Annotated in this window: 49 protein-coding genes and 1 rRNA gene (1 of these 50 running past the window's edge); 19 read left to right on the forward strand and 31 right to left on the reverse strand. The window is 68.2% G+C overall.

What is annotated here, in order from left to right:
* The first annotated feature begins 171 nt into the window (after positions 1-171).
* A 5S ribosomal RNA gene (rrf, locus tag E3N86_RS00455) occupies positions 172-288 on the forward strand.
* A gap of 453 nt (positions 289-741) precedes the next feature.
* Here rrf and E3N86_RS00460 read toward each other — a convergent pair.
* From E3N86_RS00460 to E3N86_RS00490, 7 genes are all read right to left on the reverse strand, one after another.
* On the reverse strand, positions 742-1353 hold the full coding sequence (locus E3N86_RS00460; protein WP_134374858.1) for a histidine phosphatase family protein: 612 nt from the start codon (positions 1351-1353) through the stop codon (positions 742-744).
* Positions 1354-1448: 95 nt separating this feature from the next.
* Positions 1449-2333 (reverse strand): fructose-bisphosphatase class II family protein, encoded by an 885-nt coding sequence (locus tag E3N86_RS00465; protein ID WP_134374856.1) that lies wholly within the window; start codon positions 2331-2333, stop codon positions 1449-1451.
* 138 nt (positions 2334-2471) lie between these two features.
* On the reverse strand, positions 2472-5777 hold the full coding sequence (locus E3N86_RS00470; protein WP_166784958.1) for a DEAD/DEAH box helicase: 3306 nt from the start codon (positions 5775-5777) through the stop codon (positions 2472-2474).
* A gap of 63 nt (positions 5778-5840) precedes the next feature.
* Positions 5841-7394: an APC family permease gene (locus E3N86_RS00475; protein WP_134511099.1), complete on the reverse strand. Its 1554-nt coding sequence runs from the start codon at positions 7392-7394 to the stop codon at positions 5841-5843.
* Between the two features lie 15 nt (positions 7395-7409).
* Positions 7410-8297 carry a universal stress protein gene (locus tag E3N86_RS00480; RefSeq protein WP_241980894.1) on the reverse strand — a complete coding sequence of 296 codons (888 nt, stop codon included), beginning with the start codon at positions 8295-8297 and terminating at the stop codon, positions 7410-7412.
* 36 nt (positions 8298-8333) lie between these two features.
* Entirely contained in the window at positions 8334-10307 is a 1974-nt protein-coding gene (locus E3N86_RS00485) for a primary-amine oxidase (RefSeq protein WP_134374850.1), read from the reverse strand.
* 67 nt (positions 10308-10374) lie between these two features.
* Positions 10375-11805: an aminobutyraldehyde dehydrogenase gene (locus E3N86_RS00490; RefSeq protein WP_104100040.1), complete on the reverse strand. Its 1431-nt coding sequence runs from the start codon at positions 11803-11805 to the stop codon at positions 10375-10377.
* 240 nt (positions 11806-12045) lie between these two features.
* Between E3N86_RS00490 and E3N86_RS00495 the strand changes: the two genes are divergently transcribed.
* Together E3N86_RS00495 and E3N86_RS00500 are read left to right on the forward strand one after the other, a co-directional pair.
* Positions 12046-14235 carry an ATP-dependent Clp protease ATP-binding subunit gene (locus tag E3N86_RS00495; RefSeq protein WP_134343196.1) on the forward strand — a complete coding sequence of 730 codons (2190 nt, stop codon included), beginning with the start codon at positions 12046-12048 and terminating at the stop codon, positions 14233-14235.
* A 105-nt stretch (positions 14236-14340) separates the two neighbouring features.
* Positions 14341-15387: a zinc-dependent alcohol dehydrogenase family protein gene (locus E3N86_RS00500; RefSeq protein ID WP_134419850.1), complete on the forward strand. Its 1047-nt coding sequence runs from the start codon at positions 14341-14343 to the stop codon at positions 15385-15387.
* On the opposite strand, the gene E3N86_RS00505 is transcribed toward E3N86_RS00500, so the two are convergent.
* From E3N86_RS00505 to E3N86_RS00540, 8 genes are all read right to left on the reverse strand, one after another.
* Entirely contained in the window at positions 15365-16861 is a 1497-nt protein-coding gene (locus E3N86_RS00505) for an NAD(P)/FAD-dependent oxidoreductase (protein ID WP_134511100.1), read from the reverse strand. The genes E3N86_RS00500 and E3N86_RS00505 overlap by 23 nt on opposite strands.
* Entirely contained in the window at positions 16858-17532 is a 675-nt protein-coding gene (locus E3N86_RS00510) for a nitroreductase family protein (RefSeq protein ID WP_134511101.1), read from the reverse strand. The genes E3N86_RS00505 and E3N86_RS00510 overlap by 4 nt, the downstream gene beginning before the upstream one ends.
* Before the next feature lie 186 nt (positions 17533-17718).
* Positions 17719-19410, reverse strand: coding sequence for a long-chain-fatty-acid--CoA ligase (locus E3N86_RS00515; RefSeq protein ID WP_134374842.1), 1692 nt, complete (start codon positions 19408-19410; stop codon positions 17719-17721).
* Positions 19407-20477 carry a low specificity L-threonine aldolase gene (locus tag E3N86_RS00520; protein ID WP_233191259.1) on the reverse strand — a complete coding sequence of 357 codons (1071 nt, stop codon included), beginning with the start codon at positions 20475-20477 and terminating at the stop codon, positions 19407-19409. Before E3N86_RS00520 ends, E3N86_RS00515 begins: the two co-directional genes overlap by 4 nt.
* Before the next feature lie 182 nt (positions 20478-20659).
* Complete coding sequence (locus E3N86_RS00525) at positions 20660-21697, reverse strand: ABC transporter permease (protein ID WP_104100102.1); 1038 nt, start codon at positions 21695-21697, stop codon at positions 20660-20662.
* A 116-nt stretch (positions 21698-21813) separates the two neighbouring features.
* The gene (locus E3N86_RS00530; RefSeq protein WP_104100103.1) at positions 21814-22698 is read right to left on the reverse strand and encodes an ABC transporter ATP-binding protein; all 885 of its coding nucleotides are present in this window, start codon (positions 22696-22698) and stop codon (positions 21814-21816) included.
* A gap of 58 nt (positions 22699-22756) precedes the next feature.
* Positions 22757-23428, reverse strand: a complete 672-nt coding sequence (locus tag E3N86_RS00535) for an SDR family NAD(P)-dependent oxidoreductase (protein ID WP_241985892.1) — start codon at positions 23426-23428, stop codon at positions 22757-22759.
* Entirely contained in the window at positions 23421-24818 is a 1398-nt protein-coding gene (locus E3N86_RS00540) for a DUF6421 family protein (RefSeq protein ID WP_134511102.1), read from the reverse strand. The genes E3N86_RS00535 and E3N86_RS00540 overlap by 8 nt, the downstream gene beginning before the upstream one ends.
* A gap of 443 nt (positions 24819-25261) precedes the next feature.
* On the opposite strand from E3N86_RS00540, the gene E3N86_RS00545 reads away from it, so the two are divergent.
* Positions 25262-25642: a DUF1622 domain-containing protein gene (locus E3N86_RS00545; RefSeq protein ID WP_104100048.1), complete on the forward strand. Its 381-nt coding sequence runs from the start codon at positions 25262-25264 to the stop codon at positions 25640-25642.
* A 59-nt stretch (positions 25643-25701) separates the two neighbouring features.
* Here the strand turns inward: E3N86_RS00545 and E3N86_RS00550 are convergent, their stop codons facing one another.
* Positions 25702-26940: a class I SAM-dependent methyltransferase gene (locus E3N86_RS00550; protein ID WP_134374838.1), complete on the reverse strand. Its 1239-nt coding sequence runs from the start codon at positions 26938-26940 to the stop codon at positions 25702-25704.
* A 77-nt stretch (positions 26941-27017) separates the two neighbouring features.
* The gene (locus E3N86_RS00555) at positions 27018-28010 is read right to left on the reverse strand and encodes an LLM class F420-dependent oxidoreductase (RefSeq protein ID WP_134511103.1); all 993 of its coding nucleotides are present in this window, start codon (positions 28008-28010) and stop codon (positions 27018-27020) included.
* An 86-nt stretch (positions 28011-28096) separates the two neighbouring features.
* Here E3N86_RS00555 and E3N86_RS00560 point away from each other — a divergent pair, with 86 nt between their 5' ends.
* Positions 28097-29263 carry a glycerate kinase gene (locus E3N86_RS00560; RefSeq protein WP_134511104.1) on the forward strand — a complete coding sequence of 389 codons (1167 nt, stop codon included), beginning with the start codon at positions 28097-28099 and terminating at the stop codon, positions 29261-29263.
* Positions 29264-29329: 66 nt separating this feature from the next.
* On the opposite strand, the gene E3N86_RS00565 is transcribed toward E3N86_RS00560, so the two are convergent.
* The 6 genes from E3N86_RS00565 to E3N86_RS00590 all read right to left on the reverse strand — a co-directional run bounded on the left by E3N86_RS00565 (position 29330) and on the right by E3N86_RS00590 (position 36139).
* A complete protein-coding gene (locus E3N86_RS00565; protein ID WP_241985893.1) occupies positions 29330-30127 on the reverse strand; it encodes a 2,3-bisphosphoglycerate-dependent phosphoglycerate mutase in 798 nt (265 codons plus the stop codon).
* 176 nt (positions 30128-30303) lie between these two features.
* A complete protein-coding gene (locus E3N86_RS00570; RefSeq protein ID WP_134511106.1) occupies positions 30304-30873 on the reverse strand; it encodes a hypothetical protein in 570 nt (189 codons plus the stop codon).
* A gap of 83 nt (positions 30874-30956) precedes the next feature.
* Entirely contained in the window at positions 30957-33041 is a 2085-nt protein-coding gene (acs, locus tag E3N86_RS00575) for an acetate--CoA ligase (RefSeq protein ID WP_241985894.1), read from the reverse strand.
* A complete protein-coding gene (locus tag E3N86_RS00580) occupies positions 33032-33928 on the reverse strand; it encodes an ABC transporter permease (RefSeq protein ID WP_134511107.1) in 897 nt (298 codons plus the stop codon). Before E3N86_RS00580 ends, acs begins: the two co-directional genes overlap by 10 nt.
* A gap of 118 nt (positions 33929-34046) precedes the next feature.
* A complete protein-coding gene (locus tag E3N86_RS00585; RefSeq protein ID WP_134374826.1) occupies positions 34047-35105 on the reverse strand; it encodes an aliphatic sulfonate ABC transporter substrate-binding protein in 1059 nt (352 codons plus the stop codon).
* Between the two features lie 95 nt (positions 35106-35200).
* Entirely contained in the window at positions 35201-36139 is a 939-nt protein-coding gene (locus E3N86_RS00590; protein ID WP_134511108.1) for an ABC transporter ATP-binding protein, read from the reverse strand.
* Positions 36140-36260: 121 nt separating this feature from the next.
* Between E3N86_RS00590 and E3N86_RS00595 the strand changes: the two genes are divergently transcribed.
* Complete coding sequence (locus tag E3N86_RS00595; RefSeq protein WP_104100056.1) at positions 36261-37097, forward strand: SDR family NAD(P)-dependent oxidoreductase; 837 nt, start codon at positions 36261-36263, stop codon at positions 37095-37097.
* Positions 37098-37201: 104 nt separating this feature from the next.
* On the opposite strand, the gene E3N86_RS00600 is transcribed toward E3N86_RS00595, so the two are convergent.
* The gene (locus E3N86_RS00600; protein ID WP_134511109.1) at positions 37202-38620 is read right to left on the reverse strand and encodes a DUF222 domain-containing protein; all 1419 of its coding nucleotides are present in this window, start codon (positions 38618-38620) and stop codon (positions 37202-37204) included.
* A gap of 567 nt (positions 38621-39187) precedes the next feature.
* Between E3N86_RS00600 and E3N86_RS00605 the strand changes: the two genes are divergently transcribed.
* The 6 genes from E3N86_RS00605 (at position 39188) to rbsD (ending at position 45069) form a co-directional block, all read left to right on the forward strand.
* On the forward strand, positions 39188-40252 hold the full coding sequence (locus tag E3N86_RS00605; protein ID WP_134511110.1) for a LacI family DNA-binding transcriptional regulator: 1065 nt from the start codon (positions 39188-39190) through the stop codon (positions 40250-40252).
* Position 40253: 1 nt separating this feature from the next.
* On the forward strand, positions 40254-41762 hold the full coding sequence (locus E3N86_RS00610; RefSeq protein ID WP_104100059.1) for a sugar ABC transporter ATP-binding protein: 1509 nt from the start codon (positions 40254-40256) through the stop codon (positions 41760-41762).
* 16 nt (positions 41763-41778) lie between these two features.
* Entirely contained in the window at positions 41779-42750 is a 972-nt protein-coding gene (locus E3N86_RS00615; protein ID WP_134511111.1) for an ABC transporter permease, read from the forward strand.
* A gap of 74 nt (positions 42751-42824) precedes the next feature.
* Positions 42825-43769 carry a substrate-binding domain-containing protein gene (locus tag E3N86_RS00620; RefSeq protein WP_104100061.1) on the forward strand — a complete coding sequence of 315 codons (945 nt, stop codon included), beginning with the start codon at positions 42825-42827 and terminating at the stop codon, positions 43767-43769.
* On the forward strand, positions 43766-44689 hold the full coding sequence (locus E3N86_RS00625; RefSeq protein ID WP_104100062.1) for a ribokinase: 924 nt from the start codon (positions 43766-43768) through the stop codon (positions 44687-44689). Before E3N86_RS00620 ends, E3N86_RS00625 begins: the two co-directional genes overlap by 4 nt.
* Complete coding sequence (gene rbsD, locus E3N86_RS00630; RefSeq protein WP_104100063.1) at positions 44686-45069, forward strand: D-ribose pyranase; 384 nt, start codon at positions 44686-44688, stop codon at positions 45067-45069. Before E3N86_RS00625 ends, rbsD begins: the two co-directional genes overlap by 4 nt.
* Before the next feature lie 59 nt (positions 45070-45128).
* Here the strand turns inward: rbsD and E3N86_RS00635 are convergent, their stop codons facing one another.
* Positions 45129-46022 carry an NAD-dependent epimerase/dehydratase family protein gene (locus E3N86_RS00635; protein ID WP_134416226.1) on the reverse strand — a complete coding sequence of 298 codons (894 nt, stop codon included), beginning with the start codon at positions 46020-46022 and terminating at the stop codon, positions 45129-45131.
* A 74-nt stretch (positions 46023-46096) separates the two neighbouring features.
* Here E3N86_RS00635 and E3N86_RS00640 point away from each other — a divergent pair, with 74 nt between their 5' ends.
* A complete protein-coding gene (locus E3N86_RS00640) occupies positions 46097-46627 on the forward strand; it encodes a pyridoxal 5'-phosphate synthase (protein WP_104100065.1) in 531 nt (176 codons plus the stop codon).
* A gap of 21 nt (positions 46628-46648) precedes the next feature.
* Here E3N86_RS00640 and E3N86_RS00645 read toward each other — a convergent pair whose 3' ends face one another.
* The 3 genes from E3N86_RS00645 to E3N86_RS16620 all read right to left on the reverse strand — a co-directional run bounded on the left by E3N86_RS00645 (position 46649) and on the right by E3N86_RS16620 (position 48047).
* A complete protein-coding gene (locus E3N86_RS00645) occupies positions 46649-46831 on the reverse strand; it encodes a hypothetical protein (protein WP_134374818.1) in 183 nt (60 codons plus the stop codon).
* Complete coding sequence (locus E3N86_RS16615; RefSeq protein WP_166784959.1) at positions 46828-47559, reverse strand: glycosyltransferase family 2 protein; 732 nt, start codon at positions 47557-47559, stop codon at positions 46828-46830. Before E3N86_RS16615 ends, E3N86_RS00645 begins: the two co-directional genes overlap by 4 nt.
* Positions 47560-47786: 227 nt before the next feature.
* Complete coding sequence (locus E3N86_RS16620; RefSeq protein ID WP_158250226.1) at positions 47787-48047, reverse strand: hypothetical protein; 261 nt, start codon at positions 48045-48047, stop codon at positions 47787-47789.
* Positions 48048-48268: 221 nt separating this feature from the next.
* On the opposite strand from E3N86_RS16620, the gene E3N86_RS00655 reads away from it, so the two are divergent.
* The 5 genes from E3N86_RS00655 to E3N86_RS16625 all read left to right on the forward strand — a co-directional run bounded on the left by E3N86_RS00655 (position 48269) and on the right by E3N86_RS16625 (position 51466).
* The gene (locus E3N86_RS00655; protein ID WP_134343179.1) at positions 48269-48763 is read left to right on the forward strand and encodes a MarR family winged helix-turn-helix transcriptional regulator; all 495 of its coding nucleotides are present in this window, start codon (positions 48269-48271) and stop codon (positions 48761-48763) included.
* A 92-nt stretch (positions 48764-48855) separates the two neighbouring features.
* On the forward strand, positions 48856-49575 hold the full coding sequence (locus E3N86_RS00660) for a GAF and ANTAR domain-containing protein (protein WP_134374814.1): 720 nt from the start codon (positions 48856-48858) through the stop codon (positions 49573-49575).
* On the forward strand, positions 49568-50281 hold the full coding sequence (locus E3N86_RS00665) for a GAF and ANTAR domain-containing protein (RefSeq protein ID WP_104100070.1): 714 nt from the start codon (positions 49568-49570) through the stop codon (positions 50279-50281). Before E3N86_RS00660 ends, E3N86_RS00665 begins: the two co-directional genes overlap by 8 nt.
* A gap of 277 nt (positions 50282-50558) precedes the next feature.
* Entirely contained in the window at positions 50559-51203 is a 645-nt protein-coding gene (locus tag E3N86_RS00670; RefSeq protein WP_134511112.1) for a hypothetical protein, read from the forward strand.
* Between the two features lie 95 nt (positions 51204-51298).
* A complete protein-coding gene (locus E3N86_RS16625) occupies positions 51299-51466 on the forward strand; it encodes a hypothetical protein (RefSeq protein WP_166784960.1) in 168 nt (55 codons plus the stop codon).
* Between the two features lie 428 nt (positions 51467-51894).
* Here the strand turns inward: E3N86_RS16625 and E3N86_RS00675 are convergent, their stop codons facing one another.
* From E3N86_RS00675 to E3N86_RS00685, 3 genes are all read right to left on the reverse strand, one after another.
* Positions 51895-53565 carry an ABC-F family ATP-binding cassette domain-containing protein gene (locus E3N86_RS00675; RefSeq protein WP_134374810.1) on the reverse strand — a complete coding sequence of 557 codons (1671 nt, stop codon included), beginning with the start codon at positions 53563-53565 and terminating at the stop codon, positions 51895-51897.
* A 105-nt stretch (positions 53566-53670) separates the two neighbouring features.
* A complete protein-coding gene (locus E3N86_RS00680) occupies positions 53671-54801 on the reverse strand; it encodes a nucleoside hydrolase (RefSeq protein WP_134511113.1) in 1131 nt (376 codons plus the stop codon).
* A 56-nt stretch (positions 54802-54857) separates the two neighbouring features.
* Entirely contained in the window at positions 54858-56252 is a 1395-nt protein-coding gene (locus E3N86_RS00685) for an MFS transporter (RefSeq protein ID WP_134374806.1), read from the reverse strand.
* A gap of 114 nt (positions 56253-56366) precedes the next feature.
* Here E3N86_RS00685 and E3N86_RS00690 point away from each other — a divergent pair, with 114 nt between their 5' ends.
* Positions 56367-56966, forward strand: the 5' portion of a protein-coding gene (locus E3N86_RS00690; protein WP_134374804.1) for a GntR family transcriptional regulator. It continues 219 nt past the right edge of the window; only the first 600 of its 819 coding nucleotides appear in the window; it begins with the start codon at positions 56367-56369; its stop codon lies off the right edge, out of view.

Genomic DNA, 56966 nt, shown 5'->3' on the forward strand with positions numbered 1-56966 from the left:
GAGCTGACCGGTACTAATAAGCCAATAATTTGATAACACACCAGTTTGAATAAGCTGCAAGCGTCCACTATGTGGTTCTCGATGTACGGTCGAGAACAACGCCCCACGGTGACTCATAAACACTGAGGGCTCTATAACTAAAAAATATAGATTCGATTCATCGAAAGATGTTTCGGCGGCTATAGCGAGAGGGAAACGCCCGGTCACATTCCGAACCCGGAAGCTAAGACTCTCAGCGCCGATGGTACTGCAGGGGGGACCCTGTGGGAGAGTAGGACACCGCCGGACTCAACGTAGCAACACACACAATGGCCACCCCAACGGGTGGCCATTGTGCGTTAACCACCACCGCCCCGCCCCGATGGCCCTCCGAAGGCAACAGCCCCGCCCCAACCGTTCACCGGCGCACACGACCCCGCGGTACACCAGCCGAACCCACACAAACCAAGCGCGCACCACCCCCACCCCGCGGCGCACATCCAGCAGCGGTCGTGGCCAACTCAGGAGATCCAGCCGGGCCGTGCCGGGCATCCGCACCAATGCCGCACTAACCCGCGGCGGCCGTCTACTGCGGGCAACAGTAGTCCTGAGTTAGCCACACACACACGGGCCCTGGTGCGAGGGCGAGCACCCCTGCACCGACGACAGAGGGCCACCCGCGCGAGGGGGCCTGCCGTCGCTAAGCGAGGGTGAGTAGGCCCGTTCCGGGTGCAGTCATGCGGGGTGCGGGACCGGCCGCTGCTAGTTGATGGGGAGGAGGTTGCCGGCGGGGACGGGCTCGCCGTTGAGGATGTCGAGGGTCCAGCCGGCCTTGTCATGGACGACCACGTTGAGGGAGGCGTTCCTGATCGTGTCGACGGGCTTCTCGAGCGCCTGCATCAGCGTCAGTCGGATCAGTGTTCCGTGGCTGACGACGATGATGCGGGCACCCGGGTGGTTGCGGGCCAGCAGCTGCAGGGCCTCGACTCCGCGGTCGGCGACACTGGCCTCGGTTTCGGCGCCGTGGAAGCCGCCGATTCCGGTGGGGCCGCCGGGGACGCGGAGCGCGTCCAGCTCGGGGCCTGCGCCCAGTCCCTCGGCGGGACCGTAGTTGCGCTCGACGATCCCTGGGATGCGACCGGTGACGGTCAGGCCGAGGCCCCGGGCGATGAGATCGGCCGTCTCGGCTGCGCGGCTGAGCGGTGAGGAGACGACGAAGTCCCACTCCTGTGCGGCCAGGTGGCCGACGGCATCCGCTGCCTGGCCACGCCCGGTGTCATTGAGCGGGATGTCGGAGTGGCCCTGGATACGCAGAGCGGCATTCCAGTCGGTCTGGCCGTGGCGGATCAGGGCAAAGGTAGTTGTGGAACTCACCGTTCTATTCTGCCTCGGGCTGAGGTCGGGAGATGAATCGGGTCTCGACCGGGTCGAACATCGGCGGATCGACTTTTGGAGCAGAGCGCGGAGGCTCAGGTGACCGGGGACGACGCGAAAAGCACGTGCTTGCTCGCCACCAGGTCTGCTGCGTCGTAGATGCGGGTGAGGTCGAGGCCCGCGGCCCGGGCGCCGCGCTCTTCGGGCTCACTCTGCGGGGCCATCCGCCCGAGCATCACGCCGCCGAGGGCGCGCACGGCGCAGGCCGCGATGACGCCTTCCGGGGTACCGCCGATTCCCATCGAGAGGTCGACCGCGGCATCCGTCGATGCGGCGGCGATGGCCGTGGAGACGTCACCCTCGGCCGTGCGGAGCACGCGTGCTCCGGCGCACCCGAGTTCGCGGATGAGTTCGACGTGGCGCGGTTTGTCGAGCACAGCGACGGTGAGCGCGGTCTCGGGGATGCCGCTGGCGAGCGAGAACGCACGGAGGTTGCGGGTGGCGGAGGCGTGCAGGTCGAGCACGCCGTGACCGGCTGGGCCTGAGATGAGCTTCTCCATGTAGAAGACACCGGCGGGATCGAACATCGTGCCTCGGGGGGAGATGGCGATCACGCACACCGCCCCGGGCAGGTTCCGGGCGACGAGGGTCGTGCCGTCGAGCGGGTCGACTGCGATGTCGCAGTCCGGTCCGTTCCCCGTGCCGAGCTGCTCCCCGTTGGCAAGCATGGGGGCCTGGTCCTTCTCGCCCTCGCCTATCACCACGGTTCCGCGAAAAGGCGCGGTCAGGAGAACGGCACGCATGGCGGCGACGGCCGCCTGGTCGGCGTTGATCTTGTCGCCGCGACCCACCCAGGGCAGTGTGGCGCGTGCCGCCGCCTCGGTCGACGCGCGCACGGCGGCGACCAGCCCGGCCGGCCAGCCCTCGGCTCCGATCACGGTGGATTCGGGCAGGGGAGCGAACGGGCGGTGCTGCGGCATGGGCTACCTCTTGCTGGGACGGCGGTCTTGTGACCGGCAGCTGGAAGCCTACTCGCGTGCCCGGGGCGGGCACTCGTGCGGGCGACAGCGCGGGCGACTCAGCGCGGGCGACTCAGCGGGCGGGTACCGGTGCGTGGGCTAAGCGAGCAGCTCACGGATGTCGGCGGCCGTCAGGGCGGTCCCGCGCGCGGCGCCATCCGTCATCACGCTCTCGAAGAGGCGGGCCTTCGTGGCCTTGAGGGCCATCACCTTTTCCTCGATCGTGTCCCGGGAGACCAGGCGGTAGACGAAGACGTTCTTCGTCTGGCCGATCCGGTGCATGCGGTCCACGGCCTGCGCCTCGGTGGCCGGGTTCCACCACGGGTCGAGCAGGATGGCGTAGTCGGCCTCGGTCAGGTTCAGGCCGAACCCGCCGGCCTTGAGACTGATCAGGAAGACCGAATTGTCGCCGGCCTTGAAGCTCTCGATCACCTGCGCCCGGTTGCGGGTCTTGCCGTCGAGGTAGGAATAGCTGATGCCCGCGGCGTCGAGGCGTGCGCGGGCCTTGCCCAGGTACTTTGTGAACTGGCTGAAAATGAGAGTGCGATGCCCGCCGGCGACGACGTCCTCCAGCAGTTCGAGGAGCACGTCGAGCTTGGTCGACGGGATGTCGTCGTACTTCGTGTCGTAGAGGCTGGCATCGAGGCTGAGTTGGCGCAGCATGGTGAGCGAGCGGAAGATCTCGAAACGGTTGGAGTTCATGTCGTCGATCAGGCCGAGCACCTTCTGCCGTTCCCGCTGCAGGTGGGTGTCGTAGACCGCGCGGTGCTTCGGGTGCAGCGTGAGCTCAAGCACCTGCTCCTGCTTGGTGGGCAGGTCGCCGGCCACCTGCTCCTTCGTGCGGCGCAGCATGAACGGGCGGATGCGGCGGCGCAGCTGGTCGAGACGGTCGCCGTCGGCATCCTTCTCGATCGGTTTCTGGTAGTAGTCGCCGAAGCGGCCGGGGCTGGGGAACAGTCCCGGTGCCGTGATTGAGAGCAGCGACCAGAACTCCATCAGGTTGTTCTCCAGCGGCGTGCCCGTGATCGCGAGCTTGAACGGGGTGGCCAGGCGGCGGGCGCACTGGTGGGCGCGGGACTTGCGGTTCTTGACGAACTGGGCTTCGTCGAGCAGCAGCCCGGACCAGGCCAGGGCCTCGTAGTCGCCGAAGTCCAGCCGGAATAGCGTGTACGAGGTGACGACGACGTCCGCGCCGGCGTGCAGCGAGGCCAGAGTGCTGCTGCGCTTGCCGGCGGTCTCGGTGATCGCGGCCACCCGCAGGCCGGGCGCGAATCGGGCGCACTCGGCCGCCCAGTTGGAGACCACGCTGGTGGGTGCCACGACCAGGAACGGCGCACTCTGCCCCGGCTGCTCCCGCACGCGTTCCATCAGGGCGATGGCCTGCAGGGTCTTGCCGAGGCCCATGTCGTCGGCGAGGATGCCTCCCAGTTGATGGTCGTAGAGAAAGCTCACCCACTCGAAACCGGCCTGCTGATAGCCGCGCAGGGTGGCGTCGACCCCGGCCGGCAGCGGCTGTTCCGGAATTTGGGCGACGTCGGTGAGCCCTGACACGGTGTCGCGCCACGCGGCCGCCTGGCCGGCGACGACCCCGAGGGACTGCAGCTCCTCCCAGAGGTCGGCCTGGAACGGGCTGATCCCCAGGGACTCGGCGCCGGCGTCCTGCAGCCCTCGGGCCTCCTCGATCAGCCGGCGGAGCGTGTGCAGTTCGGGGCGGTCTAGATTGAACCAGGTGCCGCTGGGCAGGATCATCAGCTGCTGACCGACCGCCAGGGCCCGGAACAGGCTGTCGAACGGGATCTCCTCGCCGTCGATGCTGACGGCCACCTGCAGGTCGAACCAGTCCCGGTCATCCGGGCGTTCGGTGGTGCCCACGGTGATCACCGGCGCCTCGTCGGCCTGGCGGTAGTCGGGGGCATCGCCGGCGACCAGCACGGTGACATGGTCTGCGGCCGCCAGGGTCGGCACCACGGAGTCGAGGAAGCCGAGCATGGCGGTGCCGGCCAGGGTGGCGCGCTCGATCAGTACCGGCAGGCCGCTCTGCTGCCCTACCAGGGCCGGCACGGAGGTGAGGAGCGCCTGCACGTCGTGCAGGATCTGCCCCTCCCGGGTGCCGTCGCGAAACCTGTCATCGTCCGGCACCGGGCGGAGTGGCTGGTGGTATTCCGGGTAGTGCCACACCCAGTGCAGGGTGATGCGGGCATCCATCTGGTGCGTGACGGTCAGGGCCAGCACGGGCTGCGGGGTCTCGGGCAGGGCGAACGACTCGTCCCGGCTGGTCACGGTGACCCGGTGTCGAAGGAACGGGTAGAACTCGGCCAGGAAGTCGGCCTCGTCCGCGCCGGGCACCGCGATGGTGTCGGAGGCCGCCATGGCCCGCAGCTCCCGGCTGATCTCGCCCGACAGCGGGGCGAGGGTGATCTGCGGGGAATCGCTGCCGGACTGGCCCGCCCAGGTGTAGACGCCGTGGGCGGGGTTGCCGATGAACCCGAACGTGCCGCGCGCCTGCGGCTCGTCGCCCAGCAGCAGGACGGGGCGCAGCGTGAGGCCGTCGGACACACGACGGATGTCCAGCTCGAGGCACGCAGGAACGGGCGAGACGAGCACGGGATCCTGCTGCGCCGTGGCGGAGACCAGGGGGAGCCCGGCGTTCGCCGCGTCGTCGAGCAGGTCCCAGAGCGCTCGGTCGGGGAAAGCGTCGACCGGAATCCACTGGGTGGAGGTGGCGTAGTACGGGCGGGCCGCGAACTGCAGCGCGTAGAGCGCCGAGAGCACCCGCAGCTGGCCGCGGTCGAGCGACCCGTCGGTGGTCAGGTTCTCCCAGGTGACGCTGCCCCGGATCCACTTGCCCTGCTTGCCCATCATCACGGGCCGCGCCGCCAGCCGGCGCAGCCCCGGCTGACTGGCGAAACGCCCGTGCTCGGGAGCGAGAAGTTGGAACTGGAGGGCGAGGCGGGTGTCTGCGGACGGCGCGGAATCCGGTCGCGCCAGAGGAGCCAGCGTACTTCGCCACGCTGCCCGTGCGGAGAACCCGGCGGTGCCGACGGCCGACCCGGGCTCGCGGCCCAGGGCGGTGGCGGGGGCACCCGGCACTCCGCCGAGGCTGCGGCCCACGGCGCCGCCCTGGCTCGCGATCAGCAGCGCGGCGACATGCTTGCAGTTGCGCTTCATCGGGCAGGTGCAGACGCCGGATGCCCGCACCGCGGCGCCGGCGGAATCAAGGGTGAACGAGACGGTCACCGAATAGGGCGTCGGGTGAGAACCGCGCACCATGCCGAAGAGCTGGGTGTTCGAGCCGAACCAGGTCTCGGCATCAACGTGGCCGTTGCGGGCGTAGCGTTCGCCGCGTGAGAACGCCTGGCTGCCCACAAGGAGCGCGATGTCGTGGGAGCTGAACGTGTGGGCCATGGCGGGAACCATTCTTCCATGCCCCAGCCCGGCCGGCCGTGCCCGGCCGGGCGCATCAGGGGGCTACTCGACGTGCCCGTGTTCCTTCGAGGACCCCTTCGTCAACGTCTTTCCCTGGAAGAAGGCAGGGTTGACGCTGCGCTGGATCAGCATCAGCACGAGGCCGCCGATGAACAGCACCATCGCGAGGATGAACACGAGCCCGACCCCGCCGATGTTCGATCCGCTGCCGTAGTCGGGGTTCATGCTGTCGTAGAGAGTGGTTGCGAAGATGACCAGCAGGATGACCCCGCCGATCAGCGGCGCCAGGAGTTTGAGCAGGATGGCCCGGGGCCCGTTCAGCGAGTCGCGGAAATACCAGACGCAGGCAAACGCGGTGACCCCGTAGTAGAAGCAGATCATCATGCCCAGGGTCAGGATCGTGTCGGTGAGCACATCGGTGCTGAGCACGCGCATGATCGCGTAGAAGCCCCAGGCCACGATTCCTGCCATTACGGTGGCGAAGGCCGGGGACTTGTAGCGCGGGCTGATTGAGGCGAACCGCTTCGGGAACGCTTTGTAGTGGCCCATCGATAGCATGGTGCGTGCCGGCCCGACGAAGGTCGACTGCAGCGACGCGGCCGAGCTGGACAACACGGCCAGCGACATCAGGATGGCGAAGGGACCCATCACCGGTCCGGCGAGGGCGGCGAACACGTTGCCCTGGATCTCCTCATTGCCGAGTCCGAATTCGCCGGCGCCGATGCCGGAGAACATCAGGGCGGCGACCGCCACGAGGATGTAGAGCGCGAAGATGATGCCCACGGTCAACGTCGCCGCACGCCCGGGGGTTGTCTTCGGGTTCTTGGTCTCCTCGTTCATGGTCAGGGTGACGTCCCAGCCCCAGAAGATGAAGATCGAGAGCGAGACCCCGGCCGCGAAGGCCGAGAACGAAGGGGCGAGGAACGGGTTGAACCAGTCGGCGCTGAACGCAAGGGCATCGAAGGCGGTGCCTTCTACGACCCGCAGCAGGGCGGCGACGCTGAACCAGACCAGCACGATCAGCTGGAAGGCCACGAGCACGTACTGCACGGCCTTCGTGGTCTCCATGCCGCGGTACGAGACATAACAGGCCGCCACCATGAACACCAGACAGGTGAGCACGTTGATCACAACATTGTTCGTCAGGTCGGCGAGGCTCGGGTTGCCGAGAAGCTGGGCGAGCATCAGATAGAAGAAGTCGACGGCGACTCCGGCGAGGTTGGAGAGCACGACCACCGTCGCGACGATCAGACCCCAGCCGCCCATCCAGCCGAGCCACGGCCCGAAGGCGCGGGTGGCCCACGTGAAGGAGGTGCCGGCATCCGGCATGGCGTTGTTGAGCTCGCGGTAGCCGAGCGCCACCAGCAGCATGGGGATGAACCCGACCAGGAAGATGCCCGGCATCTGGGTGCCGACGGCCGCGACCGTCGGGCCGAGGGAGGCCGTCAGGGTGTACGCCGGCGCGATGCACGAGATGCCGATGACCGTGGCGCCGAGAAGCCCGATGGAGCCAGCGCTGAGGCCCTTCTCGGAAAGGCCGCCGGTGAGGGTGGAGGTGCCGGGCGTGGAGCCCGAGGAGGGATGTTGGCTAGTCATGGACTGTCCTTAGGGTCAGTGCGGCTTACGGGCGTCAGTGCCGGTGGGGACCACGATGAGGGGAACGGGGAGCGCGTGCAGCATGCGGTGCGCGGTGATGCCGAGGAAAATCGTGGTGGGCTGAGCCAGCCGGCTGGAGCCGACGAAGGCGATTTCGGACGGCTGCCAGTCGAGGGCCTCGACGGCGGCCTCGACGGTGTGCCCGGACGCGACCTCGGTGGTGATGGTGCCGCGCGCCTTCGACCGACTCTGGAAGTACTCCAGGACGCCGTCGAGGTGGGCCTGGCTCTCGCTCTCGTCGACCGGGTGCCGACGACCGGCGTCGACCTCCACGAGCGTGACGAAACGCAGGTCGACCGTGAGGTCCGCCGAGAAGGCCACCAGTGAGTCGAGCAGCGTCTTCCAGCCCGGCCGGGTGCCGATGGCGCAGGTGATCCGGGTCAGCTGTGCGGGAGCCTTGTAGCCGCGGGGCGCGAGGGCGACGGGCGCCGGCGAGGCGTGCAGGAGCGCGTTGGCCACGCTGCCGATCGTGAATCGGTTCATCAGGCCGCGGCGTGAGGCCCCGACGACGATGCGGTCCGAGTCGAACGCGCGAGCGGCCTGGAGCAGCCCTTCCGTGGTGGAGTCGGCGTAGAAGAGATGCGTGGTGGCGACCACGTCATCGGGAACCAGGGCCTTGCCCTGTTCCAGCCATTCGAGGGCCTGCTCCTCGAGCAGAGCCTGGTAGTCGGGGGAGGTGGAAGCACCGACCCGGGCCGTGACGGTGGATGAATGATGCGGAAGCACAAGACACAGACGCAGCTCGGAGCGGGTCAGGCGCGCCAGCGCGACACCCAGCTCGACGGTGTCATTGCCCCGTTCGGTCGCTTCGTATGCGATGACGTAGTTGGCTACTCGGGTCACGCTGGTTTCTCCCTCGGTTCGCGACGGGTGTCGCACTCAGTGGTCATAGTGCTGTGGATTATGGGCGGGCTGGTCATGTTCATGGTCATGCTCGGCGTGCTCGCCCGGCGCACAGTGCGCCGGGCTGCGTTCCACGTCGAGCGACGGATTGCGGTCGAAGAAGCCGACCGGCTTGAGCCAGAACGACACGGTGTCGACCGGCATGATCGGCCACTCTTCCGGTCGGGTGATGTGGTGGATACCGAAGACGTACCAGAGCACGATATCGGCGTTCCGCACCGGCCGGCGAGCCTGGATCCACTCGGGCAGGCCGTGGTCGACCGCGCTCTGGTTGACGAACTCGCCGCACGGCCAGCGTTCGGACTCGTCGTTCGGGGTGACCCAGACCGTGTGCCCGATCACCTGGGCGCGTTGGAGGGCAGGCGCCGCCTGGTCGAAGAAGGACGGGATGGCTCCGCCGGGCACCAGCTTGTAGGACATGGGGGTGCCGAGGCCGTTGAGCGAGTTCTCGTTCACGACCTTCCAGGCCCGTTGGGTGTCCCAGTTGTAGTCGTCGAACCCCTCGGTCTCGATCGGGGTGTTCAGCTGGGTGATCGCGAGGCCGAGCGGGTTTGCGGCGCTGATCGGCTCGGCCTGCGTCTCGGTGCGGAACACCGTGTTCTCGCGGCCGTCGACGTCGAGGTCCATCCGGGCCACGATGAAGTGCTGGTGGAACGGCGCGTAGGTGCGCGTGTCGACCAGGGTTCCGTTGGGGTGCGGCTGGCCCTCGTCGAGGTGCGTCACCACCATGATCCCGGTGGCGCGCACCTCGCATTCCATGTTGCCGTCCTGGTAGAAGCGCCAATAGACGAGGTACTCGTAGTTCGCTACCGTGACGTGGAAGGACACGACGAGCCGGCGCATCCGGCGCACCTCGGCACTGCCGTTGTGGTCGACGTGCTTCCAGAGCACCGCGTTGTCTTCCTCGTGGATGCAGAACGCGTTCGGGATGCTGTACGGCTCGCCCTTGCTGTTGTGCAGCACGGCATCGAGGTAGCGGATTTCGCCGAGGCAGTCGCAGCCGAGCTCGAGCGAGGTGGTCATGAAGCCGAGGCCCCACTCGCCGATGTCGAAGGCGGTGCGACGGAAATGGTCGACGCTGGGGTCGCGGTAGGGCACGACCATCTCCGCGAACGACAACCGGTTGGCGATGGGCCGCACCCGGCCGCCGTCCCGGTAGCCCACGGTATGCAGGGTCATGCCCTCGCGGTAGTTGAAGCCCACCCGGAGCGACCAGTTCTGCCACTCGATCAGGTTGCCGTCGAGCGTGAAGCTCGGGCCGTCGGGCTGCCCGATGTCGAGCGGGGTGAGCGGCGGGCGCGGGCTTCGATCCCGGATGCGCCGGGGCACCAGGTGCGGCACGTATTCGCCCATTCCCGCCGGCGGTTCGACCGTGAACGAGTCCTCCACCTCGAGCAGTTCCATGGTGTTGACGTCGAGCACGAAGTGCAGGCCGCTGACCGGTCCCGCGTAGGGGTTGGCGTCGGTGGACGCCCGGACCCAGACGTCTGACCAGCCCAGGCGGCGGCCGCGATACCGGTCGGGGATTACCGCGTCGCCGTAGGTCCAGGTGTCGATGAAGACCAGGTCGAGGTCGGTGATGCCCCGGCGGGCGAGAGTGGCGATCACATCGGGGTGGGCGCGAAGGGCGGCGTCGGCTTCCTCCCACTCGTCGACGGTGAAGTTCGCCTGCATCCCCGGCACCGTTTCCCACTCGAGCAGGGCGTCGGTCGTGAGCGAGACGACGCCCACCCAGGTGGTGTTCTCGGCGCGGTGGAGCACAACCAGCCGTGCGCGTCGGTCGGGAACCGCGCTGGTAGCTGTGAACTCGGCGACGGCGCTCCGGGGCGGCTCGACCAGCTCGATCGAGGTGAACCGCCACCCGTCGGCGACGCCGCGCTCGCGGGCGAGGATGGCGACGGCGGAGGTGAACTCAGCGGCGGAGAGCGGGTCGAGCGGGTGGAAAGTCATCGAGGGGCCTCTGTTCTCGTTGGCGGTGGTCGATCCTGGCGGTGGTCGAGCCTGTCGAGACCCGTGTTTATTCCAGCGCGCTCATCACGTGCTTGATCCGGGTGTAGTCCTCGACGCCGTACATCGACAGGTCTTTGCCGTATCCGGACTGCTTGAAACCGCCGTGTGGCATCTCGGCGGTCAGCAGGAGATGGGTGTTGATCCACACCGCGCCGAAGTCGAGGTCGCGGGAGACCCGCATGGCCGTGGCGTGGTCGAGGGTCCACACGCTGGAGGCGAGCGCGTAGTTGACATCGTTCGCGAGCGTGACCGCGTGCTCCTCCGACGTGAAGGGCTGCACCGTGATCACCGGGCCGAACGTTTCCTCCTGCACGATCGCATCCGTTTGGCGCACCTGAGTGACGACTGTGGGCTCGAAAAAGAAGCCCTCGGTGCCGACCTGGTGTCCGCCGGTGGCAATGACAGCGTGGTCGGGCAGGGCCGCGACCTTGCGCGAGACGTCGCCGAAATGGTTGACGTTGTTGAGCGGCCCGAAGTAGTTGTCGGCGTCGTCGGCCGACCCGGTAGTGCGGCTGCGGGCCTCGGCGACGAGTGCGTCGACGAACTCGTCATGGATGGACTCGTGCACGAGCACTCGCGTGATGGCCGTGCAGTCCTGCCCGGCGTTATAGAAGGAGAAGTCGGCGATGGCGGCGGCGGTCACGCTGACGTCGACGCCGGCGAAGACCAGGGCCGGCGCCTTGCCGCCGAGCTCGAGATGGGCCCGCTTGAGCGTCTTCGCGGCGCCGGCGGCGACGGCCATACCGGCCCGCACGCTGCCAGTGATCGAGACCAGGCCGGGTACCGGATGCTCGACGATCGCGGCCCCGGTGCCGCCGTTGCCGAGCACGATGTTCATCACGCCGTCGGGGAGGATGCCCTGGCTGATCCGGGCGAGTTCGAGGGTCGACTCCGGGGTGGTGTCGCTGGGCTTGAGCACGAGGGTGTTGCCGGCCGCCAGCGCGGGGCCGATCTTCCAGATGGCCATCAGGAAGGGGAAGTTCCACGGGGTGACCTGCCCGACCACGCCGATCGGTTCGCGGCGTACCCAGGAGGTCATGCCGGGCAGATATTCACCGGCGGACTTGCCCTCGAGCAGTCGGGCGGCACCGGCGAAGAAGCGCAGCTGATCGGCGCCGGCCGCGACCTCGTCAACGGCGATCGTGGCGCGAGGTTGGCCCGTGTTGCGGTGCTGGGCCTCCACGATGGCGTCGCTCTCGGCATCGATCGCGTCGGCGAGGCGCAGCAGCGCGCGCTGCCGCTCGGCGGGAGTGGTGCGGCCCCAGGTGCGGAAGGCGGTCTTCGCGGCGGTCATCGCGTCGTCGACGTCGGCCGCGGTGGAGACCGGGGCCCGGGCAACCCGGCGTCCCGTTGTGGGATCGACGATGTCGAGCAGCTCGGTGCCGGAGGGAGTGACAAAGCGGCCGTTGATGAAGTTTTTAAGGGTGGGGGTGGCCACGGGCCTGATCCTCTGCGCTGAGTGTAGAAACGGGTCTTTTGTTCGGTAAGTATGGCATCCGACAGAGGAATTCGGATACCCGGATGAAAACTGGGTCGTGATGGGGCTGCCGCCGTAGCACCGCCGAGTTGTCTTCGGACCGCTGGCGCGTTTTCTCGATGTCCCCTAAACTTGAGTCCAACAGGCTCAGCTTTTTGCCGACCTGCGACGAGAGCGGCCGGCCCGAGAGAGGATCTTCCGATGCAAGCAGGTCAGCAACCGCCCCAGGAAGAAGCGAAGACGGCGTTGGAGCAGTACGGTGTCAACCTCACCGAGATCGCCCGGACCGGCAAGCTTGACCCGGTGATCGGGCGGGACGCGGAGATTCGGCGGGTCAGTCAGGTACTCACCCGCCGCACCAAGAACAACCCGGTGCTGATCGGTGAACCCGGCGTGGGCAAGACCGCCGTTGTGGAGGGACTGGCCCAGCGCATCGTGGCCGGCGATGTGGCCGACTCCCTCAAGGGCAAGCAGCTGGTCTCCCTCGACCTGGCGGCCCTGGTGGCGGGGGCCAAGTATCGCGGCGAGTTCGAGGAGCGGCTCAAGGCCGTGCTCAAGGAAATCAACGACGCGCAGGGGCAGATCATTACCTTCGTCGACGAGCTGCACACCCTGATGGGTGCCGGCGGCGGCGAAGGGTCCGTGGCGGCCTCCAACATGCTCAAGCCCATGCTCGCCCGCGGCGAGTTGCGCCTGATCGGTGCGACCACGCTCAACGAGTACCGCGAATTCATCGAGAAGGATGCCGCCCTCGAGCGCCGGTTCCAACCGGTGCTGGTCGACGAGCCCAGTGCGGAAGACACTGTGGCCATCCTGCGCGGGCTCAAGGAGCGCTACGAGGCCCACCATAAGGTGTCGATCGCGGACTCGGCGCTGGTGGCCGCGGTCTCCCTCTCCAACCGGTACATCACCGCCCGCCAGCTGCCGGACAAGGCCATCGACCTGATCGACGAGGCGGCCAGCCGGCTGCGGATGGAGATCGACTCCGCTCCCGTGGAAATCGACGAACTGCGTCGCAGGGTGCAGAGGCTGGAGTTGGAAGAGCTTGCGCTGAAAAAAGAGAAGGACGACGCCTCTAAGGCTCGCCTGGGGAAGTTGCGTGCTGACCTTGCCGAATACACGGTGGCCCTTGCTGAGCTGCAGGACCGCTGGGACAAGGAGCGTTCCTCGCTCAACCGGATCGGCGATCTGAGGAAGCGCTTGGTGAGCACCCGCAGCCAGGCCGAGGTGGCCGAGCGCGAGGGCAACCTGGAGAAGGCGTCCAGGCTGCTCTACGGCGACATCCCGGTGATCGAACGGGAACTCGCCGAAGCGGAGCAGACCGAGCAGGATGGGCCGCGGATGGTCGGTGACCAGGTCACCGCGGAGGACATCGCCGCCGTGGTCGCGATGTGGACCGGCATCCCGGTAGGGCGGCTGCTGCAGGGCGAGACGGAGAAGCTGCTGAACCTCGAGGGTGAGCTCGGGCACCGCTTGGTCGGGCAGAAGCAGGCCGTGCGCGCGGTCGCCGACGCCGTGCGCCGCAGCCGGGCCGGCATCTCCGACCCGGACCGGCCGACCGGTTCGTTCCTCTTCCTCGGGCCGACCGGCGTGGGCAAGACGGAGCTGGCGAAGGCGCTCGCCGAGTTCCTCTTCGACGACGAAAAGGCGATGGTGCGCATCGACATGAGCGAGTACGGGGAAAAGTTTTCCGTGTCCCGTCTGGTCGGGGCTCCTCCCGGCTATATCGGCTACGAGCAGGGCGGGCAGCTGACCGAGGCCGTGCGCCGCCGCCCGTATTCGGTGATTTTGTTCGACGAGGTGGAGAAGGCGCATCCGGAGGTCTTCGATGTCTTGCTGCAGGTGCTCGACGACGGCCGGCTCACGGATGGCCAGGGCCGCACCGTGGACTTCCGCAACACGATCCTGGTGCTGACCTCGAACCTCGGGTCGGCGTTCCTGATCGACCCGGTGCTCAGCCGGGACGAGAAGGAGGCGGCCGTGCAGGCACTCGTGCGCAAGACGTTCAAGCCCGAGTTCGTCAACCGTCTCGACGACATCGTCGTGTTCGAATCGCTGTCGATGGAGGACCTCGGCCAGATCGTCGGGCTGCTCGTTGACCGGTTGGAAAAGCGGCTGATCGAGCGGCGGCTTGAGCTGGGCGTGACCCCGGATGCCCGCACCTGGCTGGCGGAACGCGGCTATGACCCGATCTACGGTGCGCGCCCGCTGCGGCGGTTGATGCAGACCGAGATCGACGACAGGTTGGCGACCGCGATCCTGTCGGGCGCCGTGCGGGACGGCGAGACGGTGCGGGTGGACCTGGCGCCGGACGGGGAATCGCTCAGCGTCGCATCCGCCCCGTTGCTGGTCGTGGACCCGGCCGACCTCGACGACGACGCGCTGCTGTAGTTCTGTCCGTCGCCGGATTTCGCGTTTAGCGGAATTCGGCGGGAATACGACGGAACGGGCCCCCTGCCCCGGTGACGGTCAGGGGGGCTGGCATAGGGTCGAAGCATGCGTGCAACAGTGATTTACGGGGAACGGGACATCCGCCTCGAAGAAGTATCCGATCCGATTCTCTCCACCGGCGGTGACGCCATCGTGCGCGTCGTCGCAGCCTGCGTCTGCGGCTCAGATCTCTGGCCCTACCGCGGCATCCATCCCACCGAGGAGCCGAAACGAATCGGCCACGAGTTCGTCGGCATCGTCGAGGAAATCGGCGCCGACGTCAGCCGGGTCAAGGTCGGCGACTTCGTCATCGCGCCGTTCTACGACTGCGATAACACGTGCATCAACTGCCAGAACGGCACCAGCACCTCCTGCCTGAACGGCGGCTGGTGGGGCTCGGACGACCAGCTCGGCGGCTTCGCCGACGGCGCCCAGGGCGAGAAAGTGCGCGTGCCGCACGCCGACGGGTCGCTCGTTGCGACGCCGACCGTGCCCACCGATGCCCAGGTTCCCGGTCTCCTGACCCTCGCTGACGTCATGGGCACCGGCCACCACGCCGCGGTCTCCGCCGGTGTGACCGCGGGCAGCACGGTCGTCGTCGTCGGCGACGGCGCGGTCGGCCTCTGCGCCATCATCGCGGCCAAGCGGCTCGGGGCCTCCCGGATCGTGGCCATGTCGCGTCACCCCGAACGGCAGATCGTGGCCCGCGAGTTCGGCGCGACCGAGATCGTCGAGGAGCGCGGCGAGGCCGGCGTGGCCCGCATCCGTGAGCTGTTCGACGGCATCGGCGCGGACTGCGTGCTCGAGTGCGTCGGCACCAAGGAGTCGATGGAGCAGGCCATCGCGTCGGCCCGTCCCGGCGGAATGGTCGGCTACGTGGGCGTGCCCACCGGCGGACCGATCGAGGTTAGCCCACTGTTCGGGCGGAACGTGGGCCTGAACGGCGGCGTCGCATCCGTGCGCGGCTACGTCGAAGAGTTGCTGCCGGAAGTGCTCTCGGGTGCCATCAACCCCGGCCGCGTGTTCGACCTGCAGCTGCCGCTGGCCGAGGTTGCCGAGGCCTACGCCGCCATGGACGAGCGCCGCGCCATCAAGGTGATGCTGCTCCCGTAGGCACGGAGATCACACGTGTCGGGAGGGAGATCTCGACGGGCTCGATCACCGCGACGGGCAGGATCACCGCGGCCGGCTTCGGCGCTTCCAGCAGTAGTCGACGGGCCGTGAGGCCGATGACGGCACTGTAGGTGGGGTAGGCGAAGCGCACCCGGGCCAGAGTGGCGACGTCGACGCCGGCGGCCATCGCCGTCGTCACGGATTGGATCACTTCGACCGCGTTCTCCCCGGTGGCATGGGCGCCGAGGATCAGCTCCCGCCGCCGGTCGGCGATCAACTTGAGGAAGCCAGGTTCCCGGCCGTCGATCACAGCGCGGTCGAGTTCGGCGTAGGGCACTGTCGCGACGACGCAGTGCGGGTCGCGAGCCCTGGCCTCCTCCTCGGTGAAGCCCACGCCCGCGTAGTCGGGGTCGGTGAAACCGCCGGCCGGGAGCAGGTGGTGCGGCGTTCTGCGATTGGCGCCCAGCACCGCGTTCTCGGCCGCGGCCTCGCCCTCGAATTGGGCCGCCTGTACGAGCATGTCCTTGCCGTTCGCGTCGCCGACCGCGAAAATATGGGGCACGACACTCCGGAAGTACTGGTCCACCGGGATGGCGGAACGTTCGATGGTGATGCCAGCCCGGTCGAGCCCGAGGTCGTCGACATCCGCCGGCCAACCGGTGGACATAATGACGGCGTCGAAGGCGGAAGACTGTTCCGTTCCTTTTTCGCGCCAGGACAGGGTGAGGGTTCCGTCGGCGTCCGGCTCGATCGCCGTCACCGCTTCAATGCCCGTGTGCACGGCCACGCCCTGCTCGCGGAACGCCGCCGAGACCGTGGCGGAGATGTCGGAATCCGACGCCATCAGGATGCGCGGTGCCACATCGAGCACGGTCACGTCGGAGCCGAAGGAGTTGAACACCGTGACCAACTGGGCGCCGGTGTTTCCGGCGCCGATCACGGCTACCCGTCGGGGTAGCGACGGCAGCTTCAGAATGTCTTCCGGGACCGTCGCCAAGTGCGCCCCCGGCACGGCGAGTCGCCGAGAATGCCCGCCGACGCAGACCAGGAACGTGGCGGCGGTGAGGATGCGGCCGGTGTCCAGGACCACGGAATGCGGGTCGATGAATCGCGCCCGACCTTCCAGAACCAGTTCGATTCCGGCGGCCGCGAACCTCTCGGCCTCGCTCTTGATCGAGCGCACCTTGTTCACCCGCGACTGCACCCGGTCTCCCATGGTGGCCCAGTCGATGACGGGGTCGTTGACTACGATCCCGTAGGTATCTGCCGCGCGCACCTCGCGCATCAGGCGCGCCGCCTTGGCGAGCACCCTCGTCGGCACGCACCCCGTGTTCACGCAGGTCCCGCCGAGCTGGTCGGCCTCCGCCACGGCGACCCGGGCTCCCAGTTCGGCGCCACGGAGCGCCGCGGCCGTTCCCGCCGGCCCCGCGCCGATGATGACGACATCAAAGTGATTTGGGGTGTGTTCGGTCATCGTGGTCTCCACCGGTGTTCACTGCTGGGGGCAGCCGGGCGCGTTGCCGGGAAAAATAGTTGAATCATGTTTTTACCTGACGGGGCTGTGGAGTTACTGTGTCGGGGCGGGCTCTTGCTGCTGGTCGTTGACCAGTCGTTGACCAGGAGAAGCTCGACGAGAGGCTTGCGGGTGCGCGGGGCGGACTCGCGTTCGAGTAGCTCGGGGGAGAGCAGGGAGACGTCGCCGAGCACGCCGAGGGCGGTGCCGTCGAAGCCGCCGAGCTGGTGGGTGTGCAGTCCCTCGTGCTGGGCCTGGATCGTCAGATAGGCGACGGCCTGACCCAGGTCGTAGCGGGCCCACGGGTTCTCGCGGGTCACGTCGATCGGCAGGGTGGCGACGTTGACGATCAGCACGGTGGCGGCATCCGCCCCCGCCTTGTTGAAGCCCATCAGCGTCTCATGGATTTTCGCGAAGCTGTCCGAGCCGCGGCGGGCGACGATGAAGCGGGCCGGCTGCATGTTGCTGGCCGAGGGAGCCCAACGGGCGGCTTCGAGCACGGTGGTCAGAGTGGCTTCGTCGACGAGGGCCGTCGGGTAGAAGCCGCGGGGACTCCAGCGCCCGGCGAGCACGGGGAGGAGGAGCGACGCCGTGTGGGCGGCGCGGCTGAGGGTTTTGGTGATGAGGTTCATAGGCCCATCTTTTGCCGGAGTCTGGCTGGGATGGCGGGGCAACGCTGACCCATCCACTCCAACGCGGGCGGCGGCACACTATTCCGCTACGACCTGCCGCTGCGGTATACGCATCGCCGAAGCATCTCACGAGCGGGTAAGCGTCGGAATGCGGCGTCGAAACCGACGCTCTACCCGCTCTCGCGGCTACTCCTTGATCAAGCCGGCTCGCACCTCGCGGCGCAGCACCTTGCCGATCAGCGACCGGGGCAGCTCGTCGACCTCCACGACGGTGCGGGGCACCTTGTAGGCGGAGAGCCGGGTGCGGCAATACGTGCGGATGGCGTCGACGTCGAGGGTGGCCCCCGCCGCCAACACGACGGCGGCGGCGACGTCTTCGCCGCCGTTCGCGCTCGGCAGCCCGACGACGGCGGCGTCGGCGACATCCGGATGCGACAAAAGAGCGGCCTCGACCTCGGAGGGCGCCACATTGAAGCCGCCGGTGATGATGAGTTCTTTGATACGGTCGACGACCGTGACGAAGCCGTCGGAGGAGACGCGGACGATGTCGCCGGTGCGCAGCCAGCCTCCGTCGAGAAGCGTCTTGGCGGTCTCGGTCGGCTGGTCCCAGTAGCCGGAAGAGACCTGTGGGCCACGGATGAGTAGCTCACCTTCCTCTTCGATCCCGCGGTTCACGGTCGGGTCGTCCGGGTCCACCACGCGGATCTCGGTGCTCGGGAACGGCACGCCCACCGTGCCGGGGCGCCGGCTCGGGCCCATCGGGTTGCCGACGGCGATCGGCGAGGCCTCGGTCATGCCGTAGCCCTCGACCAACAGCCCGCCGGTGGCGGCCTCCCAGCGTTCCACGATCGACACCGGCAGGCTCATCGCGCCCGAGATGGCGTAACGGATGCTGCGCAGGCTTACATTCTTCGCCGTCGCGGCCTTCACGAGCCGGTCGTAGATCGGCGGGACGGCCGGCATGAATGTGGGTGGGGTGCGCCGGGCCGCATCGAGCAGCAGTCCCTCGTCGAACTTGGGGAACAGCACGAGCCGGGCGCCGGTGGCCATCGCGAACGTCAGACAGAGGGTCAGGCCGTAGGCGTGGAACATGGGCAGGACCGCGTAGAAGACCTCCTCGCCAGGGCGCAGCCCCTGCACCCAGGCCTCGCCCTGCAGGGCGTTCGAGCGCAGGTTGAAGTGGCTGAGGATGGCACCCTTCGGGGTGCCGGTGGTGCCGCTGGTGTATTGGAGCGCGGCGGTGTCGGTGACCTTCGGGCGCGGGTGGCCGGGGCGCAGCTTGCGTGAGCCGACGATGCCGGACCAGGTGAAGGCATCCTTGCCCAGCGGGCCCGAGGTCAGGGCGTCTCGCGACTCGCGGGCTTTAGCGATCGGCAGCTTGAGCAGGAGCCGCTTGGCGAGCGGCATCGCTTCCGTCAGGTTCACCGCGATCACGGTGCGCAGGCCGAGGTCGGCGGGGAAATCGGTGACGGTCTGGTAGATCTTGTCCCAAACGATGGCGACGCGGGCGCCGTGGTCTTCGAACTGGTGTCGGAGTTCGCGTTCGGTGTAGAGCGGGTTGTGCTCGACGACGATCGCGCCCAGGCGTAGCACGGCGTAGAAAGCCACCACGTGCTGAGGGCAGTTCGGCAGCACAAGGGCCACCCGGTCGCCGGGTTTGACGCCGAGGCGCAGGAGGCCGTTTGCGGCCCGAGAGATCTGCTCGCCGAGCTCGGCGTAGGTGGTGGTGGCGCCGAAGAAATCGAGGGCCACGCTGGGGCCGAACCGGCGCGCCGAGGTCTCGATCATGTCGGAGAGCGTGTCGGTCGGTTCCTGGATGGTACTCGGAACGCCGGGGGCGTAGGAGCCGAGCCAGGGTTTATTCTCGAAGACGTTCATCGGGCGGCCAGTTCTCTGATCAGGGCCGCGACGAATGCGTCGATGTCGGCCTCCTCGGTGTCGAAGCCGCACATCCAGCGCACCTCGTTGGTCGCGGGGTCCCAATCGTAGAACCGGAAGTGCCCGCGCAGGCGATCGGCCACGCCGGGGGGCAGGATCGCGAAGATCGCGTTGGCCTGAGTGTTCTGGGTGAAGGACAAGCCCTCGATCTCGCCGGCGGCGATACCGGTCTCGAGGGCGTGGCGCATCCGTGTGGCCATGGCGTTGGCGTGGCCGGCGTTTCGCTGCCAGAGGTCGCCGCCGAGCAGCGCGATCAGCTGGGCCGAGATGAAGCGCATCTTCGAGGCCAGCTGCATGTTCAGTTTGCGCAGGTAGAGCAGGCCCGCGGATGCCTCAGGGTTCAGGACCACGACGCACTCGCCGTACATCATGCCGTTCTTGGTGCCGCCGAAGCTGAGCACGTCGACGCCGGCGTCACGGGTGAAGGTGCGGAATGGCAGGCCCAGCGAGGTGGCGGCGTTGGACAGGCGGGCGCCGTCCATGTGCAGCTTCATGCCGTGGGCGTGTGCGTGGTCGGCGATGGCCCGCACCTCGTCGACCGTGTACGCGGTGCCGAGCTCGGTGGTCTGGGTGATCGACACCACGAGCGGTTGGGCGCGGTGTTCGTCGCCCCAGCCCCAGGCCTGCTGGTCGATCAGTGCGGGAGTGAGTTTGCCGTCGGGGGTGTCGACGGTGAGGAGCTTGATGCCGGCCACCTTTTCGGGGGCGCCCGCCTCATCCGTGTTGATATGAGCGGTGGATGCGCAGATCACGGCGCCCCAGCGCGGCAGCATCGACTGCAGGCCGATCACATTGGCGCCGGTACCGTTGAAGACCGGGAAGGCTTCGACGCCCGCGCCGAAGTGTTCGGTGAAGACCTGCTGCAGCCGGGCAGTGTAGACGTCTTCGCCGTAGGCGATCTGGTGCGCGCCGTTGGCGGCGACGATCGCCTCGAGAATCTCGGGGTGCACCCCGGAGTAGTTGTCGGATGCGAACCCGCGCGAAGAAAGGTCATGGAGTTGAGTCACCCCTCCATCTTCGCGCATCCGTCTGCTCCGCTTCTGTGCGCTCGGTGTGCGAATTCGACGGAGATTTTGCGTTGAAACGGCGATTTCGGGTCGAAACCGGCCCGTGGGAGCAAAATCACCGTCGAATTGGTTCGGGGCAGGGTTCAGGTTCGGGGCCGGGATCGGGCTGGCGGGGCGGCAGGTCAGCCGCGCAGGGCCTGGCGCAACGTAACGCGGGCGCCCATCCGCAGCAGGGAGTTCGAGTAGATGCGGGAGCCCAGCAGGATGACCACGGCCGTCGAGGCGAGCAGGATGGCCAGCGAGAGCAGCGGCTCCCACCAGGCGGCCGTGCCGAGGAAGATGCGCATCGGCATGCCGACCGGGGCCGAGAACGGGATGTAGGACATGACGGCGAGCACGGTGGGGTTGTCGTTGAAAAAGATCACCAGAAAATAGGGAATCATCACGAGGAACAGCACGGGCGAGGTGGCCGAGCCCACGTCTTCCTGGCGGGAGACCATCGACGCGGTCGCGGCGAACAGCGCCGCAAGCATGACGAAGCCGAACGCGAAGAACACGGCGAACCAGACGATCGACGGCCCCACGGTGCCCAGCAACCCGAACTGGCCGGTCGTGGCCATGCCGATCGCCACCAGCAGGCCGATCGCCACGATCTGCCCGAAGGCCATGATGCTGTTGCCCACCACCTTGCCGCCGAGCAGGGCGCGCACCGGGATGGTGGTCATCAGGATCTCGACGACCCGGGTCTGCTTCTCCTCGACGACGCTCTGCGCGATGGTCGAGCCGAACGTGATCGCCGACATGAAGAAGACCAGCCCGAAGCCCAGGGAGACGAGGTAGACGAGGCCACCGCTCTGCCGCGATGTCGGCTCGAGCAGGCTCACCGCGGGGGTGACGCTCAGGGCCGCGAGCACACCCACCGGCGGGGAGTCGAGGGCGATGACGCGCACGCCGAGCAGGGCATCCGCCCGGGTGGACGGAACGACCGCCGCGGAGACGGTGCCGTCCCGCACCAGGGACTCGGCAGCGCCGATGTCATCGGCCTTCACCATCGTGAACGACTCGGTCTGCTCGACGACCTGAGCGGCGGACCCCACGACGGCCACCTTCGGCATGGTCAGGTTCTGACTCGCAATGCTGCCGGCGACGACGGAACCGACCGAGATGAGCAGCAGGATGCCGGTTGAGATCAGGAAGGCCTTGCTGCGCAGCCGGGCCATGATCTCGCGGGTCGCGACAAGCCACACACTCCGGGCGAAGCTCGGCGCCGGATACCGGGGGCGAACCTGCGGGCGTCCGATGTGTGGCGTGCCGGCGCGGTCGTTCCAGATGGTGCTCACTGCACGATCTCCTTGAAGATGGTGGCGAGGCTGGGCCGCTGTTGGCTGAACTGTGTCACCGGGGCCCGGGTGAGGGCCTGGCGCAGAACGGACTGGCTGGCGGCATCCGTTTCGGCTTCGAACACGGCGACACCCCCGGAGAGGTCGAGCACGGAGATGCCGGGCACGGTATGGATCCACTCAGCGTCGGCCGCGGTGCGCAATTCGAACCGGGGGCTGCTGTGCTGCTCGCGCAGCCGCTCTCGGGGGCCGTTGGCCCGGATCTCGCCGTCGGCGATGATGACGACGTCGTCGCAGAGGCGCTCGACGATGTCGAGCTGGTGCGAGGAGAACAGCACCGGCGCGCCCTGGGCGGCGAAGCCGGAGAGCACGCTCATGACCACTTCCACCGCGAGCGGGTCAAGGCCGGAGAACGGCTCGTCGAGCACGAGGAACTCCGGGTCGTGCACGAGCGCGGCCGCGATCTGGGCGCGCTGCTGGTTGCCGAGCGAGAGAGACTGCACCAGGTCACCGGCCCGCTCGCCGAGGCCGAGCCGGTCGAGCAACTCGGCGGTGTTGCGGCGGGCGGAAGCCGGGCCCAACCCGTGCAGGCGGGCCAGGTAGACGAGATGCTCGCCCACCTTCATCTTCGGGTAGAGGCCGCGCTCCTCCGGCATGTAGCCGAAGCGGCGGCGGTCGTCGCTGGTCAGCGGAACGCCGTCTTGCAGCACGGTGCCGGAGTCGGCCGACAGCACCCCCAGGATGATCCGCATGGTGGTTGTCTTGCCGGCGCCGTTCGCACCGACGAAGCCGGTCAGGCGTCCGCTCTCGACGCCGAAACTCACGTCGGTCAGCACCTGCCGGGTGCCATAACGCTTGTTTATGGTCCTGATGTCGAGCATGCCTGCCCCTCTGTAGCCTGGTTCCACGCTAGCGCGCCGCGGGGTGCCGACGTCGGGTTCAGGGGGCCAAAAGCACGCGAGAAGTGTTGACGGATGCCGCCGACGCGTCCCACAGGCCGACCACCGCGGTCGCAAGTTCGGTTTCCAGCCCGGCGAGGGCACGCACGACGAAGATGACCGCCGCGGCATCCGCGCCTGCTTTCGCGAAGCCCTGACCGACCGCGCGGGTCCAGGTCTCGGCGGCGGCCTTCGCGGCGGCGTAGTTCGCGCCGCCCGGGGCCGGCTTGTCGACCGACACCGACGACACGATCGCCAGGCGCCCGGCCGGCGAGGCCAGCAGGTCGTCGTTGAACGCGCGGGTGGTGTTGCGCAGCGTGGCGACGACGTGCGCGTGCAGGAAATCCCAGTCCCCGTCGGACTGGCCGGCCAGTCCGCCGCCGCCGCGCCAGCCGCCGACCAGGTGGATCAGGCCGTCGATCGGACCGTGCTCGCCGTGCACGGCGTCGGCCAGGGCCGTGACCTGGCCGAAGTCGCCGAGGTCGCAGACATAGGTTGCGGCACCGGGAACCTCGGCGCGGAAGCCGTGCAGGCGCTCGGCGTTGGTGCCGACCGCGATCACGTGCGCGCCGGCATCCGTCAGCGCGGTGGCCACGGCGCGGCCGGCCGCGCTGGTCGCACCGGCGATGAGCACGGTGCGACCAGCGACGGCCCTGCCTGCGGTGTCAGTCACTCCCGGTGAGCCCGGCCGTCGACTCGATCACGGGCTTCATCTTCTTGTCGAGCGCCTCGAAGAACATCGACAGCGGGAACTCGTCGTCCAGAACAAGGTCGGTGTAGCCCTTCGGTGCGCCAGCAAGCACGTCCAGCGGCAGACCGCGAGCCCACTGCGACGCCGGGTTCGGCGTGAGCGTCTCCGCGATCATGTCGTAGGCGGCCAGCCAGTGGGCCTTCTTCGGCCGGTCGATCGACGCCCAGTAGAGGTCGTCGATTCGCTTGCCCAGCGCGATGACCACGTCGGGCACGGCTTCCCAGTCGAAGGTGAGCCGGGTGTCGGTCCAGTGCAGCACGTGGTGCTGGTGCATCCACGCGAAGAGCAGCTGCCCGCCCAGCCCGTCGTAGTTCCGCACCCGGGTGCCGCTGATCGAGAATCGGAAGATCCGGTCGAAGATCACGGCGTACTGCACGAGTTTCGCGTGCCGGCGTGCTGCCGGGCTGGCGTTCTCGTCGCGTTCGATCGTGACCGATTCGCGGAACGCGGTCAGGTCGCAGCGCAGTTCCTCCAGGGAGTAGAGGAAGAACGGCATCCGCTGCTTGATCATGAACGGGTCGAATGGGAGGTCGCCGCGCATGTGCGTGCGGTCGTGGATGAGGTCCCACATGACGAAGGTTTCCTCGGTCAGGTGCTGGTCGTCGAGCAGCGCCGCCGCATCGGCAGGCAGTTCGAGACGCGTGATCTCGGCGGCCGCGCGCACGACCCGGCGGAACCGGGCAGCTTCGCGGTCGGCGAAGATCGCACCCCAGGTGAAGGAGGGGATCTGGCGCATGGCGACGGTCTCGGGGAATAAAACGGCCGAGTTGGTGTCGTAGCCGGGCGTGAAATCGAGGAAACGGATCGGCATGAACAGCTCGTTCGTGTACTCCTGCTCGAGCTCGTCGATGAATTCCGGCCAGATCACCTCGATCAGCACGGCCTCGACAAAGCGGTTCGCGCTGCCGTTCTGCGTGTACATCGGGAACACGACCAGGTGACGGATGCCGTCGGCCCGCTGCTGCTGCGGCTGGAACGCCATCAGGGAGTCGAAGAAGTCCGGCACGCCGAAGCCCTCGGTGCTCCAGCGGGTGAAGTCCCGGGTCACGGCCGCGAGGTAGGCGGCGTCGTGCGGGAACAGCGGGGCGAGCTCGTCGATGGCGGCGGCGATCACGCCGACGTGCGCCGCGGCATCCGCGTGGTCGGCGGCGACGGGGATGGAGCCGTCCTGCGCCTGGCTGGCCTGAAGCGAGGTGGCCGCGGACTTGAGCCGGAGCCAGGCCGGGCTTGTGGCCGGGTTGGCGGCGGTGACGGCATCCTCGAGAACCTCGGGCTCACCGACCAGTGCATCGTGCGCAACGTAATTCGACATGGGAACCTCCGTTCTTCGTGAGTGCCGCGGTCGCGGCGGGGTCGTTCGTGGTAGTGCTGGGTGGTGCCGGTGGTGCCATTTGGCGCCACGGTCCAGAGTAGCGGGAGGGTGCGGGCGTTTTCTTGCCATATCTCGCAACGAATCGCCGTGTTCCGACCCTCCGGTCGTCGAAAGCCCCCGTTCCGGTTGAAAGTGTGCGTTGTTCCGGTCATTCTCCGAGAATCGCGCATTGTGCCGAGTGCCGCCCTTCCGGCGGTGATTGTGGGCGCACACGGCGCTTTCGGTCTCAGCGGCGCGAGAGGGCGGTGCACGAGAACCGGCTGCCCGGGTCTCGACAGGCTGGACCACCGGATGGCTCGACCACCGGATGGCTCGACCGCGGGGGTGGCCTGCGCTATCGTCGAGGCGACCATGCAGCGACCATGCAGCGAGGAGCGCCGCCGATGAACTTTGACGAGGTGATCTCGGCGGTCGTGCGGATCGTCGAGGCGGCCGGTGCAGCCATCATGGTGCTCGGCGGCGCGGCCGCGATGATCGCTGCGGTGCCGACCGCGCTGCGGGCCGACACCCGGCAGCGGGCCTATGAGAAGTTGCGCCGCAATCTGGGCCGGGCCATCCTGCTCGGGCTCGAAGTGCTGATCATCGCCGATATCATCCGCACGATCCTGGTGGATCCGACCCCGCAGAGCGTGCTGGTGCTCGGCGCGATCGTGGTGATCCGGGTGCTGCTCAGCTTCTCGCTTGAGGTGGAGATGGACGGCATCTGGCCCTGGTCCCGCTGGCGCCTCGCCGCGAACAAGGGCGGCACGCCGAACCTCAAGTAGCGCTCGAAACGACACGTTCGAGGGGCGGGCGCCGCCGCGCACCCTTCAAACCTGACGGTTCACCGAACAGCGTCAGGCGCGTCGGGGGCATCGGCAGTCGACTGGGCCGGCGGAGAGACGGCCCGCAACCGCCAGAGCGACGTCACTTCCTTCGACCGGGCGGCGTGCAGGGGATCGGACGCGTCGGCGGCGCGGCCGTGCACGGGTTTGGCGTCCAGGCGGGCGACGACCTCGAGGCCCGCGTCCTCGATCAGGTCGAGGAGTTCGCCGCGGGAGCGCAACCCGAGGTGCTCGGCGATGTCGGAGAGCACGAGCCAGCCCTCCCCGGCCGCCTGGAGGTGGTCGGCCAACCCGGCCAGGAAGCCCCGCAACATCCGGCTGCCGGGGTCGTAGACGGCGAAGTCGGTGGCGGTGACGGCGGACGCGGGAATCCACGGCGGGTTGCAGACCACGAGGTCGGCGCGGCCGGCGGGGAACAGATCGGCCTTGATGATCTCGACCGCACCGGCCAGCCCGAGCCGCCCGATGTTCGCGCGCGCGCAGGTCAGCGCCCGTGGCTCCTGGTCGGTGCCGACCACGTGACGGATGCCGCGTCGCGCCAGCACCGCAGCGAGCACCCCGGTGCCCGTGCCGATGTCGAACGCGGTGGCGGTCCCGGCGATCGAGCCGGCCTCAGCCGCAGAACCTCCGGCCCAGGCTGCCGGCAGCGGGGCCGTGTTCACCAGGTCGAGGTATTCGCCGCGCACGGGCGAGAACACCCCGTAGTGCGGGTGGATGCGGGCGCCGAGCGCGGGCACGTCGACCCCGGTCGTGCGCCACTCGTGCGCCCCGATGACGCCGAGGAGCTCGCGCAGGGCGGTGACCGAGGCATCCGTCGCCGGGCCGTAGGTCTCGGTGCAGGCCTGGCGAACGTCGGGCGCGCGGCGGAGCGGAATGGTGTAGTCGGCGTCGAGCGGCACGAACACCAGGCCGAGCAGCCGGGAGCGGCGCAGCGCCTCGGAGCGGTAGTGCCGGAAAGCGGCGGCCAGGTCGGTGGTGGGCGCGTGCCGGCCGTGGTCGATGCGGCGGGCGAGGGCGCTGAGCAACTGGCGGGCGCCCAGGAAGTCGCCGCGCCAGAGCATGCCGGTGCCAGCCTTCGCGTGGCGGTAGGCGGCATCCGCGGTCATCGTGTCGTCGGCGATGACGACGCGTTCCGGCGGCGCCCAACCGCTCTCCGAGTGCCAGAGGGCCGACCGGGTCCGCCCGGCCTCCGCCCAGGTGATGCGGGCGGGCCCGGTCGCCGTGTTCGTGCTGGTCATGGGTTCCATCTTTGCGCGGGTGGGGTGGGGTGGGGGGGCGTGCCGGGGCCGGCGGGAGAGCACGGGGTGCGGCCCGATCAACGCAGCGCGGGCATGACCTCGCGTTCGAAGAGTTCCAGACCCGAGCGGTCGTAGGCGGCCTCCGGGAAGTAGTGGATGGCGTAGCCGAGGCCGCGTGCCTTCATGCCGTTTAGGCGCTCGATGACCTGTTCCGGTGTGCCGACGCACTGCGCCTCGCCGCTTCGGTACTCGGCCATGAATGCCGCCGCGCCCTCCGAACCGAGGTAGGGGGTGACCCGGGCCTCGATGGCGTCGAGACGGTCGGCGACCTCGGCCTCCGTCGCCGCGATCACGGTGTTGTAGTTCGCCGAGCGGGTGATCGCGCCGAAATCGGTGCCTTCCGCCATGCAGTGCGCCTCGAGCAACTCGCTCTTGTGCGAGAAGCCCTCGGGGGAGCCGTCGAAGTTCGTGTAGTTCGCGTACTTCGCCGCGATCTTGAGGGTGACCTTCTCGCCGCCGCCGGCGATCCAGACCGGGATGCCTCCGTCCTGCAGTGGTAGCGGCCGCACGATGGCGCCGTCCACCTGGTAGTGCTGTCCGTCGAGGGTGGCCTTACCGGTGGCCCAGGCCTGGCGCATGATCTGCACGCCCTCGTCGAGGCGTGCGAGGCGCTCGCCGGCGCGCGGGAAGCCATAGCCGTAAGCGCGCCATTCGTGCTCGTACCAGCCGGCGCCGATGCCCATTTCGACGCGTCCGCCGGAGATGATGTCGATGGTCGAGGCGACCTTCGCGAGGTAGGCCGGGTTGCGGTAGCTGATGCAGGTGCACATCTGGCCGAGGCGCACCCGTGTCGTGGTGGCGGCGAACGCGCTCATCAGCGTCCAGGCTTCGTGGGTGGCCTCCTCGCTCGGCACCGGCACGGTGTGGAAGTGGTCGTACACCCAGATCGACTCCCACTCGCCGGCGTCGGCGTGCGCGGCGAGGCCGCTCATGGTCGCCCACTGTTCGACGGGATCGATGTCGACCAGGTCGTGACGCCAGCCCTGAGGTATGAAGAGTCCGAATCGCATGGTTTCGAGCCTACGCGGGGGTAGCGGATGCCGCGTCCTGCGCCCTGCAGTTGCAGCTGGTGCCCGGGACCGGGAAGATCAACACCATGAAGTTCGTTCTGGCCCCCGACTCGTTCAAGGAATCCATGTCGGCCGTCGAGGCCGCCACGGCCCTGGAGCGCGGCATCCGTTCCGTCTTCCCCGGCGCCGAGTGCGTGCGGGTGCCGATGGCCGACGGCGGCGAGGGCACCGTGAACGCGATGGTTGCCGCCTGTGGCGGTGAGATCGTGGAGACCGAGGTTCAGGATGCCCGCGGACGCCCGGTGCTGGCCGCCTACGGCTATGTGGCCGCCGAGCAGCTGGCGATCATCGAGGTTGCGGCGTCGGCCGGCATCCATCTCGTCGCCGCAGCCGACCGGGACGCACGCACCGCCAGCACGTACGGCGTCGGGCAGCTCATCACCGACGCGCTGGACCGCGGTGCGAGCCGGTTCGTGATCGGGCTGGGCGGCTCGGTGACCAACGACGGAGGGGCTGGCATGCTTCACGCCCTCGGCGCTCGTCTGTTCGATTCCGCCGAACGTGACCTGGACTGCGGGGGAGCGGCGCTTGCGCGGCTCTGCCGGATCGACCTGGAAGGATTCGACCCGCGGGCGCGGTCCGCGTCGTTCGAGATCGCGAGCGATGTCGCCAATCCGCTGCTCGGTCCGGGCGGCGCCACCGCCGTCTTCGGCCCGCAGAAAGGCGCCGATCCGCAGGCCGTGCGGGACCTCGAGGAGGCCCTCACGGTCTTCGCGCGGGTGCTGACCGCGGATTCCGGGCGTTCCGTGGCGGAGCTGCCCGGCGCCGGCGCGGCCGGCGGGCTCGGCGCGGCCTTCCTCGCCTGCTTCGACTCCCGCATGCGGCGGGGCGTCGAGGTGGTGATGGAGGCCGCCCTCCTCGAGCGTCGCCTGAGCGGGGCCGACTTCGTTTTCACCGGCGAGGGCAGCATCGACGAGCAGACCCTGCACGGCAAGACCCCGCTCGGCGTGGCCGAGGCTGCCGCGCGCAACGGTGTGCCCGTGATCGCGTTCGCGGGCCGGGTAGGACCCGGGTCCGAGGTGCTCTATGACCAGGGCTTCGCCGCGCTGGTGCCGATCGTTCAGGAGGTCAGCGACCTCCCGCAGGCACTGACGGATGGTCCGGCGAACCTCGAACGGGCCGCCGCCACGGTGTGCCGTATCCTCGCCCTCGGGCTGTCGGCCGGGGCGGCCCGCGGGGCGCAGACAAGCTAAGCGACGGGAGCCGGAACGTCACGGACGGCTCGAGATCACACACCCGAGCTCACAGGCTCGAGATCGTCAGGTACCGCCCTCATTCGCGAGGGTGAGGGCGGCCGCCAGCGCGGTGACGGAGTCGAGGTAGCGGCCGCCGAACGGCACGGGACGCCCCCGGGCGTCGAAACGGTAGACCAACGGCTGTCCGGTGGGCAGGTTCAGGTCGCGGATCTGCCCGTCGGACAGGCCGTCGATCACCGTGCACAGAGCCCGCAGGGAGTTGCCGTGGGCAACCACGAGCACGATCTCGCCGCGGGCGAGAAGCGGGTCGACGCGCTCGGTGAGGAAGGCATCCACTCGGGTGATGACGTCGCTGAGCGCCTCGGTGCGGTTCAGTGCGGCCGCCGGCAGCGCGCGGAACAGGGCGGTGCCGGCGAACTCGTCGTAGAGCAGGTCGCCCATGGCGGACGGGGCCTCGGCGACCGAGCGGCGCCAGGCCACGAACTGTTCCTCGCCGAACTCGGCGCGCACATCGTCTTTGGAACGGCCGGTCAGCGCGCCGTAATTGCGTTCGTTCAGTCGCCAGTCGGCGTCGCAGCCGACCGGCGGGTGGGCCAGACCGGCAGCGACGATCGCGGCGGTCTGCCGGGCGCGCGTCAGCGTCGAGGTGAACAGGGTGACAGGTGCTGCAGCGGGTGCCGGTGCCGTGGTCATGGCCGGAGAGCCGGTGCCGGTGGTCGGTGGCCGTTCGCCCGGCAGCGCAAGGTTGAGGAGGACGGTGGCCGTGTGGGCCTCGCGGATCCCCTGATCCGACAGCGGCGCATCCAGCACGCCCGTGAACAGCCCGGCGGCGTTCGCGGTGCTCTGGCCGTGCTGCAGCACGATTAACACCCCCGTTTCACGCACGGTGACCAGCCCTGTTCGAGTCTCAGCCGGCGGATGCCTCAGCTGTCGCGGATCTTCCGCCGCGAATTCTCAGGCTACAGCCCCGCAGCGACCACCGCCCGGCGGGGAGTGGCCGGGTTGAGCGGGAGCGACTCTCGCGGGAGGGGGTGGGCTCAGAAGCCGAAATCGCCGCCGCCGAAATCGCCGCTGCCGGAGTCGCCGCCGGAACCCGCGGCGCCGCCGGAATCGCCGCCGGAATCGCCCGAACCGGAGTCGGCACCCGAGGCATCCGCGCCGCCGGAGTCCATGGGCAGGAAAGCGCTCATCAGCGTCGACGCGATGACATAGCCCGCCACGGTGCCGAGCAGGGAGCTGCCGACCATGCTGCCGAAGCTCGGCCCGCCCTGGCCCTGGTTGCCGAAGGCGCGGGTGAGGGTGCCGGGCTGGCGCAGCTCCGCCCGGGTGGCCGCCTGGGCCAGTGTTGCCGGTTCGGCGTTCGCCGGGCGCTCGCTGGCGTTGGCGTTCTCGCTCAGCTGGCGGAACAGCAGGTCGCGTTGCTCATCGTTCAGTTTGCTGAAGGCCTCCGCGTGCACCTGCTCGATCGTCTCGGGCGGTGCCGTGCGCAGTAGGTACTGATAGCGATCGACGGCGATCTCGTCGTCGGTGCGCTGTGGTGCGGCCGCGCGTCGCTGCTGTTCCGGCTGCTGGGGCTCGGTTCCGAAGAGGCGGTCGAAGAATCCCATGGTGTGCTCCTCTGGATCGGGTGGTCTGGGGCGTTGGTCCCTACGATTCCACCCGTCGCTGGGTAGGTGCTGGAACCGTGCGCTCAGCGCTGCCGCGCGGCCGCCACGATCACGGCGATGCGGCCCGGAACCGAGTCGTCCTGGAGCGCAGTCACGTCGCCGAGCGCACGACCGGCCACGATATCGCCGAGGAGGCGACGCATGATCTTGCCCGAGCGGGTCTTGGGCAGGTCAGGCACAACGAACACCTCCTGCGGCCGGGCGACGACCCCGATGGCCTGTGTGACGTGCGCGCGCAGCAGCGGCTCGAGGGTGCCCCGGGCGGCCAGCCAGACCGCGGGGTCGCCCAGGTTGCCGCGCTCGCCGGAACCGCTGGTGGGCGGTGCCGCGGCCGGGATCACGAAGGCCGCGATGGCCTCGCCTGTTCTCGCATCCGTCACGCCGACGACGCCGGCCTCGCCGACCAGCGGATGTGCGACGAGCGCCGACTCTATCTCGATCGTCGACAAGCGGTGCCCGGACACGTTGATGACGTCGTCGACGCGGCCGAGGAGCCAGATGTCGCCGTCGTCGTCGTATTTCGCGCCGTCGCCGGAGAAGAAGAAGCCCTGCTTCGCGAACCGGGCCCAGTAGGAGTCGCGGTAGCGCTCGGGGTCGCCCCAGACGGTGCGGGCCATGCCTGGCCAGGTGCCCTCGATCACGAGGTAGCCGCCGGAGCCGAACGGCACCGGCCGGCCGTGGTCGTCGACGACGTGGGTCGTCAGGCCCGGCAGGGCGCGCAGGGCCGAACCGGGCTTGAGCGTGCTGACGCCCGGTAGCGGCGCCATCACGGCGGCGCCGGTCTCAGACTGCCACCAGGTGTCCACGATGGGGGCGCTGCCGGCGCCGATGTTCTCGCGGAACCACACCCAGGCCTCCGGGTTGATGGCCTCGCCGACCGACCCGAGCAGACGGATGCTGGACAGGTCGAACTCGCTCGGCAGCCCTTCCGGGAACCACGTCATCAACGTGCGGATGAGTGTTGGCGCCGTGTAATAGGTGGTCACTCCGTAGCGCTCGATGATCTCGAGGTGCCGGCCCGGATGCGGGGTGTTCGGCGTTCCCTCGTAGATCACCGAGGTGGTGCCGTTGGATAGCGGCCCGTAGTGCACATAGCTGTGAGCGGTAACCCAGGCCAGGTCGGCCGTGCACCAGTGCACGTCGTCGTCCTTGACGTCGAAGACGGCCCAGTGGCTCCAGGAGGTGTGCGTGAGGTACCCGCCGCTGGTGTGCACGAGCCCCTTAGGAGTACCCGTCGTGCCCGAGGTGTAGATGATGAACAGCGGGGTCTCCGCGTCGAAGTACGCGGGTTCGTGCACGGGGGAGGCGAGGTCGACGCTGTCGTGCCACCAGACATCCCGGCCCGGCGTGAAGGGGATGTCGGGGGTCAGGTCGCCGGTGCGGCGCACCACGAGCACGTGCTCGATCGAGTCCACGCCCGCGACGGCCTCGTCGGCCGCGGCCTTGACCGGCACGGCCTGACCCCGGCGGAACTGGCCGTCGGTGGTCACGAGCAGCTTCGCGCCGGTGTCCTCGACCCGGAACCGCAGCGCCTCGGCGGAGAAGCCGCCGAAGACGAGCGAGTGCACGGCGCCGAGGCGCGCGATGGCGAGGGTGATGATGATGGTTTCGAGGATCACCGGCAGGTAGAGCACGACCCGGTCGCCCGGCACGATGCCGAGGTCGGTAAGCGTGTTGGCGGCGCGGTTCACCGCGCGTTCGAGTTCGGCATAGGTGATCGTTCGGCGGTCGCCGGGCTCTCCCTCGAAGTAGAAGGCGACCTTGTCACCCTTGCCGGCGGCCACGTGCCGGTCGACGCAGTTGACGGCCACGTTGAGCTTGCCGCCCGCGAACCACTCGGCGCGGGGAATGGAGAGCACGCCGTCGGCGTCCGCCCTGGCCGGCTGCCAGGTGTGGTCGGTGTGCCACGGCTCGGCCCAGTCGAGGCGGTTGGCCTGCTCGGCCCAGAACGCGATCGGATCGGCGGCGGCCTGGTCCCACCAGGTGGCGTCGACGTTGGCCTGCGCCGCGAAGGCGGCCGGGGCCGGGTAGCGCCGGGTTTCGGTCAGGAGATTACGGATGGTGGCGCTCGCCGGATCGAACGGGGCCGGCATCGGCGTCAGGCCCATTTGCGGTTCGCCCAGCGCTCGAAGAGGCCAACGGCGGCATCCGTCAGCTTGCCGAGGATGGCGAGCAGGATGATGGCGAGCAGGATGCGGTCGATGCGGCCGTTGTTCTGGGAGTCGATCAGCAGGAAGCCCAGCCCCATCGAGGAGGCGATCAGCTCGGCGGCCACGAGGAACAGCCAGGCCTGGGCCAGAGCCAGCCGCAGCCCGGAGACCACGGCGGGGATCACCGCGGGCAGCTGCACGGCCGTGAACAGGCGCGCCCTGCGCAGGCCGAACGCGCGGCCCGCCTCCACGAGCTGACGGTCGACGTGCCGCAGCGCCGCCGACACGGTCGTGTAAACGGGGAAGAAGGCGCCGATGGCGATCAGGGTGAGCTTGGACTCCTCGCCGATCTTCAGCCAGAGGATGAGCAGGGGAACCCAGGCGAGCGACGGCACCGCCCGGATGGCGCCAAGGGTAGGGGCGAACAGTACGTCGGCGGCCCGGGACAGGCCGACCAGGGCGCCCAGGGCGATGCCCAGGGCGGCGCCGACGGCGAAACCGATGAGCACTCGCTGGGTGGAGATCGCCGCGTACTGGCCGAGCAGCCCGCTCGCGAACAGGTCGACGCCGGCCTGCCAGACCATCGCGGGGGAGGGCAGTTGGGCCATCGTGAACACGCCGAGCGCGGTGGTGAGCTGCCAGGCCGCGAGGATCAGGACCGGCAGGACCGCTCCGCCGCCGAGGGCGATCCAGCCGCGCGAGGCGAGCGGCCGGCGCGGGGCACGCGCCGTGCGGGCGGCGGGGGCGGATGCAGCGAATGCGGCGGCGGCGGTGGCGTCGGGCACGGTCCGGGCCGACGTGCGCGGCAGCGTGCGGGGCAGTGTGCGGGGCACAGTCTCGGTCATGGTCGCGTCCTCTCGGTGGGTGGCGCTGGTGGGGCCGGGGTGCTGGGTGCAGGGGGTGCTGGTGGTGCGGGTGTCCGGGGCGGTTGCCCGCCCCGGACGGCGCTACGTTGGTTCCTGATTACTTCGTGACGACCGACGGGTCGGCCTTCGTGGCGAAGCTGTCGTTGACGATCGTGTCGAGGGCGTCGTCGATCTGGCTCTGCGCTGCCACGTCACCGGCGGCGACGAAGGTCGGGCCGATCTTCTTCAGCACCGTGAGCTGGGCCTTGCCGGGCACGTTGTCCACGTCGAGGTTGGAACGCTCGGTGATCACCGTGGTGGCCACGGCGAGGTCGAGGCCCGAGACGCCGGCCAGGATCTCGGCGGTCTGGTTGGGGTTCTCCAGCGCCCAGGCGCGGGCGTGCTCATAGACGTCGACGACGGTCTGGGCCACATCGGGCTTCTCGGTCAGGAAGCTTTCGGTGGCGTTGAGGAACCCGTAGCTGTTGAAGTCGACGTTGCGGTAGAGCAGCTCCGCGCCGGCAGCCTCGGCACCGGCCATGATCGGGTCGAGTCCGGCCCAGGCGTCGACCGAGCCGTTCTGGAGGGCAGCCCAGCCGTCGGCGTGCTGCAGGTTCTGCACGGTCACGTCGTCGAGGGTGAGTCCGGCCTCCTCCAGAGACTGGAGCAGGAAGAAGTAGGGGTCGGTGCCCTTGGTGGCGGCGATCTGCTTGCCCTTGAGATCGGCGACGTCGGTGATCGCGGAGTCGCCGGGAACGACGAGGGCCGCCCACTCGGGCTGCGAGAAGATGTCGATGACCTGGATCGGCGAGCCGTTCGAGCGGAACAGCAGCGCGGCCGAGCCGGCGGTGGAACCCACGTCGATGGCATTGGCGCGCAGTGCCTCGTTGGCCTTGTTGGAGCCGGCCGACTGCACCCAGTTCACGGCGATGTCCTGGTCGCTGAGGGCATCCTCGAGCCAGCCCTGGTCCTTGATCACCAGGCTGAGCGGGTTGTAGGTGGCGAAGTCGATGTTGAGGGTGCCGCCGGTGGTGACGGTGGTCTTACCCGCTTCAGCGGCCTCGGCCGGCTCGGCGACCGGCTGGTTTTCACCCGCGACGCAGCCGGTGAGCAGCAGGGCGGCGGCGGTTGCGACGGCAAGGAGTGCGATTCGTGTGGTGGAGCGGTGCTGTGTCATCGGGATCTCTCAGTTGATTGGGCAGCGGATGCTGCACCCGGTGTGGGAAAGCGGTGGTGAAAGCAGTGCGGTGGTGAAGTGGTGAGGCAGAAAAGTCAGTAGGGGAAGGCCGGGATGGTAGAGGTCGCGGCGAGCCCGCGTGCCTCGCCGTGGCGGTCGATGCCGAGCCCGGCGAGAAGTCGTCCGCGCAGTTCGGCGAGTTCCGCCGAGCCGCGGTCGCGGGGGCGGGCCCCGGGAACGGTGAGTTCCTGCACGATGGTCGCGCCGGCGCGGGTGTCGTTGTCGGGCCGGCCGAGCAGGATGATCCGGTCGGCCAATTGCAGCGCCTCGTCGACGTCGTGCGTGACCAGGAGGACCGTCGTCGGCGCCTGGGCGTGCACGTCGAGCAGGAGGTCCTGCATCTTCAGGCGGGTGAGCGCGTCGAGGGCGCCGAACGGTTCGTCGAGCAGCAGAACGCCCGGGTTGCGGGCCAACGCCCTGGCGAGGGAGGCACGCTGCGCCATCCCGCCGGAGATGGCCTGGGGGCGGTGGCCGGCGAACGCGGCCAGACCGACCAGCTCGATCAGTTCGGCGACGCGGGCGCGGCCGGCGGCCCGCGGGGTGCCGCGGGGCAGTCCCAGTGCGACGTTCTCGGTGACGGTGCGCCAGGGCAGCAGGCGCGGCTCCTGAAATCCGACCGCGCAGCGCGGGTCGATGCCGGCGACGGGCGAGCCGTCGATTCTCACCTGGCCGGTGGTCGGGGAGTCGAGGCCGCCCGCGATGCGGAGCAGAGTGGACTTGCCGCATCCGCTCGTGCCCAGAAGCGCCAGCACCTCGCCGGGCCGCACCGTGAGGGAAACCTCGCGGAGCACCGGGGGTAGGGCGGTGGCCCCGCGGGTCGTGGCGGGGGCGAACGTGCGGCCGATCGCCTCGAACTCGACTGTGCAGGCCGAGTTTCCGGTCGTGGCCGTGGTTCTGATCGTGGATCTGGACGCCGCGCCGCGCACGGACGCCGGATCGGCGAACGCCTCGTGTGGTGCGGCGCGGTGCGGCATGGGCGGCTTTCGGTCGAGGGAGGGGAAGAGTTGCTTGACGTTAGCCGAGGGCAGACGGATGCTGCTGGGCCGGCCGCAACCCGACGTAACACGCGGCGCTTCTTCTTGGGATGATGGGGCCATGACTCGAACCGTTTCCGGAGCCCGTGTGCTCATTACCGGTGCCGCCAGCGGCATGGGCCGCCTCTATGCCGAGCGGGCCGTCGCCGAGGGCGCGAAAGCCGTGATCCTCTGGGACCGGGACGCCGGGGCGCTGACCCGTGCGGCCGGCATCCTCGGCGATCGGGCCGGCGAGGGCACGCTCGTTGTCCCGTATGTCGTGGACATCGCCGACCTCGGCGCGATCGCCCAGACCGCCCAGCGGGTGCGCACGGAGGTCGGCGACCCGGACATCGTGATCAACAACGCCGGCATCGTGCGCGGAGCCTTCTTCTGGGAGCACGACAACGGCGCGGACACGCGGCCGACCATGCAGATCAACGCGCTCGCGCCGATGTACATCGCCCGGGAGTTCCTCCCGGCGATGATGGCCAATCGCGGTCGTGCGTCGCGTATCGTGAACATCGCGTCGGCGGCCGGGATGCTCTCGAACCCTCGGATGAGCGTCTATGCGGCGTCGAAGGCGGCCCTGATCGGGTGGGGCGACTCGCTGCGTCTGGAGCTCAAGCAGCAACGGTTCGGGCACGTGAAGGTCACGACCGTCTGCCCCAGCTACATCTCGACCGGGATGTTCGAGGGTGCCCGCGGTCCGCTGCTGACGCCGGTGATGACGCCGGAATACGTGGTCGAACGGGTCTGGCAGGCGATGCTCGCGGGCAAGCCCATGCTCACCATGCCGTGGACGGTCGTGCTCTCGAAGGTGGTCCGCGGTCTGCTGCCGCTGCCCCTGTGGGACGTCGTCGCGGGTCGCGTCTTCGGTGTCTACGGCTCCATGGACAAATTCACCGGTCGCCCCTGACCCGAGCCCCGGTGGTCGAGCCTGTCGAGACCCGGCGACCCGCCCCGCCGCCGCCCCCCACGACGCTGGTCGAGCCTGTTAAGACCCGGGACGAGAGCCGCGCCCTACAGCCCCACCCGCTTGCTCGGCAGTGCGATCAGTGTCTGTTCCGGGTCGTTCTCCACCGGTGGCCGCAGCCAGTGTTGCGTTCCGGTGCGGGTGATCTTCCAGTGCTGGTTGTGCAGCAGTAGATGGTGCGGGTGGCAGAGCAGTACTTCTTCGGCGAGGTTGGTGTCTCCGCTGTCGGTGAGCCAGTCGTTGATGTGGTGGGCTTCGGTCCAGGCTGGTGATCTGTCGCAGTCGACCCACCGGCATCCGCCGTCGCAGAGCACCCGGTCGATGGTTTCCTGCGAGATGGGGACCGGGTTGCCTTGGATCTGCCCGTGAGCGGCGGGTTCGGCGGCACCCGGCTCGGCGGGTTCGGCTGTGAGGGCCTTCTCGGTCACGATCACGCGCACCGCCGGGCGGCGTCCGCCGAAGACCCGGCCCGGGTCGGCCTCGCCGGCGACCTTCGGCAGCTGCACGAGGGAGTCCGTGTTGATCTGCTCGGTGCTGCGCGGGTCGTCCTGCATTTTTTGGGCCCAGGCGGCGCGTTCCGGGTCGACGAAGCGCACTCCGCCGCGGCGGGGGCTGGTGATGGAGTCGAAGGTGGAGAGCACGAATTCGCCGTCTTCGGGGGCGAAGAGCCCGTTCAGGCGCACGTTGTCATTGCTCAGCCGGTAGACCTTCAGGTAGCGGTCGTCGTGGGCCTGCTTCTCGTGGGCGGTGATGCCGGCCTGATCGAGCCGGTCGCGCATCTGTCTCGCCCGTTTGAAGACCTCGTCGGCATTCAGTGACGGTGCCTCGGTGAGGAGCACCGCGAGGGCCACCCGGAGCTTCTCCGCGGTGACTGCCGCGTCGATCTGGCCGAGCCCGGCCCGGATCGCCTCGGCCGCGTCAACCGAGAGGGTGCCGGCGGTGACGGCCCGGGCGATCGGCGCCTGCCAGGGCACCTTCGCGGTGAACGCCGCGACGTCGACAGCATCCGCGACGTCGACAGCATCGGCATCGGCATCGGCGTCGGCGTCGGGCGTCGAGAGCGTCGAGAGTGCCTCTTCGACCAGCTTGTCGGCCGCCTCGGTGTCGGCCATCATCGTGCCGACCGCGACGAGCTTGTAGGCGTCACCCATGGATGAGCCGGTCCAGTTCTGGATCAGGGCCTCGGGCGAGAGGAACCCCTGCTGCGCGGCCAGCCCCGAGTGGCCGAGTTCCGGGCGGGACCGGCGGGCGATGGTTGCGGCCATCCACGCGGCGCGGGTGTCGAGCAGTCGGCGAGCCGCTGCAATCTGCTTCTGACCGATGAGAACGACTGCGTCGGGAAGAGCCGCGAGGTCGGCGCTCGAGGAGCCCAGCAAGGCGACGGCATCGGCCGCCCGCCTGAGGTCATCCGCGAGGTTCGTCTTGTTATGAGGGTACCTTAAGGAGCACAGGTAGGCGAGTGTCACTCACCTTTTGTGGATAGCAGTTTCGTATCTTTGTTCAGCCGCCCGGCTGTTTGGCCGCGCGGCGCCACCGAGTCAGCGCTGAGCCCGCGGCCTGACCGGCAGCAACGCTCGGTGCCGTGGCGCAGGTTGGGGACGACGGCGGATCCTCTCACGTGCGCCCGCTTTACGGAACGCGTGCCGGGAGGTGCAATGTGGCACGGGAACCCTGATGACTGACTCGCCGGGTCTCGACGGGCTTGACCACCGACGGGGCCGCGACTTCGAGGCGCAGACAGGCCCAGGCCCAGGACTGACGCGGGTCGCCCCGCCGACAGGTCCGCTACCGGCAGGTCTGTGACTTTCGGATGGATCCGTCCGAGTTCTAGCCGACCCAGAAGGGTGCCGTCTCTGTAGGTATCTCGCTGAATCTCCATGGTCTCCTCCGCGCCGTACCGGGCATGCTACTTCGCTGCACTGTTCCTCCGGGCTCGTTGACAGCGGCCCTCGCGGGGACCTAGTATGAAATCGTTTCCATGGAAACGATTCCACGACTACATCGGTACCCGCGCGAACACGAAGAGGTGAGAGATGGTTGCCATCACGATCAAGGATGTCGCCGCCCTGGCCGGCGTCTCCGTGGCCACGGCCTCCCGGGTCCTGTCCGGCAGCCCGGCCACCTCGCCCGCGGCTCGGGCCGGCGTCGCCGCCGCGGCCGCTCAGCTCGACTACCGGCCCAACGCCCAGGCGCGCGCCCTGCGCAGCACCCACACCGAGTCCATCGGCCTGCTGGTGTCGGATGTGCGCAACCCCTTCTTCGCCGACCTCGCCCACACGGTCGAACAGGCCGCCCTGGCTGCCGGCTATGTCACGCTGCTCGGCAACGCGAATGAGCGCAAGGAACAGCAGGACCGGTACCTGGACACCCTGATCTCCAGGCGAGTGGACGGCATCGTCGTGGCACCGCTCGGGGACGGCAGCGGCAGCATCCGTTCGCTGATCGAACGCAAGATCCCGACCGTCTTCGTGGACCGCACCGTGGACGGCCTCGATGTGCCGAGCGTGACCACGGACAGCGAAAACGGCATCCGCCAGGCTGTTGCACACCTGGCCGCGGCCGGCCACACCCGCATCGGCTACATCTCGGGCCCGCAGGCCATTTCGACCGGCCGGGACCGGTTCGCCGCCTTCACGCGCGCGGTGGCCGAGTTCGGCCTCAGCCAGGACCCCGAGCTGGTCTACTTCGGCGACTTCCAGGCCGCCAGTGGCTCGGCCGGCGTGCACGCGCTGCTCGAACTGCGCCAGCCGCCCACCGCCCTGCTCGCCGCCGACAGCCCGATGGCCGTGGGCGCGATCGCCATTCTTCACAAGCGCGGGCTGCGTATCGGCCGGGACGTGGCTCTGATCGCGTTCGACGACATCGAGTGGTTCGCCCTGCTCGACCCGGCGCTCAGCGTCATCTCGCACAGTGTCGAGGACATGGGCCGGATCGCCGTGAAGATGCTGCTCGAGGTCATTGGCGGAGGCACACCCGAGTCGGTGGTGCTGCCCAGCGAACTGATCATCCGGGCGTCGTCCTCGGCGCCCATCTCAGGAGTGCCCGATTCACCCGCAGCCGTTTCACCCGCATCCGGGCCGAGCCCGAGGAAGAACTGACATGAGTCAACAACCACTGGTCACCCTGCAGAACGTGGGCAAGACTTTCGGACCGGTGACGGTCATCAAAGACGTCACCGTCAGCGTCTACGCCGGCAAGGTGCAGGTGCTGCTTGGCGAGAACGGCGCCGGCAAGTCCACCCTGATCAAGATGATGGCGGGGGTGTACCAGCCGGACGCCGGCCACATCGTGGTGGACGGGCAGACAGTCACCCTGCCCACCACCCGCGCGGCCGAGGAACTCGGCATCGCCACGATCCACCAGGAACTGAACCTCGTTCCCACCATGAGCATCGCCGAGAACGTGATGCTGGGGCGGATGCCCACCAAACACGGCCTGGTCGACCGCAGCGCCCTGCGCAATCGGGCGCGTGCCGCCCTCGCCCTGATCGGCCTCGACGTCGACGTAGACACCCTGGTCGGCGACCTCGGCATCGCCCGGCAGCAGCTGGTCGAGATCGCCAAGGCGCTCAGCATCAACGCCCGCATCCTGATCCTGGACGAGCCCACCGCGGCCCTGACCCGCCACGAGACCGAGAGCCTGTTCGCCGTGATGACCGACCTGCGCCGCCGTGGGGTGGGCATGCTGTTCATCAGCCACCACCTTGACGAGATCGCCGAGGTCGGCGACACCGTGACCGTGCTGCGCGACGGCGAGTTCATCGCCGAGGTGCCGGCCTCCACCCCCGAAGACGACCTCGTGAAGCTGATGGTCGGCCGCAACATCGAAGACCATTTCCCGCGGTCGGCCGGCGACGTGAGCCAGGCGACCGAGATCCTCACGGTCGACAAGCTCACCTCGGCCGGCTCGTTCAGCGACATCAGCTTCAGCGTCAAGGCGGGCGAGGTGCTTGGCATCGCCGGGCTGGTCGGCGCGGGGCGCACCGAACTGATCCGCGCGATCGCAGGCGCCGACCGGTACACCTCCGGCACGGTCGCCGTGCGCGGCCGGCAGCTGCCGAACGGCAGCATCCAGGCGGCAATCGCAGCGGGCATCGGGCACGTGCCCGAAGACCGCAAGGGACAGGGGCTGGTGCTCGACGCATCCGTCAACGACAACCTCGGCTACGCCACGCTCGCCGCCACCGCGAAGCTGGGTCTGGTCGACTTCGCCGGCCAACGCAGCCGGGCCGCCGAGGTGGCCATGAAACTGCGCATCCGGATGCACACCATCGACCAGTCGATCGGCGCACTCTCCGGGGGCAACCAGCAAAAAGCCGTGTTCGGCCGCTGGATCATCGCCGCCTCCACGGTGCTGCTCCTCGACGAGCCCACCCGCGGCGTCGATGTGGGCGCCAAGGTCGAGATCTATGAACTGATGAACGCGATCACGGCGGCCGGGGGAGCGATTCTGATGGTCTCCAGTGAACTGCCCGAGATTCTCGGCATGAGCGACCGCATCCTCGTGATGCGCGACGGCCGGATCGCCGGCGAGCTCACCGCCGCCGAGGCCACCCAAGACGCAGTCATGACACTCGCCGCCCGCGATGTCGACGAGAAGTACGAATAGAGATAGGGAAGCCACCATGTCCACCACAACCCTGCCGTTGAAGCGCCACGGTCTCGACTACAAGAAGTTCCTCGCCAACAACGGCGCCCTCGTCGGCCTCGTCGTTCTCTGCATCGCCCTGTTCATCGCGACTCCCGACTTCCTGACCGCGCAGAACCTGCTCAACATCGGCATCCAGGTGTCCACGGTGGCCGTGCTGGCCTTCGGGATGACCTTCGTCATCGTGGCCGGCGGGATCGACCTCTCGGTGGGTGCCGTGGCGGCCCTGTCGGCCATGTCGTCGGGCTGGATGTTCGCCAGCGCCGGCCTCCCCGGCTGGATCGCCCTCCTGGGTGGTCTGTTCGTCGGAGCCCTGGCCGGCACCATCAACGGTTTGGCCAACGCCTACGGCAAGCTGCCCTCGTTCATCGCCACGCTCGCCATGCTCAGCGTGGCCCGCGGACTGACCCTGGTCATCTCCGACGGCCGTCCGATCTCGACGCCGGCCGAGGTCTCCTTCCTCGGCGGCAACCTGGGCCCGGTGCCGATGCCGATCATCATCCTTGTGCTCGCCGCCCTGGCCGCTTCCTTCCTGCTCAACCGGACTGTCATCGGCCGCTCGATGTACGCGGTCGGCGGCAACGCCGAAGCCGCCCGGCTGTCGGGACTGCCGGTCAAGCGCATCCTGGTCACCGTCTTCGCCCTGGCCGGACTATTCGCCGCACTTGCCGGGCTCCTGCTCGCCGGGCGCCTCGACTCCGCGCAGCCGCAGGCCGCGGCGGGCTACGAACTCGACGCCATCGCGGCCGTCGTGATCGGCGGTGCCTCCCTCGCCGGTGGCCTCGGCAAGATCTCAGGCACTTTCGTGGGTGCCCTCGTGCTCGTCGTCATCCGCAATGGCCTGAACCTGCTCAACGTGACATCGTTCTGGCAGCAGGTTGTGATCGGACTCGTGATCGCCCTCGCCGTGGGCGTCGACGTGCTCCGCCGCAAGACCCGCAGCAGCTGACCAGGCCGGCGGCCGACATCCGTCACCCCCTCTACCTTTCTCCTCACCCATCAATAACCACAAAGGAATACACAATGAAGTCCTCCTCGTTTCGCAAAATCGCGGCGCTGACCGCCACCGCCGCCCTGATTCTGGTGGGCACTACGGCCTGCGGCCGTGGTGGCGGGTCTGAGGCGTCGGGCACCAAGATCGTGCTGGCCGTCTCCACCCTGAACAACCCGTTCTTCGTGGAACTGCGCGACGGCGCGCAGGCTGCCGCCGACGAGGCCGGCGTGCAGCTGAACATCGTCGACGCCCAGAACGACTCGGCCACGCAGGCCAATCAGCTCGCCACCGCCGCCTCCGGCAGCACCAAGGCCGTCATCGTGAACCCGGTGGACTCCGACGCAGCCTCCTCCGCCGTGAACGACCTCCTCAGCGCGGGTATTCCGGTCATCGGGGTCGACCGCACGGTCAACGGCGCCGACCTGAACTCACTCGTCGCCAGCGACAACGTGGCCGGTGGCCGTCAGGCTGCCGACGCCCTCGCCGAGGCCATGGGCGAAACGGGCAGCGTCATCCACCTGCAGGGTGTCTCCGGCACCTCGGCCAGCCGTGACCGCGGCCAGGGCTTCGAAGAGGGCATGAAGGCCTACCCGAACATCACCGTGGTCGCCAAGCAGACCGCCAACTTCGACCGCGCCGCCGCGCTCGACGTGACCACGAACCTGCTGCAGGCCAACCCCGGCGCGACCGGCCTCTTCGCTGAGAACGATGAAATGGCGCTCGGCGCCATCCAGGCGCTCGGGTCGCGGGCCGGCACCGAGGTCGCGGTCGTCGGCTTCGACGGCACGGCCGACGGACTCGCCGCCATCGAGGCAGGCACCCTGGTTGCCACCATCGCTCAGCAGCCGGCCGAACTCGGCAAGCTCGCCGTTGAACTGGCCATCAAGGCCATCGCCGGCGACACGATCGAGAAGACCGTTCCGGTCGAGGTCGTCTCCGTCACGAAGACGAATGTCGGCGACTTCGCCAAGTGAGTTACTCCGCCAGCACGGTCGTCGTCGTCGGGTCGATCAACGTCGACCAGCTGATCACCATCGAACGCCACCCGCTGCCCGGTGAGACCCTCATCGGAACGTCGATGGAGCTCCTCCCCGGAGGAAAAGGAGCCAACCAGGCCGTCGCGGCCGCCCAGCTGGGCGCCGCGGTGAGTATGGTCGGCCTGGTCGGCCGGGATCCGCAGGCCGAGGTCGCGACTGCGATCCTGACCCGCTCCGGAGTGAACTTGTCGAATGTGCGCGCGGTGGACGGCCCGACCGGCCTGGCACTCGTCACGGTCGCCGCCGACGGCGAAAACACCATCGTGATCATCCCCGGCGCCAACGCACTGCTGGGCGCGGAGGCCGTTGAGGCCAGCGCGACCGTCATCGCGGAGGCCGCCGTGGTGGTGCTTCAGGGTGAGATTCCCGCGGAGGGCATCGTGGCGGCAATGCGGCTGGCCACCGGCCGGGTGGTGCTGAACCTGGCGCCCGTGATCGAACTGGATGCCGCGAGCATCCGTCGGGCCGACCCGCTGGTCGTCAACGAGCACGAGGCTGCCCTCGTGCTCGCGCAGCTCGCCCCGAAAATGGTCATCCCCACCGAGGACGCCGAGCTCGTCGCCCGGCTCCTCGACTGGGGCGTTCCCTCGGTCGTGCTCACCCGCGGTGCGAAGGGCGCGATCTGCGCCGACCGGGACGGTACCCACAGTCTGGCGTCGCCACGGGTCGTTGCCGTGGACAGCTCGGGCGCCGGCGACGCATTCGTCGGCGCCCTCAGCGCGCAGCTCGCGGCCGGGTCGAGCCTGTCCGAGTCCGTGCGCCGGGCCGTGCGCGTGGGTGCCTTCGCAGTGCAGTCGCGCGGCACGCAGACGTCGTATCCCTCCCTGGCCGACGAGCTGCCGCTGGTACGCGCATGAAGCGCCGCGGCATCCTGAACGCCGACCTCTCCGGCGCCCTGGCCCGCCTCGGGCACACGGATGTCGTTCTCCTCGCGGACTGCGGCATGCCGATCCCGGCCGGCGTTCCCGTGATCGACCTGGCGCTTGTGCATGGTGTGCCGCGCTTCGAGCAGGTGCTCGACGCCCTGCTCGAGGAGATGGTGTTCCAGCGCTGCGTGGCCGCGGAGGAGTCGAAAACCGCCCCCGCCGGGGTCTGGCTGGCCGACCGGTTCGACGCGATCGAGTACATCAGCCACGCCGAGTTGAAGGACCTGTCGGCCTCGGCGAAGCTATTCATCCGTTCGGGGGAGGCGACGCCGTTCGCGAACGCGGCGCTGGTCTGTGGCGTCTCGTTCTAGACGTCTCGTTCTAGGCGTCTCGTTCCCGAACGAATTGGTTCACACCGAACCCGGTTGAGCTACGGGTGACGGATGCCCCGGCCGGCCAGCACGGCCCGGTAGCCCTCGCGGTAGGTCGGATAGCTGAACGTGAAACCCGTGCCCAGCAGCAGCTGGTTGCGGAGGCGTTTGTCGCCTCCGCGCTGGCTGTCCCGCGGGACGGGCCGAGTGGGCGCGGCAGTCGTTGTGCCGGGAGCGCCGGGTGCCTCAGGCTTAGGGGCCGGCAGTCCAAGCTCCTCGGCAAGGAACGCCAGCACCTCACCGCCGCGCACCGGCGCGCTGTCGACGCCGAGATAGAGGGTCGCCGGTGCTTCCTCCCGCAGCATCAGGTGCACGATCGCGGCCGCGGCATCATCCCGGTGGATGCGGTTCGTGTGGCGGGCCGAGGCCGACGCGGTGGTGCGGCCGCTCCGCACCTGGGTGATCAGGCGCTCCCGGCCGGGGCCGTAGATGCCCGACAGGCGGAAGACGACAGCCGCGGGGATGCGGGCGTGCAGCATCCGTTCGGCCTCGAGCAGAATGGCGTCGGTGCCCGGCCGCGGGTTGGCTGGCGTCTGCTCGTCGACCCAGCTCTCGTCGGACACGTCGTAGACGGCGGTCGACGACACCAGCAGCACGCGGCGGGGCGTGACGCCGGCCTCGTCGAGCGCGTCGAGGAGGTTCTGCAGACCGTCCACGTAGGCCGCCCGGTAGACCGCGGGGCTGGGGTTGCCCGCGGCGATCGCCACGATCACGATCTCGGTGTCGGCCGGCACGACCGGCTTGTGCGCGCTGAGGTCGACGGACTGGCCCTCGATGCCGGCGGGGAGAACGGCCGCGTTGCGGCGCAACCCCACCACCCGGTGCCCGAGCGCCGCGAAACGCAGGCCCACCTCCGTGCCGAGGTCCCCGCATCCTGCAATGAGTACCTTCATCTCGCTCCTCTTGTCTGCTTCCAACGCTAGCGGCACTCTCTGAACGCTGACAGTCGACGCAGTAGGCTCGGTGGGTGAGCGAATCATTCCGCAGCATGCTGCGTTCCCTGCCGGATTTTCCCGTCGATCTGCCGATTTTCGACCCGGCGTCGGCGCCACTCGACCCGGCTGTACTGTTCCGGTCGTGGCTTGATGAGGCCCTCGCGGCCGGGGTTTCCCAGCCGCACGCCTTTAGCCTGGCGACCGTCGGCGCCGAGGGCATGCCGTCGTCGCGCATGCTCATCCTCAAGAATCTCGACGCCGAGGGCTGGCACTTCGCCACCTCGCGGGCGTCGCGCAAGGGCCGGGAGCTGACGGAGCATCCGTTGGCCGCGATGAATTTCTTCTGGTCGGCGCTGGGCCGCCAGGTGCGCGTGGTCGGCCCGGTCGCCGAGTTGTCGACGGATGCCTCGGCGGCCGACTGGTCCGAACGGCCCGGCGCCGACGGATCAGAGAACCCCACCTGGCAGCTGTACGCCCTGCGCCCGGTCGAGGTCGAATTCTGGCAGGCCGACCCCGGCCGCCGGCACGTGCGCCACCGCTACCTGATTCCCGCCGAGGGCTGAGCGCGCTCGGGCTGAGCGGGACTACTTCCAGCGGCGGGCGGACCCGGTGAGGAACTGCACATAGCCGACCAGTGACGCGTAGGAACACAGCACCTGGTCGCCGAGCAGATAGGCCAGGTAGCCGAACCGGTTGCGTCGCATTTCCAGACCGAGCGGACCGAAGACCCGGCGGCTCTGGAACATGCGCAGACTTCCGTAGATCACCAGGGTGATCGGAAGCACGGCCAGCGCCCAGATCGAGACCACGGCCGTGTTGCCGAAGACGGCGAACAGCACGAGGCCGGGCACCCAGAACAGCCCGTCCACTCCTGCATGCGGGTGGGCAGGTTGATGCGGGAGTTGCGCACGAGAACCGCGCCGGCCACGGCAACAGTGTCTGCCGGGGCGGATTCAAGCCGGGAGATCAGGTGGCGCGGGGCCTTCCGGTGCAGCAGCGTGTCCGCGTCGACCGTGATCAGATAGGGCGTGGTCACGTGGGTCAGTGCGGAGTTCAGCGCGTTCGACTTGCCGGGGACAGGTTGCCGCACGACCAGCAGGTCCACGTCGGATTCGATGGCGGCGACGTTGGCGAACCGCGCCGTAGCGTCATCGGAGCCGTTGTCGGCGAGGATCACCGTCACCTCGCCGGCGTAATCGCTCCCGCCGATGCAGCGGATCGCCTCCCGGAGACCGTCCTGCTCGTTTCGGGCGGCCACGATGATGGTCAGGGGGGTGACCGGATCGGGGACCCGGAACGGCGGCTGGCGATCCAGCAGGAGCGACAGGCTTAGAAACGCCACCACGAAGCCAGGCAGGAATGCCACCAGGAAGACGATGATCCACGCCGCCGGTTCGCCGGTCAGGCGGGTCAGGTCCTGGATCCACGGCAGCGAGATCCAAACGGATGCGTCGGTCCAGCTGAGCGCGAACAGAACGGACAGCCAGAACTTCACGGCGACGGAGAGGCAGAGCCGGCGCCCGGGCGTCCGGTGGAGGGCAGCGGGCTCAGCGCACGCTGTCGGCGATGCCGGCGGTGCCGGCGCGGTTGGAGCGCGGGCATGTGAGCCCCAGGTGCGGGCTGTGTGACTCACGGCTGCGGCATCTGTCCCCCGGGTTGTTACTAGAAACGTACGCCGCGACGGGCCCGCTGAGGAGTTGCCGAAGACACCAGTTCGGAGAGCTAGAAGTCCTCGTAGGTGAAGGCCTCCTCGGCGAGAAGCTGGGTCCAGGGCTCCGGTCGTTGGGAGCGGACTTGTTGCAGCGTGACGGTCGAGTTCGGGGTGATCAGAAGCGTAGTCAAGAACCCGGCGGAATTGATCACATTGATGAATCCTCCACCGCGCTGCACCGCGTCGGCCACGGAGGTTTTCCATGCTGCCAGGTCATCGTCGGTGTCGACAACGTAACGGTCGCCATTCACGGTCAGACGGTACTCGTTCATGGAAATAGACCCTGTCTCTCAGCGGACCCTGAAGCGCCACGTGGTGGTTCAGCAGAGATCGGACGATGCCCTAAGAATTGGCGTCGGGAAGTAATATATAGCGATCAGTTTGAATTTCAAATTATTTTATGTTGGAAGATGATGCACGTCGTCGATAGGGTGGAGGCGGAAATGTGCCGCAGATCCAGCTGAGTACTTTTCGTTGATGTCGGGAGGAATCCATGTTCAAGGAAAGTGGCTCCGTCCAGGTTCTCGAGGGTGTTGCTGCTGCGGTGGTCGTTCTGCTTCGAGCGCTGGACAAGACGCGTGCCGGGATGGCGGCGAAGGATGGCTTCACGGGTTCTGAGATACGGGTTCTTTTTCGAATTTCGGAAGCGGGCCGGGTGACACCGAAGATTTTGGCCGGTTCCACGGATCTCTCGATGGGTGCGGTCACCGCGATCTCTGACCGGTTGGTCGCCCGGGATGTCGTGCGCCGAGTTGCCAACCCGAATGACCGGCGGAGCCTGTTCCTGGAGCTGACTGCGACGGGCGAGACGCTGATGGATAGCATCTACGGTGATTTTCGTGCACGGATCGGTGAAGCTCAGAGGAAAATGTCGTGTGCTGAACAGGAGCTGCTCGAGGCGCAGCTGCTGAATATCGCTGCGGCGCTCGGCTACGACCTGGAAGAAAGACTTGCTGGAACTCAAATATCGGTCGTGAAGGCTTCTTGAGCCTCCCGTTTCGGACGTGGCGGGGTACGTTCGGAAAATGACTTGGCCACGTTTGAAAAGGAGCAGCAGCGAGAATCGCAGGGGGGATTGCCATGCGTGATCAATTCGCGGTTGCCGAAAAGGCATTGTCCGCTTTGACAGGCAGCGAGTCCCGTCTGTTCGAGCCGTTCCTGGGGGTACTGCCAGTGGATGGCGTGTCAATCTCGACGTTCGGTGACTTTCTCCCTGATGAGACAATCTCGGCGAGCGACGCCCAATCGATGCGGCTGGACGAGCTGCAATTCGATCTGGGCGAGGGTCCGAGTTGGGATGCTCTAGAAACCGGGGCGCCGGTCTTCGAGCCGAACATTCGCGAACGACCGAACCGGGTTTGGCCGGCGTTCTCGGAGGCAATCATCGCCGATGATCTGGGCGCGCTTTTTGCTTTTCCTTTGTCGTTGGGGCCGTTGCGCATCGGGGCGATCGACCTGTACACGAGTCGGCCCAGTCATCTCAGTGATCTGAATATCCAGCACACTGCAGCCCTCGCGACCGTCGTCAGCCGGCTCGTTCTCGCCCGTGCCATCCGGCTGTCCCAGAGCGACATTAAGGGTGAAACCGACACGCGCAAACAATTCTCCCGACGTGAGGTGCATCAGGCCACAGGCATGGTGCTGGCCCAACTGGGGATTTCTGCCCTGGACGCCCGTCTGACCATCCAGGGCCATGCCTTCGCCGTCGGCCGATCTGTGCAGGAGATCGCGGAGGAGATCATCGACCGGCGATTGACTTTTGCGGTGAATGAAAACCAGATCGAAGGGTCTCATGATTGATGAAACGAGAGAAGACCGCCTGATCGAAACGTTCGCGACCCTAGCTGACACCCTGGTTGCCGGTTATGACGTGGTGGAGCTCCTCCAGACACTGGTGGAGAGTTGCGCCGGGCTCTTCGATATTGCGGCGGCAGGTATTCTCCTGGCCGACGAAAACGGAGAGCTCGAAGTTGTCGCTTCCACCAGCGAAGCCAGCAGGCTTGTCGAGGTGATGCAACTGAGCGCTCGGGCGGGCCCGTGTGTCGAGTGTTTCATCACCGGGTCGGTCGTGTCCCTGCCGGACGTGGAGGACAGCCCGCTCGCGTGGCGGCGGTTTCGGGACAGTGCCAGGGAGCAGGGTTTCGCTGCGGTCCATGCGATTCCGTTGCGGCTGCGTGAGACTACCATCGGCGCCCTCAACTTGTTGTCCACTGTTCCCGGCGCCCTGCGTCAACAGGATGTGCGCGCGGCCCAGGCGTTGGCCGATGTGGCCACGATCGGGATTCTGCAGGAACGCACGCTCCGAGAAAGCAACTCGGTGCGGGAGCAATTGACGATTGCGTTGAACTCCCGAGTCCTCATCGAGCAAGCCAAAGGCGTGATCTCGCATTCCCGCGGAGTCTCGATGGAGGACGCATTCGCGTTGCTGAGGAATCACGCTCGCAGTAACCACTTGTTGTTGTCCCAGGTTGCTCAGGGGCTGGTCGACCAGACCCTTGTCATCTAGGCGGGAGACCCCCGCGCCTCTCAGAGCGCCTGAATCCTCCCGGAGCGCGAAATTCCCTGCTTGATTTCTGTGACGAACACCCTCTGAAATACGACTACATGTTATGAGATTCTCGCTGAAGACAGATTCTGTCTCGGCGGGACACGCTCCGATCGCGTCCACTCCATCGATTCTCCTGTGACGCGGCTGAGCGAAGTCGTCCTGACTCTCTGAGGTTCATATCTATATCAGTAGAGGAGATATCAACATGGCAACATACGACTCATCCGGTTTAAACATGAATCGAAACATCGACGACCACGGCTCCGATGCTGCGGTATCCGCGGGCGATGGGGCGACCAACCGCCACGAGGTCGCCGACCGTGATAAGGCCGTCGGCCGCGACGAGGCCCGCTTCGGCGGGATCAAGTGGGGATCGGCTTTCTTCGGCTGGCTCACCGCCACCGGGACCGCGGTGATCCTCACCGCCCTGTTCGCTGCGGTCGGAGCCGCAGTCGGCCTGGGCGGGGCCGATTCCACAGACCAAGCTGCCGGAACTGCTGCCGGGAACGCCGGCACCATGGCACTGGTCGGAGCGATTGTGCTCGCGGTTGTGGTCTTCGTGTCATATTTCTGCGGCGGCTACGTCGCCGGTCGGATGGCCCGCTTCAACGGAATCAAGCAGGGAATCGCGGTCTGGGTCTGGGCGATCGTGATCGCTGCCATCGCAGGGATCCTCGGGGTCATTGCCGGCGGTGAACTCAACGTTCTGGGGAACCTGAACAGCTTGCCCAGCATCCCGCTCAATCCGGACGGTCTCACGGCAGGCAGCATCATCACCGCGATCGTCATTGTCCTGATCAGCCTCATCGGCGCAATCGTCGGCGGACTCGCCGGAATGCGGTTCCACCGCCGCGTCGACCGCGAAGCACTCGGCCGCTGACGTCCAGCACCTAACACTCATATCCAACACCTGCACCGGGCGGCTGGGCGGGCGCAGGTCTGCCCAGCCGCTACCGCACTCTCGTACCCAAAATTTTGAACAGAAATGAGACCGCCATGGCGCGCCTGCTGAAGTACATCCCCGTAATCCTGACCGTGGTCACCAAGTACCTGCGCAGCCCGCAGGGGAAGGCCGCGATGCAGAAGGTTCGCTCGTCGCGCCGCCGGCCGAAGAACGTCGGCAGTACCCGCCCGGGATACTGAAGAAATCCGTCTGCGCCGCGACCACCGGCCCTGCACCTGGCAGACGCCGCTGACGGTGACGAAAACTGGGAAGAAGCTGAGACAGTCGACAGCGGTCGGCACTGGAGCATCGCCGGCACCACCCCGGTAGGACCTGCCGACGGCTACTGAGTCCTTGATGCGAGGGGCCTGACAGCCGTGAGGGATCGTGGATTTGGGTTCGCGGCGGTTGTCCGCGAGGTCTGGCAGTGACTCTCCTCGAACGAATTCGACGGAGATTCTGCCCAAATCGCCCCCATAGAGCCTGAAAATGCAGTTTTCCGGCAGATTCTCCGTCGAATTGGTTCAACACCGGACACGACGCTCCGCCTGGGCGCACCGTGTCCACTCGGTGCAGTCAGCTCTGACTTTCCGGGAGCGACTCCACCAATCGAATAGGGTCCGCTCACCTACGCCTCGGTCACCTGGCCGTTGTCCACCCGCCAGTGCCGGTCCGTGTGCACGTTGGCCAGCATCCGTCGGTCGTGGGTGACCAGCAGCAGCGTGCCCTCGTAGGACTCGAGGGCCTGCTCGAGCTGCTCGATGGCGGCCAGGTCGAGGTGGTTGGTGGGCTCGTCGAGCACCAGTAGATTGATGCCGTGCGCCTGCAGCAGCGCCAGGCCGGCACGGGTGCGCTCGCCGGGGGAGAGGTCCGCGGCCGGACGGTTGACGTGGTCGGCCTTGAGGCCGAATTTTGCGAGCAGGGTGCGCACCTCGGCCGTGGACAGATCGGGCACGAGTTCCTCGAAGCTGGTGGCGAGGTGCCGGGTGCCATCGAGTTGAGCCCGAGCCTGGTCGATTTCGCCAATGCTGACGCTGGCACCGAGGCTGGCCGTGCCGGCATCCGGAACCTGATGCCCCAACAGCGCGCGCAGCAGCGTGGACTTGCCGGCCCCGTTCGGCCCGGTGATGCCGATGCGCTCACCCGCGTTGACCTGCAGCGACACCGGGCCGAGGGTGAAATCGCCCTGGCGGAGCACCGCGTTGCTCAGCGTGGACACCACCGAACTCGAGCGGGGCGCGGACCCGATCGTAAAGTCGAGCTGCCACTCCTTGCGCGGCTCGTCGACCTCCTCGAGGCGCGCGATGCGGCTCTCCAGCTGCCGCACCTTCTGCGCCTGCTTCTCGCTGGACTCGGCGGATGCCTTGCGTCGGATCTTGTCGTTGTCGGGTGCCTTCTTCATGGCGTTCCGCACGCCCTGGCTTGACCATTCGCGTTGGGTGCGGGCCCGGCCCACGAGGTCGGCCTTCTTCTCGGCAAACTCGTCGTAGTGTTCGCGCTTGTGCCGGCGGGACGTTTCGCGTTCCTCCAGGTAGGAGTCGTAGCCGCCGCCGAAGACCCGGTTCGCCCCCTGGACGAGGTCGAGTTCGAGCACGCGCGTCACGCAGCGCGCCAGGAACTCACGGTCGTGGCTGACGAGCACGACGCCGCCGCGGAGGCCGGTGACGAAGGACTCCAGGCGTTCCAGGCCGTCGAGGTCGAGGTCGTTGGTGGGTTCGTCGAGCAGAACGATGTCGAAGCGCGACAGCAGAAGGGCGGCCAGTCCGACCCGCGCGGCCTGCCCGCCGGACAGAGACGTCATCAGGGTGTGCTCGGCGAGTTCGGTGCCGAAAGTGAGACCGAGGCCGGTGAGCACCACGGGCATCCGTTCATCGAGATCGGCGGCGCCGCTGGCCAGCCAGCGCTCGAGGGCGGCCGAGTACGCGTCGGCCGGGTCGAGGCCGTCGGGTCGCGGGCTCGGTGATGCATCGCCGAGAGTGGATGCCGCGTCGTCCATCTCGAGGGTCGCCTGGGCGCAGCCGGTGCGCCGGGCGATGTAACCGGCCACGGTCTCACCGGGCACACGCTCGTGCTCCTGCGGCAGGCAACCGACGAAGGCGTCGGCCGGGGCGAGGCTGACGGTGCCGGACTGCGGTTCGGACAGGCCCGCAAGCAAGCTCAACAGCGTGGACTTGCCCGATCCGTTCACACCGACGACACCCACGACGTCGCCGGGCGCGACGGTGAGGTCGAGGGAATCAAAGAGTGTGCGGTGCGCGTACCCGCCGGTCAGGCCCTTGGCCACGAGTGTTGCGGTCATTCGTCTATTTTCTCAGACTGGCACTGCGGTTGCGCGCGTCACGGCGTGTTGCGAAAGTCTTCAAGAAGAGCGGCTCGACGGATGCCGACGGATGCAGACGGCGGCTCAGGCTAGTACCGGTTCCGCCTGCCTACGGGTCCGAGCGGGCGCCTGTGCTCGGGCTCCGGACGGAGCCTGAGCCTGACCCGGAACAACAACGGCCTCAGCGGCAGCCGGCACGAAAGCCTGAGCCGAAGTCGCAGCGGGTGCGAGGGTGAGGATTCGTTCCAGGAGCAGCGTCGCGGCGTTTCGCCGGATGGACAGCACGACCCGGGCCTCGTGCGGATTCTGCCCGGCAGGCCCCGCGGTGACAGGCCCCCCGGCCGCCGCCTCCACCTTGGCGAAGTGGGTCTGGCCGTGGCGCGGGCCGGCGCTCATGTCCACGCAGATGCGCAGGGTCGGCGCCCGCTCGGCCGCAAGAGCGCCGGTTGCGAAGGCCGCGGCGATGGAGGTATGCAGGGCGAAACGCCGCGTGCTGAACTGCGTGCCGCACTGCGTCAGGCAGGTGCCGAGCATGGCGGCCAGTGCCTGCTGGGTCAGCCCCGAGGCCGAGGCGAGTGCCCGCCGGTGGGTCTCATCGAAGGTGTGCGGCGCCGTCGCGTCGAGCGGGACCACGGTCACCGGCCAGCTGGCCGCGAAGACGTCCGCGGCGGCCGTGGGGTCGGCGGCGATGTTGCCCTCGGCGAATTTGCCGACGTTGCCGGGCGCGAAGACGGCGCCGCCCATGATGGTGACGCGACGCACGAGCCGGGGAAGTTCCGGGTCGAGGCAGAGGGCCTCGGCCAGGTTCGTCAGCGGGCCGACCGCGATGACCTCCAGTTCGCCGGGATATTCGTGCGCCAGCCGGATCAGCAGCTCCGTGGCGCTGTCGTCGACTGGGTGCCGCCGCGAGCGGGGCAGCAGCACGTCCCCGATCCCGTTGCGGCCGTGCATGTGGGCGGTCCCGCGCCGGGAGATCCCGCTGACGGGCTCCCAGACGCCGACCGCGACCGGGATATCGTCACGCCCGGCGGTCGCGAGCAGGCTCAGGGTGTTCGCCGCAGCGACGGCCGGGTTGACGCATCCGCTCACCGTGCCGATCCCGACCAGACGGATGCCCGGTGTCGCCAGCAAGAACGCAAGCGCCATCGCATCGTCGATCCCGGTGTCGCAGTCGAGGTAGATCGGGCGGGGGTGGGGAGCCGTCGTGGGAGTCATCGTTGACCATCCGTTCTCATCGTGCTGGTTCAGGGGTTCAGAAGTGGTGCGGGAGTTCATACGGCGGGGCGCAGAATCAGGGAGGCCAGGAAGGATGCCAGGGTGAGACCCGCGGAGATCCACAGGGCCGTCTGGAAGCCGGCGACCGTGCCCGCGGCCACGACCGGGGCGACTAGGGCGATGCCGATGCCGATGCCGATGCCGAAGCAGGCGCCGTTCAGGCCGGGCAGGGCCCCGCGGGCTTCGGGCGGCGAGTTGAGCACGGAGACGCCGTTGACCGAACTCTGGAACAGGCCGAGGTAGAAGACGCCCATCACGATGAGCAGGCTGAAAACCAGCCAGCGGTCCATCGCGAACACGGCCAGGCCGACCGTGATCAGGGTGATGACGCCGCTGCTCAGCCTCAGCGCGGTGATCCAACCGATCCGCACGGCGATCCAGCCGGAGAAGATCGCCGCGGTGACGCCGACGAACGCGGTCGGGGTGAGGTAGAGCAGCGCCGACATCGAGGCGGAGAGCCCGTAACCCACCTGATTGTTCTGGCTGAGCAAGACCACGGTGAAGTTGAGCGCGGAGAAGACCCCGGCCAGGGTGAGCATCGTGGACAGCAGGAGCGGCCACACCCGGCGGGAACGCAGCGCGTGGATGGGAATGAGCGGCCGTCGGGTGCGCCTCTCAACGAGCACGAAGACGACCGCGCTGACGACCGCCCCGACGAGGTAACTGAGCGTGAGCGGGTCGGCCCAGCCTGACGACGACGCCTGCGAGATCAGGCTCGTGAGCAGCACCAGAAACAGGGACAGGATGCCGGCACCCCACCAGTCCATTGACCCGTCCTGGGTGCGCGGCTCATCCTGCGGAATGAAGAGTGCGACGCAACTGATTGCGACCAGCCCGAGGCCGAGGGTGATCACGAAGAGGAACCGCCAGCCGATGGTGTCGGTCACGTAGCCGCCGAGGAAGCCGTCGACGCCGAACAGGCCGCCGTTGACCGAGGTGATAATGCCGACCGAGATGCCGAACAGGCGGCTGTTCAGGCGCTCCGAGAGTAGGAGGAAGGAGATCGTGAAGGTGGCGTTGGACGCGCCCTGCAGTACCCGGCCGAGCAGCAGCAGTGGGAGGCTCGGTGCGAGGGCGCAGATGACGGTGCCGATCAGCAGCAGCGTCAGTACGATCACGAGGCTGCGCTTGCGGCCGAGGAAATCGCTCCAGCGGGAAAAGACCATGCCGAAAACGGCGCCGGAAAGGAAGAACACCGACTGCACCCGGGCGACATCCTGCATGCTCTCGCCCAACTGGGCGCCGACGGCTGGCAAGGCGGCGGAGAGGAGGGTGGCATTCAGCTGGAACGTCAGGATCGCCAGGACCAGCGTGCCGATCAACACTCCGGGAGCCCGGGGAGCGCGGGCGCGCCCCATTACGGGAGCGGCTTCGGAGGAAAGCACGAGCATGACACGACTCCTTCATTGGAGCAAACACAAGGTCGACACGCTCAGTGTACATGCTTGTTATACAAGTACGTGAGATCACACGATAGGCTCGACTCACCGACCAGGGGAGAACGAATGGATCGACGCACGGAGACGGCCCTGGCAGGTCCGCTCGAGACCAATGGAGCTCTGCCGCTGCGGGTGGCGGTGTACTCGCGCATCACCGAGGCGATCCGCAACGGATCCCTGCCGATCGCCTCCCTGCTCCCATCGGAGTCCGAGCTCGGCACGGCGATGGGCGTCAGCCGCACGGTCGTGCGGGAGGCCCTCATGCTTCTCGAGGAGGACCGCTTCGTGCGCTCGCGCCGGGGCATCGGGCGCTTCGTCGCCGACCGGCTGCCTCACCTCGGGCTGCAGAAGATCCGTCCGATCGAGGAGCTTCTCAGCGAGACCGGACCGACCGTGCACGTTCGCCGCACCCAGACTGCGCTGCAGTCCGCGTCGCCCGCGTTCACTGCGGACGCCATCGGTATCCGCACCGACGAGGCCTCATGGTTTCTCGAGAGCGTCATCACCCGGGAGGGTGCACCCATCGCCCTGATCCAGGAGCACGTGCCGGGAGACCGCCTGAGCCGGCTCGGCGAGGCGGCGGTGGCGGCCGTGTCCGAGGCAGGCGTCGACGCGAACGCCCAGGGTGACGCGGGAGCTGCGGGACACAGTGCGCTCGCCGCGCTG

It is taken from the genome of Cryobacterium sp. Hz7, assembly GCF_004402815.1.
Lineage (GTDB): Bacteria > Actinomycetota > Actinomycetes > Actinomycetales > Microbacteriaceae > Cryobacterium > Cryobacterium sandaracinum.

What these genes read in the sequence shown, in the direction of transcription:
- E3N86_RS00555 (WP_134511103.1), bottom strand. Translation starts at nt 28,010, where the DNA reads ATGCGATTCGGACTCTTCATACCTCAGGGCTGGCGTCACGACCTGGTC.
- E3N86_RS00475 (WP_134511099.1), bottom strand. Translation starts at nt 7,394, where the DNA reads ATGACTAGCCAACATCCCTCCTCGGGCTCCACGCCCGGCACCTCCACC.
- E3N86_RS00655 (WP_134343179.1), top strand. Translation starts at nt 48,269, where the DNA reads ATGTTCAAGGAAAGTGGCTCCGTCCAGGTTCTCGAGGGTGTTGCTGCT.
- E3N86_RS00505 (WP_134511100.1), bottom strand. Translation starts at nt 16,861, where the DNA reads ATGACCGAACACACCCCAAATCACTTTGATGTCGTCATCATCGGCGCG.
- E3N86_RS00560 (WP_134511104.1), top strand. Translation starts at nt 28,097, where the DNA reads ATGAAGTTCGTTCTGGCCCCCGACTCGTTCAAGGAATCCATGTCGGCC.
- E3N86_RS00570 (WP_134511106.1), bottom strand. Translation starts at nt 30,873, where the DNA reads ATGGGATTCTTCGACCGCCTCTTCGGAACCGAGCCCCAGCAGCCGGAA.
- E3N86_RS00665 (WP_104100070.1), top strand. Translation starts at nt 49,568, where the DNA reads ATGATTGATGAAACGAGAGAAGACCGCCTGATCGAAACGTTCGCGACC.
- E3N86_RS00510 (WP_134511101.1), bottom strand. Translation starts at nt 17,532, where the DNA reads ATGAACCTCATCACCAAAACCCTCAGCCGCGCCGCCCACACGGCGTCG.
- E3N86_RS00525 (WP_104100102.1), bottom strand. Translation starts at nt 21,697, where the DNA reads ATGGCCCGGCTGCGCAGCAAGGCCTTCCTGATCTCAACCGGCATCCTG.
- E3N86_RS00485 (WP_134374850.1), bottom strand. Translation starts at nt 10,307, where the DNA reads ATGACTTTCCACCCGCTCGACCCGCTCTCCGCCGCTGAGTTCACCTCC.
- acs (WP_241985894.1), bottom strand. Translation starts at nt 33,041, where the DNA reads ATGGGCCTGACGCCGATGCCGGCCCCGTTCGATCCGGCGAGCGCCACC.
- E3N86_RS00680 (WP_134511113.1), bottom strand. Translation starts at nt 54,801, where the DNA reads ATGACTCCCACGACGGCTCCCCACCCCCGCCCGATCTACCTCGACTGC.
- E3N86_RS00465 (WP_134374856.1), bottom strand. Translation starts at nt 2,333, where the DNA reads ATGCCGCAGCACCGCCCGTTCGCTCCCCTGCCCGAATCCACCGTGATC.
- E3N86_RS00670 (WP_134511112.1), top strand. Translation starts at nt 50,559, where the DNA reads ATGAATCGAAACATCGACGACCACGGCTCCGATGCTGCGGTATCCGCG.
- E3N86_RS00660 (WP_134374814.1), top strand. Translation starts at nt 48,856, where the DNA reads ATGCGTGATCAATTCGCGGTTGCCGAAAAGGCATTGTCCGCTTTGACA.
- E3N86_RS00675 (WP_134374810.1), bottom strand. Translation starts at nt 53,565, where the DNA reads ATGACCGCAACACTCGTGGCCAAGGGCCTGACCGGCGGGTACGCGCAC.
- E3N86_RS00495 (WP_134343196.1), top strand. Translation starts at nt 12,046, where the DNA reads ATGCAAGCAGGTCAGCAACCGCCCCAGGAAGAAGCGAAGACGGCGTTG.
- E3N86_RS00615 (WP_134511111.1), top strand. Translation starts at nt 41,779, where the DNA reads ATGTCCACCACAACCCTGCCGTTGAAGCGCCACGGTCTCGACTACAAG.
- E3N86_RS00550 (WP_134374838.1), bottom strand. Translation starts at nt 26,940, where the DNA reads ATGACCAGCACGAACACGGCGACCGGGCCCGCCCGCATCACCTGGGCG.
- E3N86_RS00685 (WP_134374806.1), bottom strand. Translation starts at nt 56,252, where the DNA reads ATGCTCGTGCTTTCCTCCGAAGCCGCTCCCGTAATGGGGCGCGCCCGC.
- E3N86_RS00515 (WP_134374842.1), bottom strand. Translation starts at nt 19,410, where the DNA reads ATGAACGTCTTCGAGAATAAACCCTGGCTCGGCTCCTACGCCCCCGGC.
- E3N86_RS00580 (WP_134511107.1), bottom strand. Translation starts at nt 33,928, where the DNA reads ATGACCGAGACTGTGCCCCGCACACTGCCCCGCACGCTGCCGCGCACG.
- rbsD (WP_104100063.1), top strand. Translation starts at nt 44,686, where the DNA reads ATGAAGCGCCGCGGCATCCTGAACGCCGACCTCTCCGGCGCCCTGGCC.
- E3N86_RS00545 (WP_104100048.1), top strand. Translation starts at nt 25,262, where the DNA reads ATGAACTTTGACGAGGTGATCTCGGCGGTCGTGCGGATCGTCGAGGCG.
- E3N86_RS00620 (WP_104100061.1), top strand. Translation starts at nt 42,825, where the DNA reads ATGAAGTCCTCCTCGTTTCGCAAAATCGCGGCGCTGACCGCCACCGCC.
- E3N86_RS00585 (WP_134374826.1), bottom strand. Translation starts at nt 35,105, where the DNA reads ATGACACAGCACCGCTCCACCACACGAATCGCACTCCTTGCCGTCGCA.
- E3N86_RS00470 (WP_166784958.1), bottom strand. Translation starts at nt 5,777, where the DNA reads ATGGCCCACACGTTCAGCTCCCACGACATCGCGCTCCTTGTGGGCAGC.
- E3N86_RS16620 (WP_158250226.1), bottom strand. Translation starts at nt 48,047, where the DNA reads ATGAACGAGTACCGTCTGACCGTGAATGGCGACCGTTACGTTGTCGAC.
- E3N86_RS00530 (WP_104100103.1), bottom strand. Translation starts at nt 22,698, where the DNA reads ATGCTCGACATCAGGACCATAAACAAGCGTTATGGCACCCGGCAGGTG.
- E3N86_RS00500 (WP_134419850.1), top strand. Translation starts at nt 14,341, where the DNA reads ATGCGTGCAACAGTGATTTACGGGGAACGGGACATCCGCCTCGAAGAA.
- E3N86_RS00605 (WP_134511110.1), top strand. Translation starts at nt 39,188, where the DNA reads ATGGTTGCCATCACGATCAAGGATGTCGCCGCCCTGGCCGGCGTCTCC.
- E3N86_RS00590 (WP_134511108.1), bottom strand. Translation starts at nt 36,139, where the DNA reads ATGCCGCACCGCGCCGCACCACACGAGGCGTTCGCCGATCCGGCGTCC.
- E3N86_RS00540 (WP_134511102.1), bottom strand. Translation starts at nt 24,818, where the DNA reads ATGTCGAATTACGTTGCGCACGATGCACTGGTCGGTGAGCCCGAGGTT.
- E3N86_RS00610 (WP_104100059.1), top strand. Translation starts at nt 40,254, where the DNA reads ATGAGTCAACAACCACTGGTCACCCTGCAGAACGTGGGCAAGACTTTC.
- E3N86_RS00595 (WP_104100056.1), top strand. Translation starts at nt 36,261, where the DNA reads ATGACTCGAACCGTTTCCGGAGCCCGTGTGCTCATTACCGGTGCCGCC.
- E3N86_RS00635 (WP_134416226.1), bottom strand. Translation starts at nt 46,022, where the DNA reads ATGAAGGTACTCATTGCAGGATGCGGGGACCTCGGCACGGAGGTGGGC.